The sequence below is a fragment of the Acidovorax sp. SRB_24 genome (genome assembly GCF_012931925.1).
Map to the genome: position 1 here is coordinate 1 of NZ_MWOM01000032.1, position 42,298 is coordinate 42,298.

Annotated in this window: 36 protein-coding genes; 20 read left to right on the plus strand and 16 right to left on the minus strand. The window is 68.5% G+C overall.

Going from position 1 to position 42,298, the window contains the following annotated elements; genetic code table 11:
* Positions 1-257: 257 nt before the first annotated feature.
* Genes B2J89_RS12355 through B2J89_RS12375 form a run of 5 tightly spaced genes read right to left on the minus strand, consistent with a single transcriptional unit; the run spans position 258 to position 4,760 of the window.
* A complete protein-coding gene (locus B2J89_RS12355) occupies positions 258-986 on the minus strand; it encodes an ABC transporter ATP-binding protein (RefSeq protein ID WP_169169390.1) in 729 nt (242 codons plus the stop codon).
* Positions 983-1,717, minus strand: coding sequence for an ABC transporter ATP-binding protein (locus B2J89_RS12360; protein ID WP_169169391.1), 735 nt, complete (start codon positions 1,715-1,717; stop codon positions 983-985). Before B2J89_RS12360 ends, B2J89_RS12355 begins: the two co-directional genes overlap by 4 nt.
* Positions 1,714-2,661, minus strand: a complete 948-nt coding sequence (locus tag B2J89_RS12365; protein ID WP_169169392.1) for a branched-chain amino acid ABC transporter permease — start codon at positions 2,659-2,661, stop codon at positions 1,714-1,716. Before B2J89_RS12365 ends, B2J89_RS12360 begins: the two co-directional genes overlap by 4 nt.
* The gene (locus tag B2J89_RS12370; RefSeq protein ID WP_169169393.1) at positions 2,658-3,521 is read right to left on the minus strand and encodes a branched-chain amino acid ABC transporter permease; all 864 of its coding nucleotides are present in this window, start codon (positions 3,519-3,521) and stop codon (positions 2,658-2,660) included. Before B2J89_RS12370 ends, B2J89_RS12365 begins: the two co-directional genes overlap by 4 nt.
* 24 nt (positions 3,522-3,545) lie before the next feature.
* A complete protein-coding gene (locus B2J89_RS12375; protein WP_169169394.1) occupies positions 3,546-4,760 on the minus strand; it encodes an amino acid ABC transporter substrate-binding protein in 1,215 nt (404 codons plus the stop codon).
* A gap of 311 nt (positions 4,761-5,071) precedes the next feature.
* Between B2J89_RS12375 and B2J89_RS12380 the strand changes: the two genes are divergently transcribed.
* Genes B2J89_RS12380 through B2J89_RS12390 form a run of 3 tightly spaced genes read left to right on the plus strand, consistent with a single transcriptional unit; the run spans position 5,072 to position 10,842 of the window.
* On the plus strand, positions 5,072-6,517 hold the full coding sequence (locus tag B2J89_RS12380) for an efflux transporter outer membrane subunit (protein ID WP_169169395.1): 1,446 nt from the start codon (positions 5,072-5,074) through the stop codon (positions 6,515-6,517).
* A 24-nt stretch (positions 6,518-6,541) separates the two neighbouring features.
* Entirely contained in the window at positions 6,542-7,717 is a 1,176-nt protein-coding gene (locus B2J89_RS12385) for an efflux RND transporter periplasmic adaptor subunit (protein WP_169169396.1), read from the plus strand.
* Positions 7,714-10,842, plus strand: coding sequence for an efflux RND transporter permease subunit (locus B2J89_RS12390; protein WP_169169397.1), 3,129 nt, complete (start codon positions 7,714-7,716; stop codon positions 10,840-10,842). The genes B2J89_RS12385 and B2J89_RS12390 overlap by 4 nt, the downstream gene beginning before the upstream one ends.
* 17 nt (positions 10,843-10,859) lie before the next feature.
* On the opposite strand, the gene B2J89_RS12395 is transcribed toward B2J89_RS12390, so the two are convergent.
* The gene (locus tag B2J89_RS12395; protein ID WP_169169398.1) at positions 10,860-11,591 is read right to left on the minus strand and encodes a response regulator; all 732 of its coding nucleotides are present in this window, start codon (positions 11,589-11,591) and stop codon (positions 10,860-10,862) included.
* A gap of 103 nt (positions 11,592-11,694) precedes the next feature.
* Entirely contained in the window at positions 11,695-12,036 is a 342-nt protein-coding gene (gene bamE, locus B2J89_RS12400; RefSeq protein ID WP_169169399.1) for an outer membrane protein assembly factor BamE, read from the minus strand.
* Between the two features lie 166 nt (positions 12,037-12,202).
* On the opposite strand from bamE, the gene B2J89_RS12405 reads away from it, so the two are divergent.
* The 3 genes from B2J89_RS12405 (at position 12,203) to B2J89_RS12415 (ending at position 15,553) form a co-directional block, all read left to right on the plus strand.
* Positions 12,203-14,275 carry an ATP-binding protein gene (locus B2J89_RS12405; RefSeq protein ID WP_169169400.1) on the plus strand — a complete coding sequence of 691 codons (2,073 nt, stop codon included), beginning with the start codon at positions 12,203-12,205 and terminating at the stop codon, positions 14,273-14,275.
* Positions 14,276-14,517: 242 nt separating this feature from the next.
* On the plus strand, positions 14,518-14,877 hold the full coding sequence (locus B2J89_RS12410) for a hypothetical protein (RefSeq protein ID WP_169169401.1): 360 nt from the start codon (positions 14,518-14,520) through the stop codon (positions 14,875-14,877).
* 145 nt (positions 14,878-15,022) lie between these two features.
* Positions 15,023-15,553 carry a porin family protein gene (locus B2J89_RS12415; RefSeq protein ID WP_169169402.1) on the plus strand — a complete coding sequence of 177 codons (531 nt, stop codon included), beginning with the start codon at positions 15,023-15,025 and terminating at the stop codon, positions 15,551-15,553.
* 208 nt (positions 15,554-15,761) lie between these two features.
* Here the strand turns inward: B2J89_RS12415 and B2J89_RS12420 are convergent, their stop codons facing one another.
* On the minus strand, positions 15,762-17,180 hold the full coding sequence (locus B2J89_RS12420; protein ID WP_169169403.1) for a GTPase/DUF3482 domain-containing protein: 1,419 nt from the start codon (positions 17,178-17,180) through the stop codon (positions 15,762-15,764).
* A complete protein-coding gene (locus tag B2J89_RS12425; protein ID WP_169169404.1) occupies positions 17,155-18,585 on the minus strand; it encodes a DUF2868 domain-containing protein in 1,431 nt (476 codons plus the stop codon). Before B2J89_RS12425 ends, B2J89_RS12420 begins: the two co-directional genes overlap by 26 nt.
* A 150-nt stretch (positions 18,586-18,735) precedes the next feature.
* Between B2J89_RS12425 and B2J89_RS12430 the strand changes: the two genes are divergently transcribed.
* The gene (locus tag B2J89_RS12430; protein ID WP_169169405.1) at positions 18,736-18,936 is read left to right on the plus strand and encodes a hypothetical protein; all 201 of its coding nucleotides are present in this window, start codon (positions 18,736-18,738) and stop codon (positions 18,934-18,936) included.
* Positions 18,937-18,973: 37 nt separating this feature from the next.
* Here B2J89_RS12430 and B2J89_RS12435 read toward each other — a convergent pair whose 3' ends face one another.
* The 4 genes from B2J89_RS12435 to B2J89_RS12450 all read right to left on the minus strand — a co-directional run bounded on the left by B2J89_RS12435 (position 18,974) and on the right by B2J89_RS12450 (position 22,160).
* On the minus strand, positions 18,974-19,714 hold the full coding sequence (locus B2J89_RS12435) for a hypothetical protein (protein ID WP_240965004.1): 741 nt from the start codon (positions 19,712-19,714) through the stop codon (positions 18,974-18,976).
* Positions 19,711-20,709, minus strand: a complete 999-nt coding sequence (locus tag B2J89_RS12440; protein ID WP_169169406.1) for an MlaD family protein — start codon at positions 20,707-20,709, stop codon at positions 19,711-19,713. The genes B2J89_RS12435 and B2J89_RS12440 overlap by 4 nt, the downstream gene beginning before the upstream one ends.
* 64 nt (positions 20,710-20,773) lie before the next feature.
* Entirely contained in the window at positions 20,774-21,574 is an 801-nt protein-coding gene (locus B2J89_RS12445; protein ID WP_169169424.1) for an ABC transporter permease, read from the minus strand.
* A 103-nt stretch (positions 21,575-21,677) separates the two neighbouring features.
* Positions 21,678-22,160 carry a Cd(II)/Pb(II)-responsive transcriptional regulator gene (locus tag B2J89_RS12450; protein WP_169169407.1) on the minus strand — a complete coding sequence of 161 codons (483 nt, stop codon included), beginning with the start codon at positions 22,158-22,160 and terminating at the stop codon, positions 21,678-21,680.
* Between the two features lie 88 nt (positions 22,161-22,248).
* Here B2J89_RS12450 and B2J89_RS12455 point away from each other — a divergent pair, with 88 nt between their 5' ends.
* From B2J89_RS12455 to B2J89_RS12500, 10 genes are all read left to right on the plus strand, one after another.
* Positions 22,249-24,336: a cation-translocating P-type ATPase gene (locus tag B2J89_RS12455; protein ID WP_169169408.1), complete on the plus strand. Its 2,088-nt coding sequence runs from the start codon at positions 22,249-22,251 to the stop codon at positions 24,334-24,336.
* Positions 24,337-24,504: 168 nt separating this feature from the next.
* Entirely contained in the window at positions 24,505-25,137 is a 633-nt protein-coding gene (locus tag B2J89_RS12460) for a YitT family protein (protein ID WP_169169409.1), read from the plus strand.
* An 86-nt stretch (positions 25,138-25,223) separates the two neighbouring features.
* Positions 25,224-25,604, plus strand: a complete 381-nt coding sequence (locus B2J89_RS12465) for a hypothetical protein (protein ID WP_240965006.1) — start codon at positions 25,224-25,226, stop codon at positions 25,602-25,604.
* Between the two features lie 99 nt (positions 25,605-25,703).
* Positions 25,704-26,033 carry a hypothetical protein gene (locus B2J89_RS12470; RefSeq protein WP_240965007.1) on the plus strand — a complete coding sequence of 110 codons (330 nt, stop codon included), beginning with the start codon at positions 25,704-25,706 and terminating at the stop codon, positions 26,031-26,033.
* Positions 26,030-27,454, plus strand: coding sequence for a TolC family protein (locus B2J89_RS12475; protein WP_169169411.1), 1,425 nt, complete (start codon positions 26,030-26,032; stop codon positions 27,452-27,454). The genes B2J89_RS12470 and B2J89_RS12475 overlap by 4 nt, the downstream gene beginning before the upstream one ends.
* Position 27,455: 1 nt before the next feature.
* The gene (locus B2J89_RS12480) at positions 27,456-28,838 is read left to right on the plus strand and encodes a multicopper oxidase family protein (protein WP_169169412.1); all 1,383 of its coding nucleotides are present in this window, start codon (positions 27,456-27,458) and stop codon (positions 28,836-28,838) included.
* Positions 28,839-28,861: 23 nt separating this feature from the next.
* Positions 28,862-29,362, plus strand: a complete 501-nt coding sequence (locus B2J89_RS12485) for a cupredoxin domain-containing protein (RefSeq protein ID WP_169169413.1) — start codon at positions 28,862-28,864, stop codon at positions 29,360-29,362.
* A 43-nt stretch (positions 29,363-29,405) separates the two neighbouring features.
* Positions 29,406-29,936: a DUF411 domain-containing protein gene (locus B2J89_RS12490; RefSeq protein WP_169169414.1), complete on the plus strand. Its 531-nt coding sequence runs from the start codon at positions 29,406-29,408 to the stop codon at positions 29,934-29,936.
* Positions 29,933-30,340: a copper-binding protein gene (locus tag B2J89_RS12495; RefSeq protein ID WP_169169415.1), complete on the plus strand. Its 408-nt coding sequence runs from the start codon at positions 29,933-29,935 to the stop codon at positions 30,338-30,340. The genes B2J89_RS12490 and B2J89_RS12495 overlap by 4 nt, the downstream gene beginning before the upstream one ends.
* A gap of 36 nt (positions 30,341-30,376) precedes the next feature.
* Positions 30,377-32,770 (plus strand): copper-translocating P-type ATPase, encoded by a 2,394-nt coding sequence (locus tag B2J89_RS12500; RefSeq protein WP_169169416.1) that lies wholly within the window; start codon positions 30,377-30,379, stop codon positions 32,768-32,770.
* Positions 32,771-33,231: 461 nt separating this feature from the next.
* Here the strand turns inward: B2J89_RS12500 and B2J89_RS12505 are convergent, their stop codons facing one another.
* On the minus strand, positions 33,232-34,074 hold the full coding sequence (locus B2J89_RS12505; protein WP_169169417.1) for a MetQ/NlpA family ABC transporter substrate-binding protein: 843 nt from the start codon (positions 34,072-34,074) through the stop codon (positions 33,232-33,234).
* 312 nt (positions 34,075-34,386) lie between these two features.
* Between B2J89_RS12505 and B2J89_RS12510 the strand changes: the two genes are divergently transcribed.
* Both B2J89_RS12510 and B2J89_RS12515 read left to right on the plus strand, forming a co-directional pair.
* Positions 34,387-35,391 (plus strand): P1 family peptidase, encoded by a 1,005-nt coding sequence (locus B2J89_RS12510; RefSeq protein WP_169169418.1) that lies wholly within the window; start codon positions 34,387-34,389, stop codon positions 35,389-35,391.
* Positions 35,392-35,402: 11 nt separating this feature from the next.
* Positions 35,403-36,725 (plus strand): TAXI family TRAP transporter solute-binding subunit, encoded by a 1,323-nt coding sequence (locus B2J89_RS12515; protein ID WP_169169419.1) that lies wholly within the window; start codon positions 35,403-35,405, stop codon positions 36,723-36,725.
* A gap of 11 nt (positions 36,726-36,736) precedes the next feature.
* Here B2J89_RS12515 and B2J89_RS12520 read toward each other — a convergent pair whose 3' ends face one another.
* Together B2J89_RS12520 and ettA are read right to left on the minus strand one after the other, a co-directional pair.
* The gene (locus B2J89_RS12520) at positions 36,737-38,977 is read right to left on the minus strand and encodes a DUF1631 family protein (RefSeq protein WP_240965008.1); all 2,241 of its coding nucleotides are present in this window, start codon (positions 38,975-38,977) and stop codon (positions 36,737-36,739) included.
* A gap of 61 nt (positions 38,978-39,038) precedes the next feature.
* Positions 39,039-40,700, minus strand: a complete 1,662-nt coding sequence (gene ettA, locus B2J89_RS12525) for an energy-dependent translational throttle protein EttA (protein ID WP_169169421.1) — start codon at positions 40,698-40,700, stop codon at positions 39,039-39,041.
* Positions 40,701-40,948: 248 nt separating this feature from the next.
* Here ettA and B2J89_RS12530 point away from each other — a divergent pair.
* Positions 40,949-42,298 (plus strand): DEAD/DEAH box helicase (locus B2J89_RS12530; protein ID WP_169169422.1); only part of this gene is annotated, 1,350 nt, incomplete at its 3' end.

Consider the following 42,298-nt stretch of genomic DNA (forward strand, 5'->3'; position numbering starts at 1 on the left):
AACAGTCTAAGAAAGTTGGCTGCTGCGGTTGACGGGCTGAGTGCTTTTGCATAGGCACTTATAGTTCGTACGAAGTGAAGCGCACACTTGGGTACAAAACAACATCCAAGCAGCCATGTAAGCTGTTGTTTTTAAATGGGTTTTTATTTTTTGGCCGGAGTCCCGCCCTCTCCGCCAAATACAAACCCTAAGTAATTGATTTACTTAGGATTTTCTTTTTCCCAACCACTGTCCCGCAGCGCACCGCAGGTCAGGCGCTACAGCCCCAGATACGCCCGCTGCACCGCCGGATCGTCGATCAGGTCCTGTGCGGCGCCGCTGTGCACGATGCGGCCGGTCTCGAGCACATAGCCCCGGTCCGCACCCGACAAGGCCAGTTGTACGTCCTGCTCGACCAGAAGGATGGTGACGCCATCGCGGCGGATGTTGGCGAGCACGTCCATCAGTTGCTCGACCACGACCGGGGCCAGCCCCAGGCTCATCTCATCGACCAGCAACAGCGTAGGCGCAGCCATCAGCGCCCGGGCCATGGCGCACATCTGCTGCTCACCACCCGACATGCTGCCCGCCAATTGGCGGCGCCGATCGGACAGGCGCGGAAAGAGCGTGTACATGCGCTCCAGGTCGCGCGCCACCGCCACCTTGTCAGGGCGCCGGTAGCCGCCCATCAGCAGGTTGTCTTGCACGCTCATGCGGTCGAACAGCTGGCGCCCCTCGGGCACCTGCACCAGCCCCAGGCCGAATGCCTGGTCGGGCGTCATGCCCGATATTTCCTGCCCGTTCATGGCGATGCTGCCGGTGCACGGCAGCACGCGCGACAGAGCCCGCAGCAAGGTGGTCTTGCCGGCGCCGTTGCTGCCAACCAGCGCCACCAGTTCGGCCGGGTAGACATCGAGCGCCACATCGTGCAGCGCGAGCATGCCACCGTAGCCTGCGCTGAGCCCACGCACGGCCAATAGCGGTGCCGGCGCCTGTGCTGTGCTCATGCGCGCCGCTTTCCAAGATAGGCCTCGACCACGGCGGGGTCGGACAGCACGGCATCGGGCACGCCGTCGGCAATTTTTTCTCCATGGTGCATCACCAGCAGCCGGTCCGACAGGCTCTTGATGGCCTTGATGACATGTTCGATGACCAGGATGCCGATGCCTTGGTCGCGCAGCTTGCGGATGATGGCTATCACCTCGTCGATCTCGACCAGGTTCAGGCCGGCCATGACCTCGTCGCACAGCAGCAGCTTGGGCTGCATCGCCAGTGCCTTGGCCAATTCGAGACGTTTGCGGCCCGGGCCGCCGAGCTCGTCGGCGCGCTGCGCGGCGTGCGCGCCCATACCCACGAAAGTGAGGCATTCGCGCGCCTGCTCGCGCGCCTGTGCCAGGCTGGCTCGCTGGGCGGCATGGCCGAACAGCGCGCCGATGGCCACGTTGTCGAGCACCGACAGGCCCGGAAACGGCCGCATGATCTGGAACGTGCGACCAATGCCCAGGCGCGCGCGCTGGTAGGCCGGCAGGCGATTGATGCGCTCGCCCTGGAACAGCACCTCGCCCTCGCTGGCAGCCAGCGTGCCGCTGATCAGGCTGATCAATGTGGTCTTGCCTGCGCCGTTGGGACCGATCAGGCCGAGGATTTCGCCGGGCGCGAGCGTGAAGCTGACATCGTTGACGGCCACCAGCCCGGCAAAGCGCCGGGAGGCATGGCGGACTTCGAGCAGCGCGCTCATAGCCGGTGCGCCTTGATGTTGTCGATGAAGTAGCGCCAGCCTGTTTTGCGCAAGTGGCGCAGCAGATCGGCCAAGCCACGCGGCATCAGCACCACAGCCACCACGATGACGATGCCGAAGAACAACCCGGCGACGCTGGTGGCTGCGCTCGACAGGTATTCGGAAATCGCCGACAACGTGAAGGCGCCGACGATGGGCCCGAGCACCGTGCCCGGGCCGCCAAACACGGCCATGATGATCATCTTGACGTTGAGGCCGATGTCGAACGCGCTCTCAGGGTCGAGGAAAGTGATCCAGTAGGCGTGGATGCCGCCAGCCAGCGCGCTGAACACGCCCGAGAGCGCGAACGCAAGCACCTTGTACAGCGTGGTGTTCACACCCATGACGGCGGCGGCCTCCTCGTTCTCGCGGATCGCGATCAGCCCGAAACCGAAGCGGCTACGCGTCAGCCAGAAGATGGTCAGCGTGGCCACCACCAGCAGCGCCAGTGAGAGCTCGTAGAACAGCCGGTCGTTGTTGAGCGGCGGCAGCACCAGGCCGATGTTGCGGCCCGCCAGCTCGACGTTCGAGACGATGGCCGTCATCACCTGCGACAGTGCCAGCGTGGCGATGGCGAAATAGTGGCCCCTGAGCCGCAGCACCGGCAAGCCGAGCACCAAGGCGAACACCACGGCCAGCGCAACGCCGAAGGCCAGGCCCACGCCGAACGGCAGGCCCCACTGCACCATGGCGATGGCCACTCCGTAGCTGCCGAGGCCATAGAAGACGGAGTTGCCGAACGAGGCATAACCGGTGTAGCCGCCGATGATGTTCCAGCCCTGCGCCAGCACGGCGAGCAACAGGGTGTTGATGCCAAATTGCACCAGCACGTCGGAGCCATACCACGGCACCCCGGCGAGCAACAGCAGCGCCAGCAGAACGAGGCCGACGCGCACGGCCTTCACGCTGTCCTCCCCAGCAGGCCGCCCGGGCGCACGATGAGCACCAGCACCAGGATGCCGAAGCTCGCGACGTCGCGGTAGGTGGGCCCGATGTAGAGCGAGGTCAGCGCCTCGACGATGCCGAGGAACAGCCCGCCGACAATGACGCCGAGCGGGTTGTCGAGACCGCCGATGATGGCGATGGCGAACGACTTGGCGGTCAGCGACGCGCCGATGTAGGGGTTGATCTGCGACACCGTGCCATACAGCCCGCCCGCGGCGCCGGCCAGCGCCAGCCCGAGGCCGAAAGTGGTGGCATAAAGGTGCCTGGGCTCGACGCCATACAGGCGTGCCGCGACCAGGTTCTGCGCGGTCGCGCGTATCGCCCGCCCGAGCCAAGAATGCAGCAAGAACAGCCACATTCCGACCGTGAGCACGATGGCCACGCCAAACGCGCCCAGGCGTGCCAGCGGCAACACAACCGGTCCCCATTGCACGCTGTTGCCCGCATACGGCGGGTTGATGGTGCGAAAGTCGGCCGAGAACGCCATCTGGGCGAGGTAGGTCAGGACGACCTCGATGCCGAAGGTGATCAACAGCGTGTTGAACATCGGTGCGCGCACGACCAGGTTCAGCACGCCGCGCTGCAGCATGTAGCCCAGGCAGAACATCAGCACCGCCGTGATCGGCAGGCCCAGAAAAGGGTTGATGTGCGCGTCAGTGTAGAGATACCACGACAGGTACGCGCCGAGCATGATGAAGGCGCCATGCGCCAGGTTGACGATGTTGAGCACGCCCCACACCAAGGCCAGGCCCAGCGCCATGACGGCATAAAGCCCGCCCAGCAGCACGCCGTTGAGCAGGATTTGCGCGAGCAGGTCCACGCGGCGCTCCTGTGGGCCTGCCTGCTACCGCGCGTTCCAGGCCGGCATCGGGTATTTGGGTGGGGTGACGAAGCCCTTGGCGCCGTAAACCTCGACCAACTTATCGCCCTGCACCTGGATCACCACCTGGGGCAGATCGATCTGGCCGTTCTTGCCAAACGAAACCGGGCCGTAGACGCTGTCGAATTTGAGCTTGGCCAGTGCATCGCGCACCTTCTGCGGATCGGTGCTGCCGGCGTCTTCCATCGCCTGCACCAGCGCCTCCACGTCGGCCACGCCGGAAGCGGCGTGGTAGTCGGGCTCGTAGCCAAAGCGCGCCTGGTACTCCTTGGCGAACTGCAGGGCATCGCCGAACCAGCGGTCCTTCAGCGCCGCTGACGGCAGCCAGGCCGTCATGCCGAAGGCGTAGTCGGCATCCTTGCCCAGGGCCTTGCGAAAGTCTTCGCTGGGAACGCCCACGGTGAACGAATACATCTTCGGCGCCACGGCCAGGCTCTTGGCCTGGCGCACGAAGTTGAGGATCTCGGTCTCGTGACCCGCCACGAGCACCACCTCGACGTTCTTGCTTTTGATCTGCGACAGCAGTGAACTGAAGTCGGTGGCGTTGGTGCTGTAGCGCTCGTCGATGGCGATTTCCAGCCCGGCCTTCTTCAGCATCGGCCGCGTGCCCTGGGCCACCGACACGTCGAACGCATCGTCGGCATACAGCAGCGCCACCGTTTTAGGCGGCGGCTTGAGCAATTGGAGCATGTCGACGGTGCTGCCGAAATAATTGCTTGCCGGTGCGAGCGTGCCGAAGATGTACTTGAAATTGCGCGCAAAGATCTGGTCGGAGGCGCCACCGCCCTGCACCATGGGCACTTTGTACTTTTCGGATACGGCCGAATCGGCCAGGGCGAAGTTGCTGGCGAACGGGCCGAGCAGCAGGTTGACCTTGTCCTGCGAGACCAGCTGGGTGTACTGGCGCACGCTCAGGTTGACGTCGGACTGGTTGTCGTAGAGCTTGAGCGCCAGCTTGTGCGGCTGGCCGGCGATCTTCACGCCACCGGCAGCATTGATCTTGTCGACCGCCAGCTGATACGCATCGCGGTAATAGCGGCCGGTGTTGGCAACCGGCCCGGTCAGTTGCACCGAGGCCCCCAGCACGACCTCCTGCGCGAGCGCAGCGCACCCAGTCCATGCCGCGAAACAGCCGGCCAATACAGAGGCAATCCACTGGGAGCGCTTGAGAGACAGCATGACGATCTCCTGGACAAGGCGACAGCGTCGAGCTGACATCCGAAAGAGAGGGGCTATCGCCGCGCCCCGCTTTCTCCAAAAAGATGCAGCATGCGTGCATATATAGCACCGTTACCGCTCAAAGGCCAGTGCAATGTCCTGTCGCCAGCGCACCTAACCCAAATGCACTGACAGGCCCTGCTCTGCTGCGGTTGTTGCAAATGTCACGCGGCGCAGAACACTTGACATAGGCCGCGCACCCCTGGGCGGGATGCTGAATCCACCCGGAGCATGGCACTTCGGAGCACCCGCTGCTTTTGTCCGGAGACTTCATGGATGCACCATGGTTCGCTTCAGCGCGCCGCACCGCGGGTCCGGTTGCTGCCGCCCTGCTTTTCGGTTGTGCCGCGGGCCCCAGCTATGTGCGCCCGCCCATCGAAGCGCCCCCCACCTACAAGGAGGACGGGCCGTGGCGGCCCGCACAGCCTCAAAGCATCGACAGCGAGCACCCCTGGTGGTCGCTGTATGCCGACGGCACACTCGATCGCCTGATCGCGCAAGCAACCCAGGCCAACCAGAACATTGCCCAAGCCGAAGCGCAGGTGCGCCAGGCGCGTGCCATTGCCGATGCGGCCCGGGCGGGCTTTTTTCCGACGGTTGGCGCCACGGCTGGTGCAGAACGTGCCCTGACCAACAGCAACGGCAGCCATCTTGGCAATACGGTCAGCGTGGGCCTGCAGGCCGGCTGGGAGCCCGACCTGTGGGGCGGCGTGCGGCGTGCGGTCGAGGCCGGCAACGCCGGCAGCCAGGCCAGCGCCGACGATCTGGCGGCCGCGCGCCTGAGCGTGCAGTCCACGCTGGCGCAGGACTACTTCCAGCTGCGCACCACCGACCGCCAGATCGCGCTCTACGAGCGCACCGTCGCCGCCTACCGCAAGGCGCTGGCACTGGCGCAGGCACAGTACAACGCCGGCGTTACGCTGCGCTCGGACGTGGCGCTGGCCCAGACGCAGCTCGAAGCGGCCGACGCGCAGCGCATCGACCTGCAAGTGCAGCGCAACCAGCTGGAACACGCGATCGCCGTCCTGCTGGGCAAGGCGCCGGCCGCATTCGCGCTTTCAGCGCTTGATGCGCCGGTGGCAACGCTGCCGCTGGTTCCAACCGGACTGCCCTCCGAACTGCTGGAGCGCCGGCCCGACATTGCCAGCGCGGAGCGCCGCGCGGCGAAGGCCAACGCCAATATCGGCGTGGCCCGTGCTGCCTACTACCCCGCGCTGACGCTCAGCGCCAGCGTCGGCAGCACCGCCACCAGCCTGGCCACGCTGTTCTCCACCCCGGCCCGCGTCTGGTCACTCGGCGCTGCATTGGCGGGTACGCTTTTTGACGACGGCCTGCGCAGGGCGCGGGACGCCCAGGCGGTGGCAGCCTACGACATCACCGTGGCCCAATACCGGCAAACCGTGCTGGCCGGCTTTCAGGAGGTTGAAGACAACCTGGCCGCCCTGCGCGTGCTCGGCCAGGAATCGGCCGTGCAGGAGCGTGCCGTGCAGGCCGCCGGGTTGGCCGAGCGGCTGGCCCTGAGCCAGTACCGCGCCGGAAGCGCCAGCTACCTCACGGTGGTCAATGCCCAGACGCTGTCGCTGACCAACCAGCGCGCACTCGAACAATTGCGCGGTCGCCAGCTGGTTGCCAGTGTCGCGCTCATCGCCGCCACGGGAGGCGGGTGGAGCGCGGCCGGCCGCGAACGCGATGCCGCAGCGCTTGCACGCACGCCTTGATGCGCCCCGGAGGAAGCCGCCCCCATGACCGCATCGCCTGTCCGCCGCCGCTACGTCCTGCTGGGCCTGGTCTGCCTCGTTGCCGTGCTCGCTAGCGCCTGGTATTTCAGCCGCCCGGCGCCGGCTGTACGGTCGACTGCGGCGCCCCCCGTGCGGGTCACCACAGCGCCCGTGCTGTCGCAGGCGGTGCCCATCTACCAGACGGGCCTGGGCACGGTCACGGCCGCACAAAGCGTCACCGTCAAGACCCGCATCGATGGCCAGCTGGACCAGGTCGGCTTCACCGAAGGTCAGGACGTCAAGGCCGGCCAGATGCTGGCGCGCATCGACCCGCGCACGCTGCTGGCGCAGCTGGCGCAGGCCCAGGCCCAGCGCGCCAGGGACCAGGCCCAGCTGATGAATGCGCGCAGCGATTTGCAGCGCTTTGTGCGCCTGATCGGCGAAGACGCGGCGACGCAGCAGCAGCTGGACACGCAAAAAGCGCTGGTCGCGCAACTCCAGGCCAGCGTGCAGACCGATGACGCGCAGGTCCAATACGCGCAGGTGCAGCTGAGCTTCACCACCATCCTGGCACCCATCAACGGGCGCGTGGGTGCGCGCCTGGTCGATCCGGGCAACATCGTGCACGCAACCGACGCCAATGGCCTGGTGGTGATCAACCAGATCGACCCGATTGCCGTCGTCTTCACGCTGCCCGAGGACGCCTTCCAGGACATCAACCGCGCCCTGCAGGCCAGCCACGAGCCGCTGGCGGTGCAGGCCTACCCGCGCGAAAGCCAGGAGCTGCTGGGCAGCGGCACGCTGGTGCTGCTGAACAACCAGATCGATCCGGCCACCGGCACGGTGCAGCTCAAGGCCCGCTTTCCCAACCCGCAGCACCGCCTGTGGCCCGGCCAGTTCGTCAACGTGCGCCTGCTGCTGGGCATGCGCGATCAGGCGCTGACCGTGCCCGCCGCCGCCGTGCAGCGCAGCCAGGACGGCACCTATGCCTATGTGGTCAGCACCGATGGCCGCACGGTACAAAACCAGGCGATCACCGTGGCGCAGATCCAGGACGGGCTGGCTGTGATCACCCAGGGCCTGAGCGCCGGCCAGCGCGTGGTGGTGGCCGGACAGTACAAGCTCAAGCCGGGATCGGCCATCGCTGAAGCCACGCCGCCTGCCGCTGCAATGCCCTCCGGCGCAGGGGCACGGAAATGAGCCTTTCCGCCCACTTCATCCAGCGCCCCATCGGCACCACGCTGCTGGCCCTGGCGCTGCTGCTGGTGGGCATGGCCCTGTTTCCGTTGCTGCCCATCGCGCCGCTGCCGCAGGTGGACTTTCCGACCATCCAGGTGTCGGCCAGCCTGCCCGGGGCCAGCCCCGAGACCATGGCCTCGAACGTGGCGCAGCCGCTGGAGCGCCAGTTCTCGCTGATCGCCGGCCTGGCGCAGATGACCTCGCTCAGCGGGACCGGCTCGTCGCAGATCACCCTGCAGTTCGACCTGAGCCGCCCCATCGACGCCGCCGCGCTCGACGTGCAGGCCGCCATCAACGCCGCCAGCGGCCAGCTGCCGGCCAACCTGCCGAGCCCGCCGACCTTTCGCAAGATCAACCCGGCGGACTCGCCCATCATGCTGCTGACCGTGCAGTCGCAGACGCTGCCTTTGATCCAGGTGAACGACTACGCCGACAACATCCTGGCCCAGCAGATCTCGCAGATCACGGGCGTGGGGCTGGTCAACATCGGCGGAGCGCAAAAGCCCGCCGTGCGCATCCAGGTCGACCCAGCCAAGCTGGCCGCCATGGGCATGAGCCTGGAAGACATTCGCGGCGTGATGGCCACCGTGTCGGTGAACCAGCCCAAGGGCACGCTGGACGGGCCGGCGCAGAGCTTCACCGTCTACACCAACGACCAGCTGCTCAGCGCCGCGCCCTGGAACGACGTGGTGCTGGCCTACAAGAACGGCGCGCCAGTGCGGGTGCGCGACATTGGCGTGGCCGTCGATGCCGCGGAAAACAACAAGGTGGCGGCCTGGGCCTATGCCGGCGCCGCCGAACCCGACAGCGGCATCCACAACGGCCGCGCTCTGTTGCTGGTCATCTTCAAGCAGCCGGGCGCCAACGTGATCGAGACGGTCGACCAGATCAAGGCCGCGCTGCCGCGCCTGCAGGCCGCGCTGCCGCCCACGGTCGAGGTCCACACCTTGGTCGACCGCACGCAGACCATCCGCGCCTCGGTGCACGACGTCGAGTTCACGCTGATGCTGACCATCGCGCTGGTGGTGCTGGTGATCTTCATCTTCCTGCGCAATGTGGCGGCGACGCTGATCCCGAGCGTGACGGTGCCGCTGGCGCTGCTGGGCACCACGGCCATCATGTACCTGGTGGGGTTCAGCCTGGACAACTTGTCGCTGATGGCGCTGACGATCTCGGTCGGCTTTGTCGTGGACGACGCCATCGTGATGCTGGAGAACATCTACCGCCATATCGAGGACGGCATGGCGCCGATGGAGGCGGCCACCCAGGGGGCCGGCGAGATCGGCTTCACCATTGTGTCGATCTCGGTCTCGCTGGTGGCGGTGTTCATTCCGCTGCTGCTGATGGGCGGCATCGTGGGCCGGCTGTTCCGCGAGTTCGCCATCACCGTGACGCTGGCCATCGCCGTCTCGGTACTGATCTCGCTCACCCTCACGCCCATGCTGTGCTCGCGCTTCCTGCAAAACCAGCACGCCCGCGCGCATGGGCGGCTGTACCAGTTCTTCGAGCGCGGCTTCGACACCTTGCTCGACGGCTACCGGCGCGGCCTGAACGTGGTGCTGCGCCACCAGTTCATCACGCTGTGCGTCTTCTTTGCCACGCTGGTGGCCACGGTGGCGCTGTTCATCGCCATCCCCAAGGGCTTTTTCCCGCAGCAGGACACGGGCTTCATCTTCGGGTCGGCGCAGGCCGGACAGGACTCCTCGTTTGCTGCGATGAACCGGCGCATGGTGCAGTTTGCCGACGTGGTGCGCCAGGACCCCGACGTCACCGGCCTGGCGATGTTCGGCAACTCGTCGATCTTCAACACCGGCAACTTCTTCATCTCGCTCAAGCCCAGGGACGAGGGGCGCACCTTGAGCGCCGACCAGATCATTGCCCGGCTGCGCCCGAAGGTGGCCAACATCGAGGGCGCTTCGCTGCTGATGCAGGCCGGCCAGGACGTCAACGTGGGCGGGCGCCTGTCGCGCACGCAGTACCAGTACACCCTGACCGACGCCAACCTCGACGAGCTCAACCTGTGGGCGCCCCGGCTGCTGGAACGCTTTGCGCAACTGCCGCAGCTCACCGACGTGGCCTCGGACCTGCAAAATGCCGCCGCTACGGCCACGCTGACGATAGACCGTGACCGTGCGTCGAGCTTCGGTTTCTCGCCCGCCGCCGTCGACGCGACGATCTACGACGCCATCGGCCAGCGCCAGGTGGCCCAGTTCTTTACGCAGATCAACAGCTACCACATCGTCCTGGAGGTGACGCCGACGCTGCAGACCGATCCCTCGCTGTTTGGCAAGCTCTACATGACCTCGCCGCTGACCGGCCAGCAGGTGCCGCTGTCGGCCTTCGTCAAGCTCGACAGCAACAAGACCGCCTACCTCTCGATCAGCCACCAGGGCCAGTTCCCGGCCGTGACGCTGTCGTTCAACCTGGCGCCCGGCGTGGCGCTGGGCGAGGCGGTGGAGGCCATCAACCAGGCCCAGAGCAGCATGGGGCTGCCGCAGGCGCTGAGGGGGTCGTTCCAGGGCACGGCACAGGCCTTCCAGGACTCGCTGCGCACCCAGCCCTACCTGATTGCCGCCGCGCTGGTCGCGGTCTACATCGTGCTCGGCCTGCTCTACGAGAGCTACATCCATCCGCTCACCATCCTGTCGACGCTGCCCTCGGCCGGCGTCGGTGCGCTGCTGATCCTGATGGCGGGCGGCTACGAGCTGACGGTGATCGCGCTGATCGGCATCATCCTGCTGATCGGCATCGTCAAGAAAAACGGCATCATGATGATCGACTTCGCGCTCACCGCCGAGCGCGAGCAGGGCCTGGCGCCGCGTGACGCGATCTACCAGGCCTGCCTGCTGCGCTTTCGCCCCATCATGATGACCACCCTGTGCGCGCTGCTCAGTGGCCTGCCGCTGATGCTGGGCCACGGTGCTGGCTCGGAACTGCGCCGGCCACTGGGCTACGCCATGGTCGGCGGGCTGCTGCTGTCGCAGGCGCTGACGCTGTTCACCACGCCCGTCGTCTACCTCTACCTGGACCGGGCGCACTACTGGTTCATGCGCCGGCGCGGCATGGGGCAGGCACATACGCCCTGAACCAGGAAGGGAGCGGCTCAGAACAGCGTCTCGACGCTGCAGGCAAGCCGGTAGCCGGCGCCGCGCTCGGTCACGATCAGTGTGGGATGGGCCGAATCGGCTTCGATCTTGAGCCGCAGCCGCCGGATCTGCACGTCGATCGTGCGGTCATAGACCTCCGCCTCGTGCAAGCGCGACAGGGACAGCAACTGGTCGCGCGTCAGCACCCGCTGCGGCGCCCGGCACAAGGCATTGAGCAGGCTGAATTCACCGTTCGACAGCTCCACCGAGTGGCCGTCGGCCGCCACCAGGCGCCGCGTGCGCAAGTTGAGCTCCCAGCCCGAAAAACGGAAGGCCCGGCGCGTGTTGTCACGCTCGGGCAGCGTGGCCTGCACCTGGTAGCGGCGCAGCACGGCGTGCACACGCGCCAGCAGTTCGCGCGGGCTGAAAGGCTTGGTCATGTAGTCGTCAGCGCCCAGCTCCAAGCCCATCACGCGGTCGGCCTCGTCGCTGCGCCCGGAGAGCAACACGATGGGCACGGTGGCACGATCGCGCAGGCGGCGCGCCAGCTGCATACCGTCTTCTCCGGGCAGCCGCAGGTCCAGCAACACCAGGTCGATGGCCTCGCGGTCGAACAGCTCGAACATCTCTTGGCCCGAGCAGCCGGCGCTCACGCGCATGTCGTTCTTGCCGAGGTACTCGACCACCAGGTCGCGCACACCGGCGTCGTCGTCGATCACGAGGATGTGCGGGGTGGAGGCTGTGGGCATGGCGCAGGCGCGCCAAGATGGCTGCGGCGCCTGTGCAGCATAGTTCCAATGGAAGCCACAGTGCAAGTCTGTCAACCCGGCTTGTGGATACCGGTGCAAGCGCTCATTGGTTTCTGCCGCCGTCGCCACCACCGGCATTGGGATCCATGCGTTCGTTCATGGAAAGCACCCGCCCGTCGGCACTGAAATCGACATCAAACAGGGTTTGCTCCACGTCCCTGACCCGGTACGTGTAAGTAGGGCCGGGCTGGTTGCGATACTTGATGGATTGCTCCGGTCGTCCCAGGGCCTGTTGCACCTGGTCCATGCTCATGCCGGGCGACACCAGCGCTTCCTCGGCATGGCTGATCGTGACGCCGCCTGCCGCCTGGGAGGCGACTGCGCCACAGGCCAGCCCGGCAACCACGAGCAGACGTGCGGCCCCGGGAATGAATTTGAGTGCCATGATGTCCTTCTTTCTTGGAATGAGGTCTCAGGGCGGTCTTCGACAGAAACACCCCACCTGGGCCGCCATGGTGGGCGCACAAAGCAGCGCGCGCATTGCAGCAGGCCAGCGCCGCATGTCAGATGTCATGAGGAACCCTCCCACCAGCCACCCGATCGCACCGCGCATGGAAACAGACGCACCGCTGCCTTCGCACCCCTGGCTGCCCTGGGTGGTGGCGCTCGGCCTGTGGCTGGCGCTGGCGGGCGTTGCCAGCGTCGCCTTGTGGCAGCTGCGCCGAGACGCAGTCGCCCACCAGACCCGCGAACTGGAGCTGCTGGCGCTGGCGCTGACCGACGAAATCGAGCGCAGCCTGCGCGGCACCGAGGCAGGCTTGTACGCGCTGCGCACCGAGCTGCATGACGGACGCCTGCCCATAGAGAGCCCGAACGCCGTGCAGGCGCTGCGCATGCGCGCCGACCTGATGCCCCTGGTTCGCACCTTGTGGCTGGTCGACGGCGGGGGCGAGGTGCTCGCCGCCTCCAGCACGGCAGCCGCGCCAGAGCTAGCGGCCTTCGCGCCCGCCGGCGCGCAGCTGGCCGAGGACGCCGCCACGCTGAGCCGTCCGTTCGCCGATGGCAGCGCGCACGAGATGCAGGTGGCGCTGGGCATTCGCTTCCATAGCGCGCAGGGCACGTCGAGCGGCTGGATCCTGGCCGCCCTGCCGGCCAGCGCCCTGCTGGGCGCCTTCAGCGCAGCCCAGCCGGGGCCGGAGACGCGCATGGCGGTGTTCCGCAACGATGGCGTGCGCCTGGCCAGCGCCAATGCCGCCCCGTCCAGCGTCAGCGAGTCCCTGATGGCGCAGCGCCTGGCGCAGCGCCCGAACCAAGAGATCCGGAGCTTTCGCGACGGCAGCGAGAACCTGGTGAGCCTGCACCATGTGCCCCGCTATAACGTCAAGATTTTGGTGTCGCTCGACCTCCAGGCCGCGCTGCGGCCCTGGCGCGGAGCCGCTGACATGGCGGCGGCGGTGCTGGCTTTGCTGCTGCCCACCACGCTGGCCGCCCTGCTTTTTGTGCGCCGCGCCGAGCGCCGGCGCCTGCAGGCCCAGCGCGCGCTGCAGCGGCAACTGGTGCGCGCCAGCAGGCTCGAATCGCTGGGGACGCTGGCCAGCGGCGTGGCCCACGACTTCAACAACCTGCTGGCGGGCATCGTGGGCTTTGGCGAGATGGCGCGCGACGCCGCCCCCAATGGCAGCGACCAGGCGCGCCACCTCGACAAGGTGCTCCAGGCCTCCCTGCGCGGCAAGGCGCTGGTCGAACGCATCCTGGCCTTCAGCCGCGGCGGGGCCCGCGTCTCCACCGTCTTCGAATTCGAACCCGTGGTCGAAGAGGTCCTCACCCTGCTCTCGGTCAATTTGCGCCCCGGGCTGGTGTTGGAGCGCGGCTTTGATGCCACGGGCGCGCGCCTGCGCGGCGATCCGACCCAGGCCTTTGAAGCCGTCATGAACCTGTGCACCAACGCCCTGCAGGCGATGCCCGGCAACGGCCTGCTGAGCGTGCACCTGGAGCGTGCCCACGTGGCCGCACCGCGCGTGCTCTCGCACAGTGCCCTGCCGGCCGGAGACTATGTGGCGCTGAGCGTATCGGACCAGGGCGTCGGCATCACGCCGCAGGTCATGGAGCACCTGTTCGAGCCCTTCTTCACCACGCGCGGCGCGCAGTCGGGCACCGGCCTGGGCCTGGCCGTGGTCCATGGCGTGGTGGCCGAATTCGGCGGCGCCATCGACGTGCGCAGCACGCCCGGCCAGGGCGCCTGCTTTACCCTCTACTTCCCCGAATGCACCGAGGCCGGCGGCGCGGGCGCACCCGCACGCCGCACCTTCCCCGAAGGCACGGCACTGGAGCTGATGGTGGTGGACGACGACCCCTCACTGATGGCACTGGTGGGGGAGCTGCTGCGGGACATGGGCTATGCCAGCGCCGGCTTCACCGACCCGCGCGCCGCGCTGCAGGCGCTGCAGGCGCAGCCGCAGCGCTTCGCCGCCGTCCTCACCAACGAGGCCATGCCCGGGCTCACCGGCACCGAGCTGGCCGCCGCCCTGCGGGCACATGCGCCGGGGCTGCCCGTGCTGCTGCTCAGTGGCTACGGCGGTGCGTCGCTGGCACGCCGCGCCACTGCCGCCGGCGTGGCCCGGGTTCTCGCCAAACCCCTGCAGCGCGCCGATCTTGCCCGTGCCTTGGTCGATCTGCTGGGCTGATTTCATTGCAAATGGCATTTCGCGCCCAGCCTTCGGACACATGGCTGCACCCGGGCCTTGCGAGCATGCGCGTCACCGCTCCCACCCTTTGCGATGGTTCCCATGAAAAGAGGTCCGCCCATGCCGCCGAGCGCCATCCCGCGCGCAGCTGCCACCGCTGTGCAGCCAGCGCCTTGCCGGCCCGGCAGCCACCCGGCGGGTGCATGCGCATGGCGTTGTGGAGCGAGAAACCGGTTGCACCCATGAGCCTGCCTGCGCTGCCCCAAGGCACCGGCTCGGCGGCCGGGGCGCATCTGCTGATCCACACCGGTGCCGCGGTGGCCGAGGGCTGGAGCCTGGAAGCCCTGCTGCAGCGCATGCGCGCCCGTGTCCTGCCGCAACCGTGCCCGGAGCGCACGCGGCTGGCGCTGGAGATCCATGACCAGCGAGGCCACAGCGTGCTCGCGCTTGATCTGGCCGGTTCGCTGGTCGACGTGGCCTTGCAGCCCGGCACCTACCGCGTCACCGCCCGGCGTGGCAACACCCGGCGCAGCTACACCGTCGCGCTCAGCCCGGGCAGTTCGTTCGACCTGCACGTGCGCCTGCCGCATCCTGGGCACTGAGGCTCGCAGAAGGCCAGAGTACGTAACGAGTCGTCACATATCGATGGCAAATGCAATGCAGAGATGCATTTGGCATCGCGCGGGCGCATCATTGCACTGCGAACCATGGAGCCTGCCGCTGCGCACTGTCCCAAAGGAGTCGACCATGCAGATCTTCACGCTCAAAGCCGCGCTGGGCGCGGCACTGCTTCTATGCAACGTGGGCGCCTTCTGCGCGCCCAATGAGGGACCTTACGTCGGAGGCGGTCTGGGCGTTCCCAACTACCCCGACACCGTTAATGGCTTCGACAGCGGCGGCTCATCGGTCGCCGGCAAGCTCTATGGGGGTTACCAGTTCACACCCAACTTCGCGCTCGAAGCGGGCCTGAGCGACCTGGGCCGCGTCGGGCTGAGCGGCAGCCGGGTGCGCGGCCGCAGCGCATTCGTCGATGCGGTGGGCTTGGCGCCGCTCACGGACCAGTGGGCGCTGCTGGGACGCCTGGGCCTGGCCCACGCCACGCTCGACACACCGGCCGGCGACAGCAGCGGCAACGGGCTCAAGCTCGGCCTGGGCGCGCAGTACCTGCTGACCCCGAATGTCGCGCTGCGCGGCGAGTGGGAGCGCTACCGCCCGAGCGTGTTTGGTGGCCACAGCAACGTCGATCTCTACACCATCGGCGTACGCGTGGGCTTCTAAATCCATAGCTGCTTGCGCATTCTGCTGTTGGGTTTCAGGCATAAAACACATCGAAACACAGCACGCATGTGCGCAAGCAGCTCACTTTTTAGGTTTTCCACCCGAACGCAGCCGGCCGGCGGATCGGCGTGTCCGCGCCGCCAGCGCTGCATCAAACTATTGATTTAATAGCTGCCAGCGCTTGACCACCAAGCGTTACCGGCACTTTTCAGGGAAATTCTTGGAGCAGCGTGCGCAGCCCCTGCGCCACGCGCTCGACCAGGCGGCTGCGCCGCGCATCAGCGCCGGCCAGGTCGTGCTGCGCCAGCTCCCACTGCGGGTAACTGCGCGCTGGCGCCAGGCTGCGCACCAGGGCGGCCAGCGCCTGCGTGCCCTGCGGTGGATCGGCGTCGCCGGCTGCGGCCACGTGCAGTGTGTCCAGCGCTGCATGGCCGCGCTGCTCCAGCGCCGCGCACAGGTGCAGCAGGCTGCCCGCCAGCAGCAACAGCACTTCGTTTTCGAGCGTCAGCTCTTCGGTGCCGCGCACGCGGTTGGCGATCTTGCGCGGCACCTGGCTCCAGCCCTGGCTCGCCAGGCCGCCCACGGCGGCGCCCAGGGCAGTGGCCGCGCCCAGCGACAGCCCGGCCAGCGCCACATCGGCCACCAGCCCCACGGCCGCGCCCACGGCGGCGCCGGTGCCCAGCTTCTGGCCCGCATCTGCCAGCGTGTGCGGGTTGAACAGGTCGGTCTGCCAGCGTCCGCTGGCCCAGGGCGCCAGGTGCACGTCGGCGTCACCAGCGCCAAAGCCGTACACCGCCAGCATGGCCTGCACGCCCCGGTCCACATGGACGGCCAGGCTCGCCTTGAAGTCGCGCACCAGGGCGGCCTTGCGGAACGCGTCGGCGGCTGCATCGCGGCCGATTTCGCGGCGCATGGAAGCGGCCGTCACCAGCACGCTGGCGGCGAGCTGCGTGGCGGCGACACGGCGCGCGTGCGCCTGCGCTTCCAGCTCGTCCGTGATGGCCTGCAGTTGCGTGCGGCGCGCGCGCAGCAGCACGCCCAGGTCCTGGTAGAGCTGGCGCTCGGCGCCCGTGAAAGGCGCCACCGCATCGAACTGCACCCAGGCGTGCAGGTGGTAGGCGGCCAGCGTTTCGCGCCACTGCGCTTCCTGGCTGTGCCCGCTGCGCAGGAAATTCAGCACCGGCATGACCGGCTTGGCGCAGGCGCTCAGGATCTCGATCTCATAGCGGTACTTGGGCAGCACCTCTTCGCGGCAATCGATCACGTAGATGGCGGCGTCCACCGCGAGCAGCGTGCGCAGCACCTTGGCTTCCTGCTCAAAGGCAGCGTGCGCCTCGGGGCCCTTCAAGAAGGCGCGCACCCGCTCGACCGGCGTGCCCTCGCCGGGCAGGTTTTTCAAATACTGCTGCAGCGCGGCCGCGTCTTCGAGGCCGGGGGTGTCGAAGTAGCGCACGGCCACCACGCCGTCGATGCAAAGGTCGATGCGCTCGACGTGCCGCGTGGTGCCGGGCTGGTCGGCCACGGTGCCAAAGTGGCGCTGGCGTGCCAGGGTGCGCAAGAGCGAGGTCTTGCCCGCGTTGGTGTGGCCGACCACGGCGATCTCAAGGGGCGGTACGGCTGTGATCATGGTGTTGCTCGGCCCAGGCCAGGGCATCGGTGGGTTGGGCAAAACTGGCCACGCCCTGCAGGCCGGCGGCGTCCAGCCAGTCGCGCCAGCGCTGGCGCTGGGGCTGGCCCCGTCCCGCGGGCGGATCGGCCAGCCACAGCGCACAGTGGCCGGCGTGGGCGCCGGCCTCGCGCAGAAAGCGCTCGGTGCCGCGGTCCGGCGTGGCGGCGGCGTTGCACACCAGCACCAGCGCGCGCGGGCGCAGCCGGGCCAGCGCGCCAAGCACGCTGCGGCGCTCGTCCAGCGTGCCGGAGATGCGTTCGATCAGGGCGGCGGCGGCCAACGCCCCGGGCGGCCAGTCCTGGCCCTGCGGCAGCTCAAAGCCCACCACGGCCAGCGCCTGGCCGGCAGCGCCGGGCGCCAGCGTGGCCAGCGACGCGGGACCCTGCGGCGCGGGGTGCTCCGCATCGGTCACGCAGCCCGGCTGCAGGGCCGCGAAGCGCGCCAGCAACTGGCTGAAATACGGGTCGGAGGTGTCGATTTGTATGCGGCCCTTGCGCCGCTGCCACACCACCGCGCACAGCGCAGCGCACAGCAGCCGCGGCAGCAGCCCATACACCGTGACACAGCCCAGCAACCACCAGGCGGCCGCACGCGCGGGCAGCACCAGCGGCGCCTGCGCGCTGGCGCGCCCCGCCACCTCGGACACCGGAAAGCCCAACAACCCCGGCAGCCGGCCCGTGGCCTGCACGAAGGCGGCAAACAGGTCGGCGCTGAGGATGGTGGTCTCCCACGTCAGGCGGTATTCGCGGAAGGCAAAGGCCAGCCACAGTGCGCCCAGCACCAGCACAAAGGCGGCCGACCACACCAAGTGGCTGACCAGCCCGAAGGCCCAGGGCGCGAGGCGCGCACGCTGCAGCATCTGCGCTGCGGCGCGTGCCAGCGCCTGCGCCTGGGGGCGCGGGCCCATCGGCAGGCGCGCAAGCGCCTGCAGCAGCAAGGGCCCGAACGACAGTCTCCCCCAGGCGCCCGGTCCGGAGCGGCCCGGCAGCAGCAGCGCCACCAGCCACAGCAGCAGTGTGAACGCATGCACCCCCAGCGCCGCGACCAGGGCACTGCCGGCGTTGATGCTGCGCGCGTCGGTCAGCATGGCCAGCACCAGGCCATTGGCCAGCAACACCACGGCCACGGCCAAAGCGGCGCCCAGCAGCCAGGCCGCCTCGCGCCAACGTGCCATCTGCGCCACCAGGCCGAGCCGCTCGCCCAGCAGCCAGGCGCGCTCGCGCAAGCGCTGCTGTGGCGCGGCCTGCAGGCGCGCGGCCTCGGCCAGGGCGTGGGCATCGTCGAGCGGCCCGTCCTGCTCGATGCCGCGCACGGCCAGCGCCATCCACACCTCGGCCAAAGGCGATCGGGATGCCGGCGCCATCAGGCAGTGCCCCCGCGCGTGCTGGTTTGTTCTTGTAACGACGGCCGCAAAGCGTCTTTGTCTGACATGCGGAACCGCCACCGCGGGCTGTAATCGAAATACTGCAGCCAGTGGCCACGTCGGCCACGTGCACTGACCGGAGAAATCGCCATGAAGCGCCGCCACCACCTCCAACGTCCTGGCATCGCTCCTTCGCGCGCGCTGGTGGCCTTCGTGGGCACCGTGGTTCTGGCCCTGGTCGCTTCGGCCGCTCTGCTGTGGCCCGATTCGGCCACCAATGCGGCCGATGCGCTCGCACGGGCCCGCCAGGGGCTCGAACACTGGATTCCTGCCAGCCTGCTGCCCCACTGAGCGGCCAGCCCGGCCCCGCGCGCGGGTGCCACGCACCTCACTGCGCAGCCCCGCTGCGCTCCACCACCGCCATGCGCCGGCGCAGGCGCGCCGCTTCTTCGGCATCGGCCGCAGCCTCGGCGCGTGCCGCCTGCAAGGCCAGCCAGGCCAGGAGCGGACGGCGCCAACCCTGGCGCGACGCCGCGTCGAGCGCAGCGGCCACCACCGGCGGACTGGCCTGGCCGCTGCGCAGCAGCACGCCCGCCGCCACCAGGCGCGAAAGCGGGTCCGGGATGCGCGCCAACGCCGCGGCGGCATGGTCTGCGTCGCCCGCTGCGGCCGCCGCCGCCACGCCCTGCTGGGCCGCGGGCAGCAGCGCCACATCGGCTGGCTGAGCTTGGCCTGCCAGGTAATGGGCGTAGGCTGTCTCCGGGTCGGCAGCGTCCTCGCGCAGGGCCTCGAACGCGCTGCAGGGCTCGCTCACCAGGCTGGCCACCTGGGCCGCGCAGCGCAGCAGTTCCACGCGCGCCAGCAGCGCCGGCTGTCCGGTGCGGGCGGTCTCGGCGCGGGCGTTGTCGAACGCGCGCTGCGCTGCACGCGCATCGCCCGACAGGTAGGCCTGCACGGCCTTTTCCGCAGCACCGTGGGCGTTGAGCTGCCAGTCGGGCACGGGCGGGCGGCTGGCGCAGCCGGCCAGCGCGGCGCACAGCAGCACCGCGGCGGCAGCGCCCAGGCGCGGCCTGCGTTGCGCGCGCACAGGGCGTTGCGAAATGTCTGGCACGGACGGGAACCGCTTCATGGCAGCGTCACCTGCCGGTCGCGCGCAAACGGCCATTTGCGGTTGATCTCGTTGACCAGGCCTTCGATCTTGGCCAGATTGCTCTCGACCTCGGCGCGCAGCGCGCCCAGGTCTTGCGTGCCCGCCCGCACATTGGCGCCCACGGCCTGTGCCTCGGCCAGCACGCCATCGACTTTCTTGAGGCTGTTGCGCGTGTCGGCCAGCAGGCCATTGAGCTGCACCACGGTGGCCCGGACTTCGGGCATCACGCCGCCCGGGCCAAACACCTGCGTGTCGGCCTTGGCGGCCATGGCGTCGATGCGCGCCAGCAGCACATTGGTGTGGTCGAGCGTGGCGACGATTTTTTTCGCATCGGCTTCGCTGCCCATGAGCAGGTTCAGTGCGCCGCCCGGGCCCTTGAGGCGTTCGGTCAGCGCCTGCACGTTGGCCATGCTGGTGCCCAGGGCCGAGTCCTGCGCCGTGAGCGTGTTGAGGTTGCCCAGCAGTTCGCGCGCCGCCGCCATGAGCTGCGGCACCTCGCCCAGCGCATCGCCGCCCAGCACCGGGCGCTCGGCGCCGTCGGGCAGCACGGGGTCGGTCAGCATGCCGCTGTAGGCGCGGATGTTGGTGCCGCCCACCACGCCGCGCACCAGCGTGAACACGCTCGAAGTGCGCAGCCAGTGCGCGTCCTTGCGCGGCACGTCGATCAGGATGCGGGCATTGCCGCCTTCGGCCAGTTCGATGCGGCGCACACGCCCGATCGGAAAGCCCGAGAACGTCATGTCCATGCCCACGACCACGCCCTCGGAGTCGTTGGCCGTGAGCACCAGCGTCTGCGTGGGCTCGAACGCGCCACGCGCATACAGCAGGTAGACGCCCGAGCCGACGATGAGCGCCAGCGTAAACAGCAGCAGCGCCGCGGCCTTGAGCTGCAGGTGCGCCACCGGACGCAGCGGCTCGGCGGCCGGAGGCAGCGCGCCGGGCGGCGCAGGCTGGGGAGGCAGGTCGCCGTTCATGGGGCGAGGCCGCCGCGGCACGGGAAAAACGAAACACGAAGCAGGGGCATGGGTGCCCTCCCTTTCAATAGTAGTTGCCCATCAGCGAGCCCAGCTCGATCAGCAGCAGCACCGCAAACATGCGCGCCAGGCCGCCCAGTTCGGAGTCGGGCTGTGCACCCTGGCCGCTGTCGTACATGCCGGCGGTCATGGGGATCAGCGCCACCGCCATGCTCGAAAACAGCGTCTTGAGCGTGAACACCAGCGTGACCGCGGGCGTAAACACCTGGCCAAAGACGCGCGTGTAGCTCGGCAGGCCGGCGGCGTTGAAACCATAGACGCTGAGGTACACCATGACCAGCGCCACCACGCACGACAGCGCGGCCAGCGTGATGCTGGCAAACACGCCTGCCACCACGCGTGGCAGCAGTTCGGTGCGCATCGGGTCGCCGCCGGCGCGGCGCAACGCGGCAAAGTGGCCCGACTGGCGCAGCAGTGCCAGTTGCGAGCCGCTCGGAATGGTGCAGCGCATGGCCACGAACAGCGTGGCCGTGAGCGGGATGAGCTCGAGCACCAGCACGCGGATCAGCATTTCCATCGCGTAGCGCGAGAGCCCATAGCTCAGCGCCGCCACCACCACGATGCGCGTGACGACCACGCACAGCAGCGCCGCCAGCACCGTGAAGCCCATCAGCACCGGCGCGGTGTCCGTGTAGAGGTGGCGCGCCAGCGTGCGGCGCGACGCGCGCCCATAGCTCGACGGCGACAGCACCATCACCAGCACCACGGCGCCCAGGTAGACGATGCGCGCCCAGGCCAGCGCCCAGCGCTGCGCGGCGCGCCACAGGCGCTCGGGCAGGGAGAGGGCGGGCAGGCGGGTCAGCATGGGCGCATCATACTGAATATCCATGAAAACCGGCCCCTGCGCTTGCCTGTCATACGCTGACAGCTATTGTTTTCATAGTGAATGGCCTTGCCGATCCCGGCCTTCACACATGGCGTTTGGGCGCGGCACCGCCCGGCAGGCCCCCGGCCTGGGCATCGGCCTGCGCGTGCAGCGCGTCGAGGGTGCGGCAGTGCGCGTCGGCGCCATCGCAGCGGCTGCGCAGCGCGCGCAGGTCGTGCTCGAGCACCTCCAGCTCCTGCAGGCGCGTGCGCACGTGGGCCAGGTGCTCGTCGAGCGTGTGGCAGGCGACGTGGGCGTCGGCCGGCGCGTCGCGGCTCAGCGCCAGCAGCGTGCGCACTTCGTCGAGCGACATGTCCATGGCCCGGCACAGGCGGATGAAGCGCAGCCGGTGCACGTCGGCCTCGCTGTAGAGGCGGTAGCGATTGTCCTCGCGGCTGCCCGGGCTGAGCAGCCCTTCCTTTTCGTAGTAGCGCATGTTGGCCGCCGACACGCCCGAGCGGCGCGCCGCCTCGCCGATGCGCCAGCGCGCGGTATCGGCCAGCGCGGCAGGGACTTGTGCGGACATGGCTTGACCTTCAAGTGGCTTCAAGGATTCCAATCATGGCATGGCGGATCGGAATCCGCCCGCCACCGAAGAAAGACAGAGGAAATCCATGCAGAACCCCACCGCCGCACCCGCACCCGGCGCCGATCGCCATGCGCACCCCCATGGCCAGGCGCACAGCCACCCAACGGGCAGCGCCACCGGAGCGCGCATCGACCTCTCGTGCTGCCCGAGCGACAGGGCCGCCGCGTGCAGTTCCGGCGCCACCGCGCCGCAGGGCGCGCACGGCCACAGCAGCCACGGCGGCCACGACCACAGCGCCCTGCCCGGCTGGGGCCGCATCGGCGCTGCCCTGCTGGCTGCCACCGGCGCCGAGCTGCTGCACCTGGTCGGTCCCGACACACCGCTGTGGCACGGCGCCGGCATGGCGCTGGCGGCGGCGGCCATCCTGCTCGCCGGCCTGGGCGTGTACCAGAGCGGCGTGCGCTCGCTCTGGCGCGGGCAGCTGGGCATCAGCGCGCTGATGGCGGTGGCCGTGACCGGCGCCTTTGCCATCGGCCAGTGGCCCGAAGCCGCCATGGTGATGGCGCTGTACGCGCTGGCCGAGCGCATCGAAGAGCGCGCCGTGGGCCGCGCGCGCCACGCCATCGGCGCGCTGCTGGCGCTCAGCCCCGACGAGGCCGAAATGCAAGGGCCCGATGGCCAGTGGCGCAGCGTGCCGGCCGTGCAGGTGGCCGTGGGCAGCACGGTGCGCGTGCGCCCCGGCGGGCGCGTGCCGCTGGACGGCACCGTGGTGCGCGGGCGCAGCGCAGTCGACGAGTCCAGCGTGACGGGCGAGAGCCTGGCCGTGGACAAGGCCCCCGGCGACCCGCTATTTGCCGGCACGCTCAATGCCCAGTCCGAGCTGGAGCTGCGTGTGACGGCCGCCGCCGGCCACACCACGCTCGACCGCATCGTCCACGCTGTCGAGCAGGCCCAGGCCGCGCGCGCGCCGACGCAACGACTGGTCGACCGCTTTGCTGCCCGCTACACGCCGGCCATCTTTGCGCTGGCTGCCGGGGTCGCCGTGGGCGCGCCGCTGCTGCTGGGCTGGAGCTGGCTGGACGCGATTTACCGCGCGCTGGTGCTGCTGGTGATTGCCTGCCCGTGCGCGCTGGTGCTGTCCACGCCCGTCACCGTGGTCAGCGGGCTGGCGGCGGCGGCGCGGCGCGGCATCCTCATCAAGGGCGGCGCGTGGCTCGAGCAGGCGCGCGGCATCCGCGCGGTGGCCTTCGACAAGACCGGCACCGTGACCACCGGCCGCCCGGTGCTGGTCGGGCACCGGTTCTTTGGCGAAGGCGCGGAGAACACCGGCGCCGTGGCCGCCGCGCTGGCCCGGCGCTCCGACCACCCGGTCTCGCAGGCCATCGCGGCCGGTCTGCCCTCGCCCATCTTGCTGCCCGAGGTCCACGGCTTCACCGCCCTGCCGGGCCGCGGCGTGCAGGCACAGATCGCTGGCAGCCTCTGGCAGCTGGGCAACCGGCGGCTGATGGAGGAGCGTGGCCTGTGGAGCGCCGCCGCCGAGGCCGCCGCCAGCGCGCACGAGACCGAGGGCCGCAGTGTCACGCTGCTGGCCGACGCCACGGCCGTGCGCGCGCTGTTTGCCGTGGCCGACACCCTGCGGCCGCAGACCGTGCAGGCCGTGGCCGAACTGCGCGCGCTCGGCATCGTGCCTGCCATGCTCACCGGCGACCACGCCGCCGCCGCGCACACGGCTGCGCGCGAAGCCGGCATCGAGCATGTGCAGGCCAGCCTGCTGCCCGAGCACAAGCTGGCCGCCATCGCCGCGTTGCAGCAGCAATACGGCATGACGGCCATGGCCGGCGACGGCATCAACGACGCGCTGGCCCTGGCCCAGGCCGACCTCGGCTTTGCCATGGGTGGCGCCGGCACCGACGTGGCGATGGAGACCGCCGATGTCATCCTCATGAAGGACGACCTGCGCCGCGTGGCCGAGACGGTGCGCCTGTCGCGCCGCACGCACGCCGTGCTGCGGCAAAACATCGCGTTCGCGCTGGGCATCAAGCTGGTGTTCCTGGCCCTGGCGCTGGCCGGGCAGGCAACGATGTGGATGGCGGTGTTCGCCGACATGGGCGCCAGCCTCCTCGTGGTGGCCAACGGCCTGCGCATGCTGCGGCCCGAGCGCACGGCAGCGTAAGTTTCGAATGAAAAAGACATCCATCGCTTATGGGACAATCGCCTGAAGCTATCAATTCAAGAGCAACAACGCGGTCGCCTGCGCGCGCGCCTTGATGTGCCTCAAGGCGCAGTCTCGGCGCCATGGTGCAATCCCCCGCGCAGCCGCCCGCTGCCTGCCCCGCTGCCCATGACGACGCCCACCACCCCAACTACCTCCATGGCCCAGACCACCGCGCACAGCCCCACCGAAGACGCCGTGGCGGTGTTCACCGGCGTGCTGCTGATCTCGGTCGGCGTGGCCTTCTACACCAGTGCCGGGCTGCTGACGGGCGGCACCGCGGGGCTGGCGTTCTTGCTGCACTACGCCACGGGCATCGGCTTTGGCAAGATTTTCTTTGCCATCAACCTGCCGTTCTATTGGCTGGCGCTGCGCAAGATGGGCCGCGCATTCACGCTCAAGACCTTTGTGGCCGTGCTGCTGCTGTCGGTGGTCACCGAACTCCAAGCGCATTTTTTGCGCTTTGCCGAGTTGCAGCCGCTCTATGCCGCCATCACCGGCGGCCTGATCACGGGCACCGGCTTTCTGGTGCTGTTCCGCCACCGCTGCAGCCTGGGCGGCGTGGGCATCCTGGCGCTCTACCTGCAAAACCGCTACGGCTGGCGCGCCGGCAAGGTGCAGATGGGCGTGGACTGCTGCATCGTGCTGCTGGCGCTGTGGACGGTGGAGCCCGTGCGCGTGGCCTGGTCGGTGGCCGGCGCAGTGGCGATGAACCTGGTGCTGGCCATGAACCACCGGCCCGGTCGCTACATGGCGGTGTGACCCGTGCATCTCCCCTGCGCGCCGTGGAACCTTTGCAGACGCCGCCTTATCATTAGCCCATGCGCCGCTTTCTTTCCCTGGCCTTGATGCTGCTACTGGTCCTTCGGGGCCTCATGGGCACCGCCATGGCGGCGGGGATGGTGCCGGCACTGCCGGACACCAGCCCAACGGTGCATGTGGGGCATGCACTGGCGCAAAGCGTCGCCCCCACAGTCCCAGCGCACGCCGTTCTGCATGCCGGCGCGAGCGATCCCCGTGGCAGCACGGCGCAGCCCGCATGCCACGGCTGCGACGTCCCCGCGCACAGCCCCGCCTGCTCGGCCTGCGATATCTGCCACTCGGCCCTGCCGGCGCCGCCCACCCTGGCGGCCCCGCCCACCCACGCTTCGAGCGAAGTGCATCCCACCGCCACCGCCCCGTTCGCCAGCGCGCAGGCCGCGCTCGCCATCAAGCCACCCATCCTCTGATCTCCGACGCCCGAAGTGCGTCTGCAAAAACCTGAAAAGCGTCCCTGCGGCGCTTGGCAGGCCGCAGCGCAATGCCTTGTTCGTTGTCCGGAGATCGCCATGCGCGCCCCTTTCCCGTTTTTTCCGCCCCGCCGGCTGGCCGGCCTGGCCCTGCTGGTGCCGTGGCTCGCGCTGGCACAAAGCCCGCCAACCCATGCCCTGGCGGACGCGGCCAACCCCGCCGCACCCACGGCCCCCATTAACTACCGGGGTATCAGTCCCTTGCGAGTTCAAGCGCAGGACTCCGCCCCCCAGGCCTGGCGCGCAGCCAACGAAGCGGTAGGCGCCTTCCCGCGCGGCCACGCCGACATCCTGGTCTGGGAGGCAACGCAGGCCGCAGCGGGCGCCCTGCCCATGCACCCGCAACACGCTGGGGAGAGGCAACCATGAGCGCTTTTCACCGCCTCGCGCTGCTGGCGTCTGCGGCACTCTTGGCCGGTTGCGCCAGCGTTTCGCCCGATGGCTTGCGCGGCGAAGTCCAGGCCCTGGCCGGCAGCCGCACCGGGGGCACCGAGGTCGCCTTGCCCTCGTCCGACCCCACTGCGCGCGCGCAAGTGCAAGACGCCATCCGGGGCTGGCTGGCCCAGCCCCTCACGCAAGATGCGGCCGTGCGCATCGCCCTGCTCAACAACCCCGGCCTGCAAGCCCGGCTGGCCGCGTTGGGCATCGCCGATGCCGAGCGCGTGCAGGCCCTCACGCTGCCCAATCCGCACCTGACCCTAGGGCGCTTCACCAGCGGCCACGAGCGCGAGATTGAGCGCACGCTGGCCTTCAGCCTGCTCGACCTCATCACCCTGCCCTGGCGCACCGCGCGGCAGGCCGAGCGCCTGCAGATCGCCACGCAACAAGCGGCGCAAGGGGTGGTGGCGCTGGCCGCTGACACTCGCCGCGCCTGGCTGCGCGCCGTGGCCGCCGAGCAGGTGGCCGCCACGCACGAGCGGATGGTCGACGCCGCCGAGGTGGGCGCCGAGCTGGCCCAGCGCATGGCGCGCGTGGGCAACTGGAGCCGCCTGCAGCAGGCGCGCGAACAGGCCGTGCTGCAAGAGGCCAGCGCCCAGCTGGCCCGCGCCCGCCTGGCCGCCGCCACCGAGCGCGAGCAGCTCAACCGCCGCATGGGCGTATGGGGGCTGCAAGCGCAGTACCGGCTGGCAGAACAGCTCCCGCCGCTGCCCGCGACCGCATTACCTGCCGACGATATTGAAGCCAGCGCGCTGCGCGAACGCCTCGACGTGCAGGCCGCGCGCCGCGAGCTCGACACCCAGGCCACCCGCCAAGGCTGGAGCCGCGCGGGGGCCGTGTTTGGCGATATCGGCGTGGCCTACAGCCGCAACACCATCACCGAAAGAGCGACGGGCGAGCGCGACGTAAAGCGCGGCTGGGAGCTGGACCTGCCCCTGCCCCTGTTTGACTGGGGCGGCGCCGCACGCACCCGCGCCCAGGCCCAGGTGGAGCAAAGCGCCGCCCAACTGCAAGACACCGCCGTGCGCGCCCGCAGCGAGGTGCGCGCCACCTGGCTCACTTACCGCACCGCGCTCGATCTGGCGCGCCAGCAGCAGGGCGAGGTGGTGCCGCTGCGCCAGCTCATCACCGACGAGACCACCCTGCGCTACAACGGCATGCTGGCCAGCGTGTGGGAGCTGTTGGCCGAGGCGCGCGCCAGCACGCAAGCCGTGGCCAACGCCATCGAGGCCCAGCGCGACTTCTGGCTGGCCGAGACCGATCTGCAGCTCGCCCTTACCGGCACATCGCCGGGCGCCTTGCAAGGTTTGACATCCGGCGCTGCTGCCACTTCCTCCCCACAAGGCCACTGACATGAACCGCCGCAATTTCTTTTCCGGCGCAGCCGCCGCCGTGGCCGCCGCCTCCGTCAGCCGCGTGGTCCTGGCCGCGCTGCCCGAGCCCGCCATACAAACCAGCGCCGACACGGCGCCGCCCCTGGTGCCGCCCACGGGCCGGCCCTACCAGCCCGTGGTCACGCTCAATGGCTGGACCGCGCCCTGGCGCATGCACCAGAACGTCAAGGAATTCCACCTGGTGGCCGAGCCCGTGGTGCGCGAGGTGGCACCCGGCTTCATGGTCAACATGTGGGGCTACAACGGGCAGAGCCCGGGCCCGACCATCGAGGTGGTCGAAGGCGACCGGGTGCGCATCTTCGTCACCAACCGCCTGCCCGAGCACACCAGCGTGCACTGGCACGGCCAGCGCCTGCCCAACGGCATGGACGGCGTGGCGGGCCTGACCCAGCCGCACATTCCGCCGGGCAAGACCTTCGTCTACGAGTTCACGGCGCGCCGCCCAGGCACCTTCATGTACCACCCGCATGCCGACGAGATGGTGCAACTGGCCATGGGCATGATGGGCTTGTGGATCACGCACCCCAAGGGCAAGCATCCGCTGATCGCCGAAGTGCAGCGTGACTATGCCTTCCTGCTGTCTGCCTACGATGTGGAGCCCGGCAGCCTGACGCCCAAGGTCAACACCATGACGGACTTCAATACCTGGACCTTCAACAGCCGCGTGTTCCCCGCGATCAGCCCGCTGGTGGCGCGCCAGGGCGAGCGGGTGCGCATCCGCGTGGGCAACCTGACCATGACCAACCACCCCATCCACATCCACGGCCATGAGTTCGAGGTGACGGGCACCGACGGCGGCCCCGTGCCCCAAAGCGCGCGCTGGCCCGAAGTGACCACCGACGTGGCCGTGGGCCAGATGCGGCAAGTCGAGCTGATTGCCGACGAACTGGGCGACTGGGCGCTGCACTGCCACAAGAGCCACCACACCATGGGCGCGATGGGCCACGCCGTGCCCACCATGATCGGCGTGGACCACCGCGGCCTGGTCGGCAAGATCCAGAAAATCGTGCCCGACTACATGGTGATGGGCGAGCGCGGCATGGCCGACATGGGCGCCATGGAGATGCCGCTGCCCGAGAACACCTTCCCGATGATGACCGGCACCGGCCCCTTTGGCCCGCTGGAGATGGGCGGCATGTTCACCACGCTCAAGGTGCGCAAGGGGCTGGCTGCGGACGACTACCGCGATCCGGGCGATTTTCAGCACCCGCCGGGCACGCAGCCCTCTGAATGGCAGGGCGCACCCGCGCAGTTGCCCGAAGCCCCGCGCAGCCAACCCGCAGCCACCGCCCCCGGCGCCGCCACGGTGCGCAAACCCACCGCCGGCACCCATTCCCATTGACGATTTTTGTTCCAGGAGAAACCATGAAAACTATTAAATTCATAGCTGCTTGCGCTTTACTGGTAAGCGCTGGAGCCACTTTTGGCCATGAAGGCGCAACCCATGCCCCAGCCCACGCGGCCGAGCCCGCCAAAGAGCAAACCGCCTGGGGCATTGCCGGCGACGCTGCTGCCGTGCAGCGCACCATCACGCTGCGCATGACCGACGCCATGCGCTTTGAGCCCAACCACATCGAAGTGCGCGAGGGCGACACCGTGCGCCTGCGCGTCGAGAACCAGGGCCGACTGATGCACGAGATCGTGCTCGGCACCCAGGCCGACCTCGACGCCCACGCCGAGATGATGCGCAAGCACCCCGGCATGGAGCACGACGCGCCCTCGATGGCGCACGTGGCCCCCGGCAAGCAGGGGGACATCGTCTGGCAGTTCAACCGCCCCGGCAATTTCGACTTCGCCTGCCTTATCGAAGGCCATTACCAGGCTGGCATGACCGGAACCATCACCGTGCGGCCCCGCGCCCGCTGACCCGCACATCCCCCATCCACGCTATTCACCCAAGGACACCACCATGCAGACACCCCACGCTTTCACCACCCTGGCAGCCCCGCACAGCGGCCTCGCCCGCCGCCGCCTGCTCACGACCCTGCCCCTGCTGGCCGCAGCCCTGGCCGCGCCGCGCCTGGTGCGCGCGGCCACCGGCACCTCCACCGCCGTCGAGGTCTGGAAAGACCCGAGCTGCGGCTGCTGCAAAGACTGGGTGGAGCATATGCAGGCCAATGGCTTCAAGGTCACCGTGCACGACACCGGCAACAACGCCGTGCGCAGCCGCCTGGGCCTGCCGCAAAAACTCGGCTCCTGCCACACCGCGCTGGTCGGCGGCTACCTGCTCGAGGGCCATGTGCCCGCCAGCGACGTGCGCGCCCTGCTGCAGCAAAAGCCCAAGGCGCTCGGCCTGGCCGTCCCCGGCATGCCCGTGGGCTCGCCCGGCATGGACGGCGCGGTGTACGGCAACCGCCGCGACCCCTACGATGTGCTGCTGGTCGCGCGCGATGGCAGCACCCGCGTCTTCAAGAGCTACAACCAGAAGGCCGCGTCATGAAAGCACTCGCCCCTGCCCTCATCGCCCTGCTGCTGGCCGGCGCGCTGGGCCCAGCCCTGGCGCAGGCCCCAGCCTCGGCGGACGACCACGACAGCCACCACTCCGCCGCGGCCCCTCCTGCGCCGGCCCCTCCTGCGCCGGCCCCACAGCGCGCACAGAGCAGCGCGTCTGCAGACCAGAGTGAGCTGAGCGAAGGCGAAATCACCCGCTGGGACCCACGCACGCTCAAGGTCACACTGCGCCACGGCGAAATCAAGAACCTCGGCATGCCGCCCATGACCATGGTGTTCCGCGTGAACGACGCCAGCATGCTTGCGTCGTTCCAGCCCGGCGACAAGGTGCGCTTCCACGTCGAACGGCAAAGTGGCGGGTACTTCATCACCCGCATGGAAGCCGCACGCTAAAGACACCCACCGGCACATCCAGCCAGAAAGGCCCCCATGAACCCGCCCGATACAGCCACCCCAGGCCACCCACATGGCCCTTCGCACCATGGCCACGGCCCACAGCACCCGTCGGCGCAGGCCCCGATCCCCGGCAACATCTACACCTGCCCCATGCACCCGGAGGTGCGGCAAGACCACCCCGGCCATTGCCCTCAATGCCATATGACACTGCAGCCGGAAGGCTCCGGGCAGGGGCATACACATGCACATCCACATGAACCGGGTCACGCCCCGCCTGTGCCCGAGCACGCATCTGGAGCAGCACCAGTGAACGCTCCAGCCGGCGACCACGCGGTCTACACCTGCCCCATGCACCCGGAGATCCGGCAGGACCACCCCGGCAATTGCCCCAAGTGCGGCATGACGCTGGAGCCGCTGATTCCCGAACTGACCGAGGAAGAAAATCCCGAACTGGTGGACTTTCAGCGCCGCTTCTGGTGGACGCTGCCGCTCACCGTGGTGGTCACCTTTCTGGCGATGTTCGGCCACCGGCTGGGCTGGTTCGACATGGCCGTGCAAAGCTGGATCGAGCTGGTACTTACGCTGCCGATTGCGCTGTGGGCCGGCTGGCCGTTTCTGGTGCGCGGTGTGCAGTCGGTGGTGAACCGCAGCCCCAACATGTGGACGCTGATCGGCCTGGGTACCAGCGCGGCCTTTGCCTACAGCGTGGTGGCCACGGTGGCGCCCCAGGTGTTCCCCGACTCGTTCATCTCCATGGGGCGGGTGGCGGTGTATTTCGAGGCGGCAGCGGTGATCATCTCGCTGACCTTGCTGGGGCAGATCCTGGAGCTGAAGGCGCGCTCGCAGACCTCGGCCGCCATCAAGTCGCTGCTCGGCCTGGCGCCCAAGACGGCGCGCCGCATCGCGCCCGATGGCAGCGAAGAAGACATTCCGCTGGCCCATGTGCATGTGGGCGACCGGCTGCGCGTGCGCCCCGGCGAGAAGGTGCCGGTAGACGGCGTGGTCGAGGAAGGCAGCAGCGCGCTCGACGAATCCATGCTGACCGGCGAGCCGTTGCCGGTGACCAAGCGCGTGGGCGACAAGCTCATCGGCGCGACGCTCAACACCAGCGGCGCGCTGGTCATGCGCTCGGAGCATGTCGGCTCGGCCACCGTGCTGTCGCAGATCGTGCAGATGGTGGCGCAGGCCCAGCGTTCGCGTGCACCCATGCAGCGCATGGCCGACACCGTGGCCGGCTACTTTGTGGTGGCGGTGGTGGCAGCGGCGCTGTTGACGTTTTTCGGCTGGGGGCTATTCGGCCCGCAGCCGAGCTGGGTGTATGGCCTGATCAATGCCGTGGCGGTGCTCATCATCGCCTGCCCCTGCGCGCTGGGCCTGGCCACGCCCATGTCGATCATGGTCGCCACCGGTCGCGGCGCCACCCGCGGTGTACTGTTCCGTGATGCGGCGGCCATCGAGAACCTGCGCCAGATCGACACCCTCATCGTCGACAAGACCGGCACCCTGACCGAAGGCCGGCCGGCCTTCGAGCGCGCGGTGGCCGCAGCGGGCTTTGCGGACGACGACGTGCTGCGCCTGGCCGCCAGCCTGGACCAGGGCAGCGAACACCCGCTGGCGGCGGCCATCGTCAATGCGGCGCGTGAGCGTGGCCTGGCGCTGACCGCAGCCGAGCAGTTCGACTCCGCCTCCGGCATCGGCGTGCGCGGCAACGTCGCCGGGCAGGCACTGGCGCTGGGCAACACGGTGCTGATGCAGCAAACCGGCGTGGACGTGGCACCGCTGGCCACGCAGGCCGAGGCCTTGCGCAGCCAGGGCGCCAGCGTGATGCACCTGGCGGTAAACGGCCGACTGGCCGGCCTGCTGGCGGTGTCCGACCCCGTCAAGGCCAGCACGCCCGAAGCCCTGGCCAGCCTGCGCGCCGCCGGCCTGCGCGTGGTGATGGCCACGGGCGACGGGCTGACCACTGCGCGCGCTGTGGGCCAGCGGCTGGGCATTGACGAGGTGCATGGCGAGGTCAAACCGGCCGACAAGCTGGCACTGGTCGAGCGCCTGCAGAAAGAAGGCCGCAACGTTGCCATGGTCGGCGACGGCATCAACGACGCGCCTGCGCTGGCGCGCGCCGATGTCGGCATCGCCATGGGTACCGGCACCGATGTGGCCATGAACAGCGCGCAGGTCACCCTCGTCAAGGGCGACCTGCGCGGCATCGCCACGGCACGCGCGCTATCGGTGGCCACCGTGGGCAACATGAAGCAGAACCTGGCCTTCGCCTTCGCCTACAACGCGCTGGGCATCCCGCTGGCGGCGGGCCTGCTGTACCCATTCACCGGCTGGCTGCTGTCGCCCATGATTGCGGCGCTGGCGATGAGCCTGAGCTCGGTCTCGGTGATCAGCAACGCCTTGCGGCTGCGCAACAGCAAGCTCTGAATGGCGAGCGCGCCGGGCCACGGGATCCCGGCGCCGCAATCGCCCGCCATGCATGCACCTTCTCCCGCCGGCGCCCCCGGCAGCAGCACCCGCGTGGCGGGCATTGAGGTCGGCCACTTTCACTGAGCACCGCCATCCCACGGACTGCCGTCTTGTCATGGCGTTCGAGGGCGCCATGGACATGTGCGGCGCGACAACCGGGACAAGCGAAACCGATCTGTTGGCACCCTGCAATCACCCGCCGAGGGCAATCCGGCGCCAGTAACTTTGGTGCGCCTTGCCAGCGCGGCGATGCCCAAACGCACCGATAAAGCGTGGCTGCAAATAGAGCCAGAAACGCGTGCCTGGCTCTTTTGCCGCGAAAGCTGCTGCAGCACACCGGGGAGAGATGCATGGCCCGGGATCACGCCGCCTGGGCTGCGTGATACCTGACGCAAAAGGGGTGCTGGTGTCGATGACGTTTACTGCAGGAAGCCGGGCTTGGCATAGCCCGCGAACTTGGTGTCCACCACGGCCTTGAATTCCTGCGAACGGAAGGCAGCCTCCAGATCCTTGGCCCACTGCGTGTTCCTGTCCTTGGTCTTCACGGCAGCGATGTTCAGGTAGTGCTCGGGGGTCTTTTCCAGCAACACAGCTTCCTGCAGCTTCAGACCGGAGGAAATGGCGAAGTTGCCATTGATGATGGCGAACTGCGTGTCGTCCAGCGCGCGGGGCAGGTGGGCTGCGTCCAGCGGCACCAGCTTGATTTTCTTGGGGTTAAAGGCCAGGTCCAGTTCCGACACGCGCAGCGGGTTCACACCCTCTTTGAGCTTCACCAGCCCCGCCTGCTGCAGCAGCAAGATGCCACGCGCCAGGTTGCTGGGGTCGTTGGGCAGGGCCACACGGTCCCCCTCCTTCAGCTCGGCCAGGCTCTTGCGTTGCTTGGAGTACACGCCCATCGGTGCGATGGGGCCCTGCACCAGCGCCGACAAATCCAGCTTGCGATCGCCCTTGAACTGGTTGAAGTACACCTCGTGCTGGAAGAAATTGGCATCCAGCGAGCCATCGGCCAGTGCCAGGTTGGGCTGCACATAGTCGTTGAATTCGACCAGCTTGACCTTGTAGCCCTTTTTCTGCAGCAGCGGCACGATGCCGGCCTGCAGCTGGTCGATGTTGGAGCCGGCGGTGCCGCCAATCACGATCTGCTGCTTGCCAGCGTCCTGGGCGATGGCCGTTGCTGGCAAACCGAATGAGGTTGCGGTGATGGCTGCGATGGAAGCGGCCATGGCCAGCACGGAGCGGCGGGTCTTGAAGCGATCGGTCATGGGTGTCTATCTCCGGGTGCACAACTGGCACCTGCGTTCTCTGTGAATGTGAATCGGCGGCACGCCCCCTCTGCAGCTGGCTGGCCACGGGGTACATGTCGACGCGTACGGTGCGGCGCCAGCTCTTGCGGTACCAACGGGACGTAGTATGAAAAGAACACCTCATACACACAACAAATATAAAAACGAATGCTTATGTGATTTCATTTATTTAAGCCATGTCGCGACGAATCCCTGCTCACCGCCCATCTGAAAACTTGTGACAGCTGCTGCCACAGGCCGCCCTGCCACGCCCTGGATAATGGACGCGCTATGCCATTTGACACACACAACCCATCGGTCGGCGCGATCACCGATGTGGACGGAATCGAGGTCGGCCACCACACCGACGCGCGCCGCCCCACCGGCTGCAGCGTGGTCATCGCACGCGAGGGTGCCGTCGCCGGCGTGGACGTGCGCGGCGCCGCACCCGGCACGCGCGAGACCGATCTGCTGGCACCCGGCAACCTGGTGAGCAGCGTGCATGCGATCATGCTGGCCGGCGGTAGCGCCTGGGGTCTCGACGCCGCCACAGGCGCCATGCGCTGGCTGGAAGAGCAGGGTGTGGGTCTGGACGTGGGCGTGGGCCGCCTGCCGCTGGTGCCCGCTGCCGTGCTGTTCGACCTGCATGTGGGCGACATGACCATCCGTCCGGATGCGGCCGCTGGCTACGCTGCCTGCGCCGCCGCCACGCGGCAGCCGCCGGTCGAGGGCAATGTGGGCGCAGGCGCCGGGGCGGTAGTGGGCAAGATGTTCGGCATGCAGCACGCCATGAAGGGCGGACTGGGCACCGCGTCGGTGCGCGTGGGCGATGTGACCGTGGGCGCCCTCATCGCCTGCAATGCCGTGGGCGACGTGGTCGACCCGGATACTGGCCTGCCCCTGGCGGGAGCCCGCACGGTGGATGGACTGGCGCTGCGCGACACGCGCCGCGCCCTGCTGCGCGGCGAGCCGCCCCATCCGATACTGGCCGGCAGCAATACCACCATTGGCGTGATCGCCACAAATGCACTGCTCTCCAAGGTGCAGGCCCAGCGCCTGGCCATGGCCGGTCATGACGGGCTGGCGCGCAGCATCAATCCCGTACACACCATGAGCGACGGTGACACGCTGTTCGCCCTGGCCACCGGCCGAGCGGCGCATCACCCCGGCATGCTGGTGCTGGCCACCATGGCCGCCGAGGCGACGGCGCGCGCCACGCTGCGCGCGGTGCAGGCCGCGCGGAGCCTCACGACGCACGAAGGCCTGCACCTGCCCTGCATGGCCGATCTGGCCTGAAGGCCCAGCCCATGCCCCAGGCCTTTCGCAACACGCTGCTGTCGCTGCGCGACCTGCTGATCTCCGCCGGTCCCCTCGCCTTTCTCGCCGTCGGCCTGCTGGCGCTGGCCTATGCGTGGCTCAAGCCCACGCCGCCCAAGCAGGTGACGCTGGCGACCGGCCCGGCGCAAAGTGCCTATGAAGAGTTTGGCAAGCGCTACCAGAAGGCGCTGGCGGCCGATGGCATCCGCGTCGTGCTGCTGCCCAGCGAAGGCTCGTCGGCCAACCTGCAGCTGCTGCGCGAGGGCCGCGCGGACCTGGCCTTCGTGCAAGGCGGCACGGCCGAGCTGCAGGCCAGCGACCGGGAAGGGCTGTCCTCGCTGGGCAGCCTGTTCGTCGAGCCGCTGTGGCTGTTCTACCGCGAGGACGCCGCGCGCCAGCGCAACCGCTCGGGGCGCTTGGACGCCCTGCCCCAGCTGCGCGGCCTGCGCGTGAACGTCGGAACGGCCGGCAGCGGTGTGCCCACGCTGGTCGAAAAACTGCTCGCTGCCAATCGCATCGCGCCCACCGACCTCCGGCTCTCGCAGCTCGGGCAGACGCCGGCCACGGTGGGTTTCCTCGCCGGCAAGCTCGATGTGCTGGTGTTTGCCTCGGCGCCCGAGGCACCGATGGTGCAGATGCTGCTGCAAACGCCCGGCGTGCAACTGATGGACTTTCCGCAGCACGAAGCCTATGGCCGCCGCTTTGCGTTCCTGAGCCCCGTTACGCTGCCGCGCGGCGTGGTCGACCTGGCGGGCGATGTGCCGCCCGCCGACGTGAGGTTGGTGGCGTCCACCACCGCGCTGCTGGCGCAGGGCGGCACGCACCCGGCCCTGCTGCAGCTGTTTGCCCAGGCCGGCCAGGCGCTGCACAGCGGGGCCGGCTGGTTCAACCGGGCCCGCGAGTTTCCGAACACGCGCCTCAGCGAGCTGCCGATGGCCCCCGAGGCCGACCGCGCGATCAACGAGCCGGTGCCGCTGCTGCAGCGCTACCTGCCGTTCTGGATCGCCAACCTGATCGAGCGCATGTGGCTGGTACTGGGCATCTTGCTCGCCGCCCTGCTGCCGCTCTCGCGCATCGTGCCGCCGCTCTACCAGTTTCGCGTGCGCTCGCGCGTGTTCCGTTGGTACGGGCGGCTGCGCGAGATCGAAACCGACATGGAATCGGGCCAGCTGCCCATGGCGGCGCTGTCGCAGGCGCTGGACCAGCTCGAAGCGCAGGTGGAAAAAGTGAGCGTGCCGCTGTCATATGCCGACGAGCTGTATGCGCTGCGCAACCACATCCAGCTGGTGCGCCAGCGGCTTCCTCCGGCGTGAGCCGGGCCGCGTCAGCGGCTGTGGGGCGGCTTGCGCACGGGCGCTGAGGCCGCACCTCCCTCAGTGGCACGCGCCATCGGGGGCGCAGGGACCACGCGCAGGGCCCCTTGCGCCGCCAGCTTGTCACGCATGCGCCGCGTCATCGACTGGGTGCTTCCGTCCGGGGCCGTGAACAGGAACAGCGTGTGCTGCGGACTGGTCCAGGTCAGTTGCGTGCGCACCGTGCGGCGGTTGCTGAGCAGCTCCACCCAGGTGCCCACAGTGAACTCGGCCTCCACTTCGGGCGGCGCCGGCGCGGTGGCCGTCTTAGGGGGCACGGGCTCTGCAGCGTGCTGCGCGGGCACAGACGGCATGGTCTCAACAGCGGCCAGCGCCCTTTGGTGCAGACCGGTCAAGCGCTCCAGAAAGGCGCGGGCCAGGTCTTCGGGGTGCCTGATCGACTGCAGTCCGGTGCGCAGCGTGGCCACCAGGTGCGGCATGGCCTCAATCAACCGCGCGGGATCGGTGCACGCCAGCGCGGGCTGGGCGCTCCAGAAAAGTTCGGGCACCAACGCGAGGTAGCCCCCCGGATCGCCATCGGCAGCCTCAGGCCCCTCCAACTGTGCCAACGCCACCACATCCGCCCACGGTCCGGCCACGAAGTCCAAGACATCGGCAGGGACCTGGTCGGCACCGGACAGCGTGCGGATGTCGGCGGCGATCCGCCCCGCCAGCGCTTCGCGCTGCTGCGCCTGCCACCGCTGCTGCGCCTCTTCCTCGTGCCGCGCCTGGAGTTCGTTCGCCTGCGCATCCCAGGCGGCTTGCAACGTGCCGAGCACGGACTCGAAGGAGGCGGCGTTGACGACCTTGAGGCGGCACAACGGCTCCACCCGTTCATGGACGGTGCGCATGAAGCCAGCAAAGCCGGGCGCCTCCGGTGAGGCGAATGCCAGGCTGCGCTGCGTCAACTCATCGAGCAGGCGGCGTGCGGGGTGCAGGCTGTCGGAAAAGAAACGGGGGTCGTGCCGCACCAGCTTGCGGATCGCCGGCTCCAGGCTTTGCACGGCACGCTGCACGGCTGGCAGCAGGCGCGCATCCTGCGCCAGGTTCTCGACCATGCGCGCAACCACCTCGGCGGCGCGCCCTGGGGAATCGATGGAACTGCCAGAAGAAATATTCTGGCTGCCCAGCGCAGCCCCCAGGGGCCGCGCGCCAGACAGGGGGGCGCCCTGGGCCAAGCGCCCGACCAGCCGCTCCAGCTGCGCCATGTCGTGCAAGGCCTCGGCCGCAGCCGCTGGCAGCGGGCCACCGGCCCGTTCAGTGTGCGTTGGGACTCCTGCTACCTGGGGCTCGGCCCATGCGGGGTGCAGCCCTGGGGTCGGTGCCTCCACTGCATATGCGCTGCCGTGCAGCGCAGCGTACGGATCGCCGCCGGCCAACAACTGGCGCAGGATGCCTACGGTGAGCCAGGCCTCTTCGGTCTCTGCGGTCAACGTCCCCACTGCGGGGTCGCCCATCCAGCCGGCGCCCTCCCCACCGCGCGCGTATCCCGACGGTGCCCCGTATGCCATGCCCTGGCTGTGGTGGCCACTGTCGGCATAGGCACTCGCGTAGCCCGAATACCCCGAACGCACGCCGGGCACAAGCGCCACGCCGTAGCCCACGGGCTCGACGCCCTGCCCGCGCAGCGCCTGGGCAGCGCGTTGGTAGGCGCCGACGAGCTGTGGCCCGAGCAACTCGCCCAAATGCTGCATCCACAGGTCCCGCACCGGCGCGGGCGCACCGGTCTCGGTCACCACCCGTTGCAGCGCACGGATGTAGTTTTCCGGGCGCAAGGGGTTGCGCTCGGGCTGCACGCGCTGCAGGCCCTGGGCGGCGCTGACGAGGGCGTTGAGTTCTGCCAGCGCCGCATCGGTGGCATGCAGCGCCCGCTGCTGCGCGCGCGAGAGCTCGACCTGGGCCTGGACCTCGGCGTCGTCCACCAGGGCCAGTTCGCCAAAATCCATGCCGGTAGGGTCGGTCTGCCGGGGCCGCGCGGCAGCAGGCCCTTCGGCAAAAACTTCCAGCAAGGCCATCGGATAGGCCTTGAGCAGCGCAGCCTCGTGCCGGCCCAGCAGGCGCAGCGCGTCGCTGGCCAGGTTGCGCTGCGCAATGCCGCGCGTGCCCGATTCCTGGCCGGCCAACGCCCCACGCGTGGCCTCGATGAGTTGCGCCATCACCGCCTCGCCCTCGCGCACGGCGGTGACGACACAGGCCCTAAAGACCGTTCTCAAGCGGGATGGAGGCACTGGCATGGCGAAGCGATCCCCGGCGAGTGGCGTTGGATCGCCGATGCTACTTGAGCGCCTTGAACCGCATGCGGTGCGGCCGAGCCCCCTCTTCGCCCAGGCGCTTTTTCTTGTCGGCTTCGTATTCCTGGTAGTTGCCGTCGAAGAATGTCCACTGGCTGTCGCCCTCGGCGGCCAGGATGTGCGTGGCGATGCGGTCGAGGAACCAGCGGTCGTGGCTGATGACCAGCACGCTACCGGCAAATTCCAGCAGCGCATCTTCCAGGGCACGCAGGGTTTCCACGTCCAGGTCGTTGGACGGCTCATCCAGCAGCAGCACGTTGCCACCGGCAATCAAGGTCTTGGCCAGGTGCAGGCGCCCGCGCTCGCCGCCCGAGAGCATGCCGACCTTTTTCTGCTGGTCGGCGCCGTTGAAGTTGAATCGCCCGCAGTACGCGCGGCTGGCCATCTGGAACTTGCCGACGTTGAGGATGTCGAGCCCGCCCGAGACATCTTCCCAGACGGTCTTTTCGTTGGCCAGCACATCGCGGTGCTGGTCGACAAAGGCCATGTTCACGGTCGAGCCGACGATGACCTCACCACTGTCGGGCTGCTCCTTGCCAGCCAGCAGCTTGAACAGCGTCGACTTACCGGCACCGTTCGGACCGATGATGCCGACGATGGCGCCGGCCGGAATGTTGAAACTCAGGTTGTCGATCAGCATGCGGTCGCCAAACGACTTGCTGACGTTCTTGAACTCGAACACCTGGTTGCCCAGGCGATCGGCCACAGGGATGAAGATTTCCTGCGTTTCGTTGCGCTTCTGGTATTCGAAGTCGCTCAGCTCTTCAAAGCGGGCCAGGCGCGATTTGCTCTTGGCCTGGCGCGCCTTGGGGTTCTGGCGCGACCATTCAAGTTCCTTCTTCAGGGCCTTGGCGTGGGCCTCTTCGCTCTTTTGCTCCTGTGCCAGGCGGTCGCCCTTCTGCTCCAGCCAGGTGCTGTAATTGCCCTTCCATGGAATGCCGCGACCGCGGTCCATCTCCAGTATCCACTCGGCGGCGTTGTCGAGGAAGTAGCGGTCGTGGGTGATGGCCACCACGGTGCCGGTAAAGCGCTTGAGGAACACTTCCAGCCACTCGACCGACTCGGCGTCCAGGTGGTTGGTGGGCTCGTCGAGCAGCAGCATGTCGGGCTTGGACAACAGCAGACGGCACAGTGCCACGCGGCGCTTCTCGCCACCGGAAAGCAGGCCGATCTTGGCGTCCCACGGCGGCAGGCGCAGTGCATCGGCCGCGATTTCGAGCTGGTGCTCAGAGTCGGTGCCAGCGGTGGCAATGATGGCTTCAAGCTGGGCCTGTTCGGCAGCCAGCGCGTCAAAGTCGGCGTCTTCGGCGCCGTAGGCGATGTAGACCTCTTCCAGGCGTGCCTTGGCGGCAAAGACCGCGCCCATCGACTCTTCCACCGATTCGCGCACCGTGTGCTCGTCATTGAGCTTGGGTTCCTGCTCCAGATAGCCAATGGTCAGCCCCGGCATCGGCAGCGCTTCGCCCTCGAACTCCTTGTCGACCCCGGCCATGATCTTGAGCAAGGTGGACTTGCCCGAGCCGTTCAGGCCCAGCACGCCAATCTTGGCGCCAGGAAAAAACGAGAGCGAAATGTCTTTCAAGAGCTGCCGCTTGGGCGGCACGGTCTTGCTGACACGGTTCATGGAATAAACGTATTGGGCCATCGGAAGTAGTCACACCTGCAAAAAGAAGGCAGAGGATTCTGCAAACAAACCCCGATTATCGACTCATGCGACAATAACCGCTGTTGCGCACTCCAGTTGTGCGCAATACAGCTCTCTGCTGGGGACGATGCAAACCTTCATTGCGGGCTCCCTCATTTGAACCAGATCAGCCTGACACTGGCTCGGCAACCCCACACGGGCTGCCCCGACAGGCCGATACCCAGCGCCCGGATGGACGCGTTTCTTACATGACATTTGACGAACTGAACCTGGCCCCAGCCATCATGAAAGCCGTGCGCGAGCAAGGCTATGAACACCCCACGCCCATCCAGGCACAGGCCATTCCGGCCGTGCTGGCCGGCCAAGACCTGCTGGCTGGCGCCCAGACCGGCACTGGCAAGACGGCCGCCTTCACGCTGCCGCTGCTGCACCGCCTGTCGCTCGAAGCAGCCCCCAAGAGCAAGTTTGGCGGCAAGGGTGTTCGCGCCCTGGTGCTGACGCCGACGCGTGAACTCGCCGCACAGGTGGAAGAGTCGGTGCGGCAGTACGGCAAATACCTCGACCTGAACTCCACCGTGGTGTTCGGCGGCGTGGGCATGAACCCGCAGATCGACCGCATCAAGCGTGGCGTGGACATCCTGGTGGCCACGCCCGGCCGCCTGCTCGACCTGCAGCAGCAGGGTTTCCTGGACCTGTCCACCGTGGAAGTGCTGGTGCTCGACGAAGCCGACCGCATGCTCGACATGGGCTTCATCCACGACGTGAAAAAGATCCTCGCGCTAGTGCCCAAGGACAAGCAGAGCCTGCTGTTCTCGGCCACCTTCAGCGACGAGATCCGCGACCTGGCCGCGACCCTGCTCAAGAACCCGCAGAGCATCCAGGTCACGCCCAGCAACACCACGGTGCAACGCATCACCCAGGTGATCCACCCGGTAGGCCGCGGCAAGAAAAAGCAGGTGCTGCTGCACATCATCCAGGAGCACAACTGGAGCCAGGTGCTGGTGTTCACGCGCACCAAGTTCGGCGCCAACAACGTGGCCGAATTCCTGACCAAGAACGGCGTCAGCGCCATGGCGCTGCACGGCAACAAGAGCCAGAGCGCCCGCACGCAGGCGCTGGCCGGCTTCAAGAGCGGCGACGTGCGCGCCCTGGTGGCCACCGACATTGCCGCGCGCGGCATCGACATCGACGAGCTGCCACACGTCGTCAACTACGAAATCCCCAACGTCTCCGAAGACTACGTGCACCGCATCGGCCGCACCGGCCGCGCGGGCGCCAGCGGCGAGGCCGTGAGCCTGGTCTGCATGGACGAGGAAGGCTTCATGATGGACATCGAACGCTTCACCAAGCAAACGATTCCGGTGCAGGTCATCGACGGCTTCGGCCCCGACGAGGGCGAGAAGGCCGAGCCCATCGCCATGGGCCGCCAGACCATCTGGGGCGGTGCCGGCAAACCGCCGAGCCGCGACGTGATGCAGGCCGCAGCCAAGGCCGCACGCGGCGAGATGATGGAACGCATGCGCGCCGGCAAGGCCGGCCAGGGCGATCGCGGCGGCAAGCCCGCGGGCGGCGGTGCCGGCCATGGCGCCCGCAGCGGC

What these genes read in the sequence shown, in the direction of transcription:
- B2J89_RS12450 (WP_169169407.1), bottom strand. Translation starts at nt 22,160, where the DNA reads ATGTCCGCACAAGTCCCTGCCGCGCTGGCCGATACCGCGCGCTGGCGC.
- B2J89_RS12485 (WP_169169413.1), top strand. Translation starts at nt 28,862, where the DNA reads ATGAAAACTATTAAATTCATAGCTGCTTGCGCTTTACTGGTAAGCGCT.
- B2J89_RS12470 (WP_240965007.1), top strand. Translation starts at nt 25,704, where the DNA reads ATGCGCGCCCCTTTCCCGTTTTTTCCGCCCCGCCGGCTGGCCGGCCTG.
- B2J89_RS12510 (WP_169169418.1), top strand. Translation starts at nt 34,387, where the DNA reads ATGCCATTTGACACACACAACCCATCGGTCGGCGCGATCACCGATGTG.
- B2J89_RS12455 (WP_169169408.1), top strand. Translation starts at nt 22,249, where the DNA reads ATGCAGAACCCCACCGCCGCACCCGCACCCGGCGCCGATCGCCATGCG.
- B2J89_RS12440 (WP_169169406.1), bottom strand. Translation starts at nt 20,709, where the DNA reads ATGAACGGCGACCTGCCTCCCCAGCCTGCGCCGCCCGGCGCGCTGCCT.
- B2J89_RS12375 (WP_169169394.1), bottom strand. Translation starts at nt 4,760, where the DNA reads ATGCTGTCTCTCAAGCGCTCCCAGTGGATTGCCTCTGTATTGGCCGGC.
- B2J89_RS12415 (WP_169169402.1), top strand. Translation starts at nt 15,023, where the DNA reads ATGCAGATCTTCACGCTCAAAGCCGCGCTGGGCGCGGCACTGCTTCTA.
- B2J89_RS12465 (WP_240965006.1), top strand. Translation starts at nt 25,224, where the DNA reads ATGCTGCTACTGGTCCTTCGGGGCCTCATGGGCACCGCCATGGCGGCG.
- B2J89_RS12390 (WP_169169397.1), top strand. Translation starts at nt 7,714, where the DNA reads ATGAGCCTTTCCGCCCACTTCATCCAGCGCCCCATCGGCACCACGCTG.
- B2J89_RS12395 (WP_169169398.1), bottom strand. Translation starts at nt 11,591, where the DNA reads ATGCCCACAGCCTCCACCCCGCACATCCTCGTGATCGACGACGACGCC.
- B2J89_RS12360 (WP_169169391.1), bottom strand. Translation starts at nt 1,717, where the DNA reads ATGAGCGCGCTGCTCGAAGTCCGCCATGCCTCCCGGCGCTTTGCCGGG.
- B2J89_RS12475 (WP_169169411.1), top strand. Translation starts at nt 26,030, where the DNA reads ATGAGCGCTTTTCACCGCCTCGCGCTGCTGGCGTCTGCGGCACTCTTG.
- B2J89_RS12500 (WP_169169416.1), top strand. Translation starts at nt 30,377, where the DNA reads ATGAACCCGCCCGATACAGCCACCCCAGGCCACCCACATGGCCCTTCG.
- B2J89_RS12515 (WP_169169419.1), top strand. Translation starts at nt 35,403, where the DNA reads ATGCCCCAGGCCTTTCGCAACACGCTGCTGTCGCTGCGCGACCTGCTG.
- B2J89_RS12495 (WP_169169415.1), top strand. Translation starts at nt 29,933, where the DNA reads ATGAAAGCACTCGCCCCTGCCCTCATCGCCCTGCTGCTGGCCGGCGCG.
- B2J89_RS12430 (WP_169169405.1), top strand. Translation starts at nt 18,736, where the DNA reads ATGAAGCGCCGCCACCACCTCCAACGTCCTGGCATCGCTCCTTCGCGC.
- B2J89_RS12480 (WP_169169412.1), top strand. Translation starts at nt 27,456, where the DNA reads ATGAACCGCCGCAATTTCTTTTCCGGCGCAGCCGCCGCCGTGGCCGCC.
- B2J89_RS12355 (WP_169169390.1), bottom strand. Translation starts at nt 986, where the DNA reads ATGAGCACAGCACAGGCGCCGGCACCGCTATTGGCCGTGCGTGGGCTC.
- B2J89_RS12435 (WP_240965004.1), bottom strand. Translation starts at nt 19,714, where the DNA reads ATGAAGCGGTTCCCGTCCGTGCCAGACATTTCGCAACGCCCTGTGCGC.
- B2J89_RS12505 (WP_169169417.1), bottom strand. Translation starts at nt 34,074, where the DNA reads ATGACCGATCGCTTCAAGACCCGCCGCTCCGTGCTGGCCATGGCCGCT.
- B2J89_RS12460 (WP_169169409.1), top strand. Translation starts at nt 24,505, where the DNA reads ATGACGACGCCCACCACCCCAACTACCTCCATGGCCCAGACCACCGCG.
- B2J89_RS12445 (WP_169169424.1), bottom strand. Translation starts at nt 21,574, where the DNA reads ATGCTGACCCGCCTGCCCGCCCTCTCCCTGCCCGAGCGCCTGTGGCGC.
- B2J89_RS12490 (WP_169169414.1), top strand. Translation starts at nt 29,406, where the DNA reads ATGCAGACACCCCACGCTTTCACCACCCTGGCAGCCCCGCACAGCGGC.
- B2J89_RS12385 (WP_169169396.1), top strand. Translation starts at nt 6,542, where the DNA reads ATGACCGCATCGCCTGTCCGCCGCCGCTACGTCCTGCTGGGCCTGGTC.
- B2J89_RS12425 (WP_169169404.1), bottom strand. Translation starts at nt 18,585, where the DNA reads ATGGCGCCGGCATCCCGATCGCCTTTGGCCGAGGTGTGGATGGCGCTG.
- bamE (WP_169169399.1), bottom strand. Translation starts at nt 12,036, where the DNA reads ATGGCACTCAAATTCATTCCCGGGGCCGCACGTCTGCTCGTGGTTGCC.
- ettA (WP_169169421.1), bottom strand. Translation starts at nt 40,700, where the DNA reads ATGGCCCAATACGTTTATTCCATGAACCGTGTCAGCAAGACCGTGCCG.
- B2J89_RS12380 (WP_169169395.1), top strand. Translation starts at nt 5,072, where the DNA reads ATGGATGCACCATGGTTCGCTTCAGCGCGCCGCACCGCGGGTCCGGTT.
- B2J89_RS12420 (WP_169169403.1), bottom strand. Translation starts at nt 17,180, where the DNA reads ATGATCACAGCCGTACCGCCCCTTGAGATCGCCGTGGTCGGCCACACC.
- B2J89_RS12405 (WP_169169400.1), top strand. Translation starts at nt 12,203, where the DNA reads ATGGAAACAGACGCACCGCTGCCTTCGCACCCCTGGCTGCCCTGGGTG.
- B2J89_RS12410 (WP_169169401.1), top strand. Translation starts at nt 14,518, where the DNA reads ATGAGCCTGCCTGCGCTGCCCCAAGGCACCGGCTCGGCGGCCGGGGCG.